The 57,671-nt window shown below is 62.1% G+C and carries 44 protein-coding genes (2 of these 44 only partly in view); 23 read left to right on the top strand and 21 right to left on the bottom strand.

Features of this window, described 5'->3' with window-relative positions; all coding sequences use genetic code 11:
- A protein-coding gene (locus P6U31_RS28165; protein WP_407184999.1) for a polysaccharide biosynthesis/export family protein crosses the window boundary here: on the bottom strand, positions 1 to 843 show its 5' portion. The gene continues 384 nt to the left of window position 1, outside the view; the window shows 843 of its 1,227 coding nt (coding positions 1-843); it begins with the start codon at positions 841 to 843; its stop codon lies off the left edge, out of view.
- Positions 844 to 1,058: 215 nt separating this feature from the next.
- Between P6U31_RS28165 and P6U31_RS28160 the strand changes: the two genes are divergently transcribed.
- The gene (locus P6U31_RS28160) at positions 1,059 to 1,838 is read left to right on the top strand and encodes a phosphodiester glycosidase family protein (RefSeq protein WP_407184998.1); all 780 of its coding nucleotides are present in this window, start codon (positions 1,059 to 1,061) and stop codon (positions 1,836 to 1,838) included.
- 539 nt (positions 1,839 to 2,377) lie between these two features.
- On the opposite strand, the gene P6U31_RS28155 is transcribed toward P6U31_RS28160, so the two are convergent.
- The gene (locus P6U31_RS28155) at positions 2,378 to 2,752 is read right to left on the bottom strand and encodes a hypothetical protein (RefSeq protein WP_407184997.1); all 375 of its coding nucleotides are present in this window, start codon (positions 2,750 to 2,752) and stop codon (positions 2,378 to 2,380) included.
- Between the two features lie 855 nt (positions 2,753 to 3,607).
- Between P6U31_RS28155 and P6U31_RS28150 the strand changes: the two genes are divergently transcribed.
- From P6U31_RS28150 to P6U31_RS28140, 3 genes are all read left to right on the top strand, one after another.
- Entirely contained in the window at positions 3,608 to 4,660 is a 1,053-nt protein-coding gene (locus P6U31_RS28150; RefSeq protein WP_407184996.1) for a glycosyltransferase, read from the top strand.
- Between the two features lie 155 nt (positions 4,661 to 4,815).
- On the top strand, positions 4,816 to 6,042 hold the full coding sequence (locus P6U31_RS28145) for a glycosyltransferase family 4 protein (RefSeq protein ID WP_407184995.1): 1,227 nt from the start codon (positions 4,816 to 4,818) through the stop codon (positions 6,040 to 6,042).
- A 206-nt stretch (positions 6,043 to 6,248) separates the two neighbouring features.
- A complete protein-coding gene (locus P6U31_RS28140; RefSeq protein ID WP_407184994.1) occupies positions 6,249 to 6,923 on the top strand; it encodes a hypothetical protein in 675 nt (224 codons plus the stop codon).
- A gap of 354 nt (positions 6,924 to 7,277) precedes the next feature.
- Here P6U31_RS28140 and P6U31_RS28135 read toward each other — a convergent pair whose 3' ends face one another.
- Positions 7,278 to 7,937 carry a hypothetical protein gene (locus tag P6U31_RS28135; RefSeq protein ID WP_407184993.1) on the bottom strand — a complete coding sequence of 220 codons (660 nt, stop codon included), beginning with the start codon at positions 7,935 to 7,937 and terminating at the stop codon, positions 7,278 to 7,280.
- A 560-nt stretch (positions 7,938 to 8,497) separates the two neighbouring features.
- On the opposite strand from P6U31_RS28135, the gene P6U31_RS28130 reads away from it, so the two are divergent.
- The 4 genes from P6U31_RS28130 to P6U31_RS28115 all read left to right on the top strand — a co-directional run bounded on the left by P6U31_RS28130 (position 8,498) and on the right by P6U31_RS28115 (position 12,469).
- Positions 8,498 to 9,034: a hypothetical protein gene (locus tag P6U31_RS28130; RefSeq protein WP_407184992.1), complete on the top strand. Its 537-nt coding sequence runs from the start codon at positions 8,498 to 8,500 to the stop codon at positions 9,032 to 9,034.
- A gap of 1,111 nt (positions 9,035 to 10,145) precedes the next feature.
- Positions 10,146 to 11,315 carry a hypothetical protein gene (locus P6U31_RS28125; RefSeq protein ID WP_407184991.1) on the top strand — a complete coding sequence of 390 codons (1,170 nt, stop codon included), beginning with the start codon at positions 10,146 to 10,148 and terminating at the stop codon, positions 11,313 to 11,315.
- 449 nt (positions 11,316 to 11,764) lie between these two features.
- The gene (locus P6U31_RS28120) at positions 11,765 to 11,998 is read left to right on the top strand and encodes a hypothetical protein (RefSeq protein WP_407184990.1); all 234 of its coding nucleotides are present in this window, start codon (positions 11,765 to 11,767) and stop codon (positions 11,996 to 11,998) included.
- 51 nt (positions 11,999 to 12,049) lie between these two features.
- The gene (locus P6U31_RS28115) at positions 12,050 to 12,469 is read left to right on the top strand and encodes a hypothetical protein (RefSeq protein WP_407184989.1); all 420 of its coding nucleotides are present in this window, start codon (positions 12,050 to 12,052) and stop codon (positions 12,467 to 12,469) included.
- A 13-nt stretch (positions 12,470 to 12,482) separates the two neighbouring features.
- On the opposite strand, the gene P6U31_RS28110 is transcribed toward P6U31_RS28115, so the two are convergent.
- The 3 genes from P6U31_RS28110 to P6U31_RS28100 form a co-directional block, all read right to left on the bottom strand.
- A complete protein-coding gene (locus P6U31_RS28110; RefSeq protein ID WP_407184988.1) occupies positions 12,483 to 12,737 on the bottom strand; it encodes a hypothetical protein in 255 nt (84 codons plus the stop codon).
- Between the two features lie 205 nt (positions 12,738 to 12,942).
- On the bottom strand, positions 12,943 to 14,085 hold the full coding sequence (locus P6U31_RS28105) for a polysaccharide biosynthesis/export family protein (protein ID WP_407184986.1): 1,143 nt from the start codon (positions 14,083 to 14,085) through the stop codon (positions 12,943 to 12,945).
- 348 nt (positions 14,086 to 14,433) lie between these two features.
- A complete protein-coding gene (locus P6U31_RS28100) occupies positions 14,434 to 15,177 on the bottom strand; it encodes a metallophosphoesterase family protein (RefSeq protein WP_407184985.1) in 744 nt (247 codons plus the stop codon).
- 592 nt (positions 15,178 to 15,769) lie between these two features.
- Between P6U31_RS28100 and P6U31_RS28095 the strand changes: the two genes are divergently transcribed.
- Positions 15,770 to 17,200 carry an undecaprenyl-phosphate glucose phosphotransferase gene (locus tag P6U31_RS28095; protein WP_407184984.1) on the top strand — a complete coding sequence of 477 codons (1,431 nt, stop codon included), beginning with the start codon at positions 15,770 to 15,772 and terminating at the stop codon, positions 17,198 to 17,200.
- Between the two features lie 406 nt (positions 17,201 to 17,606).
- Here P6U31_RS28095 and P6U31_RS28090 read toward each other — a convergent pair whose 3' ends face one another.
- The 3 genes from P6U31_RS28090 to P6U31_RS28080 form a co-directional block, all read right to left on the bottom strand.
- Positions 17,607 to 17,900, bottom strand: coding sequence for a hypothetical protein (locus P6U31_RS28090; RefSeq protein ID WP_407184983.1), 294 nt, complete (start codon positions 17,898 to 17,900; stop codon positions 17,607 to 17,609).
- A gap of 435 nt (positions 17,901 to 18,335) precedes the next feature.
- Positions 18,336 to 20,567 carry an AAA family ATPase gene (locus tag P6U31_RS28085; RefSeq protein ID WP_407184982.1) on the bottom strand — a complete coding sequence of 744 codons (2,232 nt, stop codon included), beginning with the start codon at positions 20,565 to 20,567 and terminating at the stop codon, positions 18,336 to 18,338.
- 31 nt (positions 20,568 to 20,598) lie between these two features.
- Entirely contained in the window at positions 20,599 to 21,111 is a 513-nt protein-coding gene (locus P6U31_RS28080; RefSeq protein ID WP_407184981.1) for a hypothetical protein, read from the bottom strand.
- Positions 21,112 to 21,772: 661 nt separating this feature from the next.
- Between P6U31_RS28080 and P6U31_RS28075 the strand changes: the two genes are divergently transcribed.
- The 4 genes from P6U31_RS28075 to P6U31_RS28060 are packed head-to-tail and all read left to right on the top strand — an operon-like array spanning position 21,773 to position 26,533.
- Positions 21,773 to 22,984, top strand: a complete 1,212-nt coding sequence (locus tag P6U31_RS28075; protein ID WP_407184980.1) for an acyltransferase family protein — start codon at positions 21,773 to 21,775, stop codon at positions 22,982 to 22,984.
- Positions 22,985 to 22,991: 7 nt separating this feature from the next.
- Positions 22,992 to 24,329, top strand: coding sequence for a hypothetical protein (locus tag P6U31_RS28070; RefSeq protein WP_407184979.1), 1,338 nt, complete (start codon positions 22,992 to 22,994; stop codon positions 24,327 to 24,329).
- Positions 24,330 to 24,338: 9 nt separating this feature from the next.
- Entirely contained in the window at positions 24,339 to 25,445 is a 1,107-nt protein-coding gene (locus P6U31_RS28065; RefSeq protein WP_407184978.1) for an acyltransferase family protein, read from the top strand.
- Positions 25,442 to 26,533 (top strand): acyltransferase family protein, encoded by a 1,092-nt coding sequence (locus P6U31_RS28060; RefSeq protein WP_407184977.1) that lies wholly within the window; start codon positions 25,442 to 25,444, stop codon positions 26,531 to 26,533. Before P6U31_RS28065 ends, P6U31_RS28060 begins: the two co-directional genes overlap by 4 nt.
- Positions 26,534 to 26,555: 22 nt before the next feature.
- Here P6U31_RS28060 and P6U31_RS28055 read toward each other — a convergent pair whose 3' ends face one another.
- On the bottom strand, positions 26,556 to 27,656 hold the full coding sequence (locus tag P6U31_RS28055) for a glycosyltransferase family 4 protein (protein WP_407184976.1): 1,101 nt from the start codon (positions 27,654 to 27,656) through the stop codon (positions 26,556 to 26,558).
- Positions 27,657 to 27,943: 287 nt separating this feature from the next.
- Between P6U31_RS28055 and P6U31_RS28050 the strand changes: the two genes are divergently transcribed.
- Positions 27,944 to 29,401, top strand: coding sequence for a lipopolysaccharide biosynthesis protein (locus P6U31_RS28050; RefSeq protein ID WP_407184975.1), 1,458 nt, complete (start codon positions 27,944 to 27,946; stop codon positions 29,399 to 29,401).
- Positions 29,402 to 29,420: 19 nt separating this feature from the next.
- Entirely contained in the window at positions 29,421 to 30,782 is a 1,362-nt protein-coding gene (locus P6U31_RS28045; RefSeq protein ID WP_407184974.1) for a polysaccharide pyruvyl transferase family protein, read from the top strand.
- 27 nt (positions 30,783 to 30,809) lie between these two features.
- Here P6U31_RS28045 and P6U31_RS28040 read toward each other — a convergent pair whose 3' ends face one another.
- The 7 genes from P6U31_RS28040 to P6U31_RS28010 form a co-directional block, all read right to left on the bottom strand.
- Positions 30,810 to 31,937: an acyltransferase family protein gene (locus P6U31_RS28040; RefSeq protein WP_407184973.1), complete on the bottom strand. Its 1,128-nt coding sequence runs from the start codon at positions 31,935 to 31,937 to the stop codon at positions 30,810 to 30,812.
- Positions 31,938 to 32,164: 227 nt separating this feature from the next.
- A complete protein-coding gene (locus tag P6U31_RS28035; protein ID WP_407184972.1) occupies positions 32,165 to 36,073 on the bottom strand; it encodes an RHS repeat protein in 3,909 nt (1,302 codons plus the stop codon).
- Positions 36,074 to 36,561: 488 nt separating this feature from the next.
- On the bottom strand, positions 36,562 to 37,953 hold the full coding sequence (locus tag P6U31_RS28030) for a hypothetical protein (RefSeq protein WP_407184971.1): 1,392 nt from the start codon (positions 37,951 to 37,953) through the stop codon (positions 36,562 to 36,564).
- Positions 37,950 to 39,224: a glycosyltransferase family 4 protein gene (locus tag P6U31_RS28025; RefSeq protein WP_407184969.1), complete on the bottom strand. Its 1,275-nt coding sequence runs from the start codon at positions 39,222 to 39,224 to the stop codon at positions 37,950 to 37,952. Before P6U31_RS28025 ends, P6U31_RS28030 begins: the two co-directional genes overlap by 4 nt.
- Positions 39,225 to 39,257: 33 nt before the next feature.
- Positions 39,258 to 40,589 carry a hypothetical protein gene (locus P6U31_RS28020; RefSeq protein ID WP_407184968.1) on the bottom strand — a complete coding sequence of 444 codons (1,332 nt, stop codon included), beginning with the start codon at positions 40,587 to 40,589 and terminating at the stop codon, positions 39,258 to 39,260.
- A gap of 110 nt (positions 40,590 to 40,699) precedes the next feature.
- The gene (locus P6U31_RS28015) at positions 40,700 to 42,043 is read right to left on the bottom strand and encodes a glycosyltransferase (protein ID WP_407184967.1); all 1,344 of its coding nucleotides are present in this window, start codon (positions 42,041 to 42,043) and stop codon (positions 40,700 to 40,702) included.
- Between the two features lie 36 nt (positions 42,044 to 42,079).
- Complete coding sequence (locus P6U31_RS28010) at positions 42,080 to 43,183, bottom strand: glycosyltransferase family 4 protein (RefSeq protein WP_407184966.1); 1,104 nt, start codon at positions 43,181 to 43,183, stop codon at positions 42,080 to 42,082.
- A 181-nt stretch (positions 43,184 to 43,364) separates the two neighbouring features.
- On the opposite strand from P6U31_RS28010, the gene P6U31_RS28005 reads away from it, so the two are divergent.
- On the top strand, positions 43,365 to 44,240 hold the full coding sequence (locus P6U31_RS28005) for an aldose 1-epimerase family protein (RefSeq protein ID WP_407184965.1): 876 nt from the start codon (positions 43,365 to 43,367) through the stop codon (positions 44,238 to 44,240).
- A gap of 49 nt (positions 44,241 to 44,289) precedes the next feature.
- Here the strand turns inward: P6U31_RS28005 and P6U31_RS28000 are convergent, their stop codons facing one another.
- Positions 44,290 to 45,138 (bottom strand): MBL fold metallo-hydrolase, encoded by an 849-nt coding sequence (locus P6U31_RS28000; RefSeq protein ID WP_407184964.1) that lies wholly within the window; start codon positions 45,136 to 45,138, stop codon positions 44,290 to 44,292.
- Between the two features lie 80 nt (positions 45,139 to 45,218).
- Positions 45,219 to 46,379: an acyltransferase family protein gene (locus P6U31_RS27995; protein WP_407184963.1), complete on the bottom strand. Its 1,161-nt coding sequence runs from the start codon at positions 46,377 to 46,379 to the stop codon at positions 45,219 to 45,221.
- A gap of 238 nt (positions 46,380 to 46,617) precedes the next feature.
- On the opposite strand from P6U31_RS27995, the gene pgm reads away from it, so the two are divergent.
- From pgm to P6U31_RS27975, 4 genes are all read left to right on the top strand, one after another.
- Positions 46,618 to 48,264, top strand: a complete 1,647-nt coding sequence (pgm, locus tag P6U31_RS27990) for a phosphoglucomutase (alpha-D-glucose-1,6-bisphosphate-dependent) (protein ID WP_407184962.1) — start codon at positions 46,618 to 46,620, stop codon at positions 48,262 to 48,264.
- A gap of 538 nt (positions 48,265 to 48,802) precedes the next feature.
- Positions 48,803 to 49,852 (top strand): Rieske 2Fe-2S domain-containing protein, encoded by a 1,050-nt coding sequence (locus tag P6U31_RS27985; protein ID WP_407184961.1) that lies wholly within the window; start codon positions 48,803 to 48,805, stop codon positions 49,850 to 49,852.
- Positions 49,853 to 49,855: 3 nt separating this feature from the next.
- Complete coding sequence (locus tag P6U31_RS27980; protein WP_407184960.1) at positions 49,856 to 50,608, top strand: GntR family transcriptional regulator; 753 nt, start codon at positions 49,856 to 49,858, stop codon at positions 50,606 to 50,608.
- 11 nt (positions 50,609 to 50,619) lie between these two features.
- The gene (locus P6U31_RS27975) at positions 50,620 to 51,600 is read left to right on the top strand and encodes a PDR/VanB family oxidoreductase (protein WP_407184959.1); all 981 of its coding nucleotides are present in this window, start codon (positions 50,620 to 50,622) and stop codon (positions 51,598 to 51,600) included.
- Positions 51,601 to 52,035: 435 nt separating this feature from the next.
- Here P6U31_RS27975 and P6U31_RS27970 read toward each other — a convergent pair whose 3' ends face one another.
- Positions 52,036 to 53,997, bottom strand: a complete 1,962-nt coding sequence (locus tag P6U31_RS27970) for a putative bifunctional diguanylate cyclase/phosphodiesterase (protein WP_407184958.1) — start codon at positions 53,995 to 53,997, stop codon at positions 52,036 to 52,038.
- A gap of 254 nt (positions 53,998 to 54,251) precedes the next feature.
- The gene (locus P6U31_RS27965; protein WP_407184957.1) at positions 54,252 to 54,617 is read right to left on the bottom strand and encodes a nuclear transport factor 2 family protein; all 366 of its coding nucleotides are present in this window, start codon (positions 54,615 to 54,617) and stop codon (positions 54,252 to 54,254) included.
- Positions 54,618 to 54,910: 293 nt separating this feature from the next.
- Here P6U31_RS27965 and P6U31_RS27960 point away from each other — a divergent pair, with 293 nt between their 5' ends.
- From P6U31_RS27960 to hemC, 3 genes are all read left to right on the top strand, one after another.
- Positions 54,911 to 55,501: a TetR/AcrR family transcriptional regulator gene (locus P6U31_RS27960; RefSeq protein ID WP_407184956.1), complete on the top strand. Its 591-nt coding sequence runs from the start codon at positions 54,911 to 54,913 to the stop codon at positions 55,499 to 55,501.
- Positions 55,502 to 55,747: 246 nt separating this feature from the next.
- Complete coding sequence (locus tag P6U31_RS27955; RefSeq protein ID WP_407184955.1) at positions 55,748 to 57,373, top strand: GMC family oxidoreductase; 1,626 nt, start codon at positions 55,748 to 55,750, stop codon at positions 57,371 to 57,373.
- A 26-nt stretch (positions 57,374 to 57,399) separates the two neighbouring features.
- Positions 57,400 to 57,671, top strand: partial view of a hydroxymethylbilane synthase gene (gene hemC / locus P6U31_RS27950; protein WP_407184954.1) — the 5' end (the start) only. Its footprint extends 709 nt past the window's final position; the window shows 272 of its 981 coding nt (coding positions 1-272); it begins with the start codon at positions 57,400 to 57,402; the stop codon falls past the right edge of the window.

Raw genomic sequence — 57,671 nt, 5'->3', positions numbered from 1 at the left:
CGACACGGCTTCTGCCAGGGACAGGCGCCACGCACCGAACGGATATTGCTGCTGCCGACCCAGGGCGCCGAACGCCAGGAAGGTCTGAGGCTCGCGATACAGGAACAGCGTATCGTTGGCATGGACATAGACGTTATTGGCCGGTTCGTAGATCAGAGCACCGAGCGGAGCAATCGCACGGCTGCCACCACGCTCGAGCATGATCCACATCTCGGAGGCGGGACCCTGCGTGCCCCCGGAGCGAGCGATATAATCCAGCACGCGCTCCGGTGTGGCAGTGATCGGCACGCGGCCCGGACGTCCGACCTCGCCCACCATCGTCACCAGTGAGGTTTGCTGGTCGACCGTCGAGACGACCACCTGCGGGTCGATTGCGCGATTCTTGAGCGCCTCGACGATGGCCTGCTGCACCTCTTCCTTGGTTCTTCCCAGTGCCTTGATGTTGCCAGCGTAGGGAATGGAAATGTTTCCGCGTGTATCGACCGATTGGGTGGGGATCGTGATGAAATTGCCCGGACGCACACCTGCTTCTGCGGGAATGAAGAGACCGCCCGTGCTCGCTTCGAAGATGGTGACGGACACGGTGTCGCCAATACCGAAGCGAAGATCCTTCGGACGCTTCTGCGTGGCGAACTTGGTCAGCCGAGGGGCGGACGAGGCCAACACCGAGACGACTTGCGGTGTGACTTTGACGAAGGCATGGGGAAGGCTGTCGGGATCAACGTAAGACGCATCCCTCACCGCTATCTCGGACGGACCGGATGCCGGCAAAAGCGCGCAGCCGCCCAGAGCCGGAACGAGCAACAATGTTGCCGCAATTGCCGCAGGTCTCAACTCTCTCATCCCCAAAAACACACGGTTCAAAATTCGTAGGAATGAATAGCATGCAAAGCCTGGAATAAACGGTTAACCTAACTTGCTGACAGGCATGTTTTGGTTGCTGTGGCATTTCTGCCACGCCAGGCCTGATCCAGCCACCACCGCAACCAATGGTTTTTCGAAGACTTCTGACAATCGCCGCGATTTGCCTTGTTGGCGGCTGCCCTGCCTCGCCTCAGATGTTCGTCGCGGACGGTGAGTGGATTGAGGCATTCACAGGCGTTCGCTACGTGGCGGAGAGAGTCGCGGCCGGGCCGGAAGGGGGAGGTCTCGTTCACTTCGTTCAAATTGACCTTTCAACGCCTGGAATCGAGTTGTTTGTGACGCCGCTGGATCCCCATGCGGTCCAATCCGGCTGGGAGTATCGGCTGGCGTATGTATCAAGCGTCGTCCGCGAGCAGCACCTCGCCCTCGCGGTCAACGCCAGTCTCTTCACTTCGCGGTCGCTTGGCTCCCTGCAGCTGGCCGGTGATATGGCGCGAAGTGTCGAGACGGTGGTCGCAGAGCATGTCGTCAACCACCTCTGGGAACACACCTATCTTCTCGCCTTTGACGACCTGCTGGCCCCTTGGTTTACGCTGTCGAAGCCTCCGCCGGCCATGGACCTTGCGCGTGCGCGGTGGGCGATCGGCGGACAGGCGATCGACCTCCGGGAAGGGCGCGTAAGGACCGGGAGCGCCATGCCGGACGCCCGGACTGCGGTCGCGCTTGATCAGGGGGGCCGACGCCTCTTCCTTGCCGTCGCCGAGAATATGTCGCCCCATTTGTTGTTGGCCAAACTGGCTGAACGCGGCGGTTGGACTGGAATGATGCTGGACGGCGGTCATTCCAGCACGCTTGCACTGGGTCCGAACGCCAGGGGGCTTCGATCTGGCACTCTGGTCGGAGGTTGGCGTCCGGTCGCCACCGTTCTGGGAATCCGCGCAAGGCCGGTCCAGCCCAGGATCCCCGACGACTGACCTCGCTGTCGCGACAGTGTGGCTGCCAAGGCACACTTGGAGTGCAAAAAAACATCGCACGACAGTATAAATGGCAGCTTGTGCTATCCAGGATAGCCGACCAGTCGGTGCTCGGCGAATCGGCCGTGCATTCGTGAAATCAGGAGGGTCCCGTGAGACGCGTCATTTGTCTGCTGGCAACGCTTGCAATTCCCGCCTTGGCTTTGCCCACGGGCCCGGTCGCTGCTGCGGACGCTCCTGTCCCGGCCCAATCGGTCGTTCGGGAATGCGCTGATCCTGGCTGCCGCCATCACGAGCGCGTCTATACCAGTCGGGAATATATCCGGGTTCGCTATCCCAAATGCAGGATTCGCGATGCCTGCTCGCTCTACGGAGCCTACGGGCCGCATGGCGGGGCGCCGTATTGGGGTGCATATACCGGATGGGGTTATTATCAGGCTTGGTAGCATCGGTGCGCTGTTGCAGGCGCCCAAGAGAACTCGTCCCGATCGATGCCGCGATGCTCGTTGGTGATGGTCGCCGCGTCCGGTGCCTCGATTCTAAGACTGGAGTTTCGCCAAGCGCTCCTTGAACTGTTCGACCCTGATCGGGTTGTCGCCGTAGAGCCCTTGCGCCTTCTCCTCCACGTATTCCTGGAGCCTCTTGCGAACCAGCGTCGGAACTTGCTCGTTGCTGAGTATCCGGGCGATTGTGCCGGTCGACAGACCTGAATTCTTGTGCTGGCCGCTGAGGATCGACCAGGTCGTGCTCCGGCTAAGGCCAAGGGCTGCAGCCTGCTGATCGAGGCTTTCAAATCCCGCGATCCGAAGAGCTTCCGTGATTTCGCGAATCTTGGCCCATTGTCGTTCGCGCCCCGGACTGCACGGGGGGATATCAGTGGCTACAGCTAACGGATATTCGTGCGAGTTCGACATTTCAAAAAATATTCAATTAATTGCCATGGCCTGCAACTCGGATGAGATCTTTCCGTTAGCAGGTAACGTTACCAGCGAGGTGACAATTGAAGCAGAGCTTCATGGTTCCAACGGGCTAACCGTTTCCTTTGAGGCGAAACAGTATCAACAACTCCTAGATGTAGGATGGTGACACGTCGTTTGTGTGAACCGGACGCCGCCAGGTTCGAACGATATTTTGCGAGCCACGGTTTATTGCAGGGTTCCTTCGGCTCTACACCGCATCGTGACTTGGCGTTGGGATGCGAAGCGGGGAGATTGCAAGCTTGGATTGGAGGCATTGAGAAGCCTCCTTGAAACCCAATTCGGCCACCTTTGTTCGGTTTATCTAGCGGCAGAGAAAAATCGCAAGTGTCGCGACAAAACTCAGTCTCTTCGGCTGTCGAAACTGGAATCTAATGATTGAATTTGCTTTGGGTGCGATTTTTGGCGCGGCGTCGGGTTACGCGGTGCGGGCTTGGCTGTCTGCACGCCGTCGTCGAGCTGCACGCGCCGCCCGCGTTGCGAAGAGCGCCGGCATCGCGGCGAGCGGGGAACGCCATTTTGTCCCCTTCAAGCCTGAAGGCGCCCCCCGCGAGACCGGTGAGGATGCAAGCGCGGCGGTCGTCAAGCTCCAGCCGGGTGCGACCGAGGCCGGGCAAGCTCAAGCCAACGAATTCCGCGTTCGTGCCGACTCCGCGGCTCGAATGTGATGGGCCAGGACTTCCCGGTTGACCCATGACTCCCGCAAAGATACTCTGCGTTTTGGGGCTGGGAGTTCTGGCTAATAATTCTGGTTAATCGCTGCGGGGCGCGCGGAAGCCCATCCATTGATCAATGAAGGTTTTAATTGCTCCTGACTGGAGGGCGGGCAATCCGTATCAGGATTTACTGGCCCAAGCCCTGGAGCGGCAATCGGTTTCGGTCGATTTTCTGCAAAATTACAAACGTGTATTCCCCCTGGCTCGCTCGGTGAGGGAGAGCTCGGCAGATATCTTCCATCTCCATTGGCCCGAAGCCTATTTTTCCCGTGCCAAGGCCAGGCTGGAGTGGTGCCGGCACGCGCGTTTTCCGGTGGACCTGGAGCTGGCGTGCCAGAACAAGCTTTTTGCCTATACGGCGCACAACCTGCTGCCCCATAGCCGTCACACCCGGCTCTTTCAGCTTTCGGCAAAAGTCAACGCGCGCTACGTCGTGAGACGAGCCGGCATCATTTTTGCCCATTCTGCGGCGGCAAGATCGAGGCTCGTTGCGGAACTGGGCGCCGAGGAGTCGAAAATTCGCGTCATTCCGCATGGAGATCTATCCGGGACTTTGGGCGCACCGATCCCTCGGGATGAGGCCATCCGGGCTCTGGGCATCGGCTCGGCTCCTTTCGCGCTCATGTTCGGCGCGGTGGATGAATACAAGTCCTATGAAGAGATCATCCGTTGGTGGAGACAGAGCAACACGCCACTTCGCCTCGCGATCGCCGGAAAACCGCGGGCCGAGGCGTATGGACATTATCTGGTGAACCTGATCGGCGGGGCGCCGAACATCATCCCCGCATTCGAGTGGCTGTCCGAGGAGCAGCTGCGACTTTGGCTCAGCGCCGCCTCGCTCGTCATTTTCAACTATCGCGAAATCCTCACCTCGGGAGCGGCGTGCTTGGCGCGCTCATACGGCATTCCCATCGTGTTGCCGAAGCGGCTGACGTCCGTGGATCTTGGCGAACCCACGCCTTACGTGTTGCGGTTCTCAACACCGGAAACCGATCTGGGCCAACAACTCGAATTGGCGCTCGCAGTGAAACCCGATTTCGATGCTGCGGCCGACTGGCGGGAGGCTTGCAGCTGGGATCGCGTGGCGCGGCTCACCGCCGAGGCATATGCTGACGCTCAGCGTGGCTGAATATTGACCTGCCAGGAGAACGTGAGCGGTCGGGTAACTGCCGGGAGCCGATTGGTCATGACCTGATGCGGACGCGTTAATGTTAAGGAGAGCCAACGCCGTGCGCGAGTCGTTTAAGCGATGTACAGTCCGTGCGGTCCATCGCGGCGCGTGACATGAGCAAGATATTTTTCATTAATCGATTTTTCTTTCCCGACCACTCCGCTACCAGCCAAATTCTCAGCGATCTCACATGGCACCTGACGGACAGGGGGAGAAGCGTCCACGTCATTACGAGTGGGCAGGCGTACGACAATCCCGGTGCTCGTCTCCGCTCCGAAGAGGTCATCCGAGGCGTGCGCGTTCATCGCGTCTCCTCGACGGGTTTTGGCAGGGCAGGCCTGTTCGGCCGTTTGCTCGATTATCTCTCGTTCTATTGGTCGGCCCTTGCGATGCTCTGGAGGCTGGTCGAAGCCGGCGACGTCGTCGTGGTGAAGACCGATCCGCCGCTCCTTTCCGTACCTGCTGCGCTTGTCGCGAGGGTAAAGCGTGCGTTCCTCGTCAACTGGTTGCAGGATGTCTATCCGGAAGTCGCGACCGAGCTCGGAGTGCCGTTTCTGCGCGGCCCGATGGGCTGGCTGATCGCGAAATTGCGTGACCGTTCGTTGCGTTCTGCTGCCGCGAACGTTGTGGTCGGCGAGCGGATGCGGGCGCTGCTCGTGTCGAAGAACGTTCAGCCCGAAAGGGTCTACTGCATTCCGAACTGGTGCGACGATTCCGCGATCACCGAGGTGGCGGATTCGGACAATCCTTTGAAATCGGAATGGGAGCTGCAGGATAAATTCGTCGTCGGATATTCCGGCAATCTCGGCCGCGCCCACGATTACGAGACCATGCTCGCGGCTGCCGAGCTGCTGCGTGACCGTCCTGAAATTGTTTTCCTGATGATTGGAGGGGGGCACCAGGTCAAGGATCTCGCGCGGGAGGTTGAGCTCCGAGGGCTGGCGAGCGCTTTCTGTTTTAAATCCTACCAACCGCGGGAGCAATTAAGGCAATCATTATGCTTGCCGGACGTCCATTGGTTGTCGCTCGAGCCTCGCCTGGAAGGCTTGATCGTTCCGAGCAAGTTCTACGGGATCGCGGCGGCTGCGCGGCCGACCATTGCAGTAGGTGATTTGAAGGGAGAGATTGCAGGTCTTGTTCGGCAATATTCGTGTGGAATCGCTATTGCCAAAGGGGACGGGCGCGGAATGGCGGATGCTATTCTTTCGCTCTATGAGAACCCAGAACAGCGCCGCGTGATGGGGCAAAATGCCCGCAAGATGATCGATGATCACGCTGGGCGAGGACGGTCGCTGCAAGCCTGGGAATCGTTGCTGGTGCGGCTCTCTCTCCCGCGCTGACGCTTACGTCTGTTCGGGTGGCGCGCCCAGCAGTTATTCCTATTCTGCGATTGAAATTTGCGATTTAAATAACTTGTTGAAAATACATTGCTTTCGTTAAATTTTCTATTTGGAGTCGAGTTTGTCCAAAAAATGGGTGTTGACGCAGCGCCGCATTAAGAGTTTGTTAGCCACGGAAGTAGTAATTTTACGGAGGGCTTTCCACTATGTTTAAGAAGTTTCTATGCTCGGTTGCTGCGCTCGGTGCGCTTGCGCTGGTCGCTCAGAGCGAAGCAAAGGCTGCCACCATTTTCGGTTTTTATAGCCTTGATGGTGGAGCGACGATTAATCCCTTGCTGGATGCTGATCCGACTGCAAGTGGCTTCGCTTTCTTCGGCACGCTCGGCAATTTCAACGTGAACATCCTTGGTGGTGCCGTGCAGCCGGCCGCCGGAACCGACCTCTTTACGGCCACCGCTATCGATAGCCATACGGCGCTCAGCACCGATCTGCTGAAGCTTTACTTCGTCGGTACGGGTTTCACGCCGGGCGGATCACAGACCTTCACGAGCCAGTTTACGTCCAATGCTCAGGGCTCGGGTCTGACGGTGGGTGAATCCACCTACTTGGGTACGCCGTTTGCCCCCGGCACCCTCCTGGGCTCGGCACTCTTCCCGCCTTTGCTTGGGACGGCCTCATCGGTCACCAGCGCGTTCGCGGCGTTGGGTTATTCCCTCACGGGCCAGTTTGATATCACTGCGACTGGCGTTCAAAGTCAGACGGGCACCATTCGCGTCTCCGCAGTCCCGGGGCCGATCGTCGGTGCCGGTCTGCCCGGTCTGATCGCAGCCTGCGGTGGCCTTCTCGCCCTCGCGCGCCGTCGGCGGAAGCAAGCAATCTAAGTACGGACCTTTGTAAAGTCTGGAAATCCCTCAAGGGCCGCGGAGCGACAGCTCCGCGGCTTTTGCTTTGTGGGCGACATGCTTCGTCGCTTCAGTATACGTGGACACCTCGGACTTGGCCGCGGCTACGTGCAGCAAGCGCTGTTAGCGCTTGTCGGCGAATTGCAAAAGAGCGCCGGTAGCGTCTCGTGCGCGTTTAAATCAGCACGAGCGCTCTGTCGCCCGACAGCCGCGGTGAATCTCCGCGGCCGCGCGACGTCATCTTGGAAATCGGATGAGTTTGATCGCTTGCCTGCAACATCAAGCCGGCTGCCGCCCAAACGAATTTGGGCGGGGTAAGGCAGGATCGAAGATCTATGCCGACCGACCCAGAGCTTGGGACCGTTGCGCCCGCCGCCGGCTCGCAATCCAGCCCATCATCAGACCACCCAGGACCATCGAAGGGAGAGTCGGGTTGCCGAGCGGCACGGCAGAGATGTTCTCGGTCGAGATGATGGCTTCGGGAAGATAGTTGTTGGCTGCTAGCCAAGTGCTGTTTGGATCTCCAGCTGTGTACGCAAACGGTTTTGTTTGCGTCGTATTGAACTGCCAGCTGTTCAGTGCTCCGAAATCAGCAATCGCGACCAGAAAATAGCTGCCGGCACCAATCGACCAATTGAGATTGCTCAGCAGAACCGGATGTGCGCTGTCTGCAGCCAGATTTGTCTGGTATAGGAACGTCCCTGTGGGAATGCCAGATCCATTGTCTTCCATAATACCCAGGGTAAACGTCGTCAGGGCCGAGCCCGGCTGGGGGCCGATAAAGGCCTCGATGCCGTTGACCTGAGTCGAGGCCGCCGCCAAAAACCCTAGCCCGATCGATTGCGTGTCAGGACTAGATCCCACATTTTGAACCCCCCATCCTGCGCTGGCTCCATAGGTATCTCCTCCGATCGTGTCGCGAAGGATGGTTGCGTAGCTGGTGCTGGTGCCAACCAGAAGAATCGCTGTTGCCGCTGCCAGGATGGTCTTCATTTGCAATGCGCCTTTGATGAATGATTTCTATGATTGAGGCTTCTCTCATCATGATTCATGCCCTGCTGATTCGCCATGATTTATTCGAAATCAAATGAGCGATGCGTCGTCCGACCACAGGGCTTTGGCACTTCCAGCTGGCACGCGGAAGCCTTGGCAAGCGCACCTTTCGTCCTAAAGGCGCGCGAAGCGGCATGCGCATCTCCTTCGGTTGTGCCGACGTCGCAATCCTCCCACACGTGTCAGAGTGGGATAGACGCCTCAGGCCTGGGAATATAGGCTGGCAGCTATTTAAAGCGTCATGAAATACGAGCGTAATCGGCGTATCGGGCATGATTTCTCCCTTCAGAAAATTGAGGCGTGAAAATCCGAAGCGCGGAGCCGGCCATGCATATTCAGCTGTTGTAGAACTTGGTCCTGACGCTCCGAGCAAAGGGTCGAAGCCGCCTGATTTGCGCTGGCTCCTGCAGCAGAAGAGGCGTCAGTTTGCCTCAGCGTATCGTCGGGCCGGCCGGACCATGGAAAACCGCAAAGTCGCTTTCGGGCGATCACGGGGCTTCATGACGGACTGGCAGATCGGGGAGGAATGGCTCCTCATCGGCGGGGCCGTCGCTGTCATGGCCGTTCTTGTCGGCTTCGTTGCCTCAGTCCACTATTTCGCAGGAGGGCCGCCGTGGCCCACTCAACTCGTCATTTCGGCCCAAACCCCGCCGTCCGCTTCGCCTTTCGAGGGGGTGTTCCTGGCCCGCAATCAGAGTGGATTGTTCAGAATCAACAACCTTTCGGTTGGCTGCAGGGTCATTTCGCTTCGGACGAAGCGGTTCAGCATGGCGACAGACTCGACGACGTCGCTGATGTTTCCTTCCCGGGGACCGGCTGCTCTGGTGCGGCCAGCTTCGGCGAATGCTTTCACCTGTCCGTTTTATGAGTACATCGAGTCTGCTTCAGGCGCTGTTTCGCCTGCTGATCTGACCGAGGCTCAGATCATGCTGGTCGCGAAATATGATGCGCCCCGGTGGTGGCCGTACAATCCAGAAGTCTCAGTGCTGTTTGCGCTCGATGTCAGGAGCTCGCCTCCACGATGGATGATGAAGTGACTTCCGCTGGATGCGCGAGATCAAGCCTTGCCTCGCGGGACCGTCTTGGCGGCGTATGGCTCAATAAATCAGGCGCAAAATGGCGCAAGACCGGCCGGGTAGAGCCCAGGGGGCATCGGATGCAGCTTGGCTTGTCGTCCCACGCAACGCCGCCGGGCTGCCGAACGCGCGTTTCCTGAGCGCTGTTCTCCGGACAGGACCCTCCAGGGGCGGTTATCTGTTGATATCGATTCCTTGCAGAGCCGGACTGGCACGCTGCGGCGGAGTTTATGCTATCGAGGCCCGCCTTCGTTCGTCACGCCAACGCAGTAACCCTCCGGGGCGCCCCTTGAGGGCCATTGCGAATTGGGCTGAAGCAGTCTAGGTACGGCGATTATGAACCCATTGGACCAGGCCTTTCACTTGGACCATCAGTTGATGATCCAACAACGGACGCGACGAGCCCGCTCGGTCGTGGTCTCGGTGGCCGGTTTGTTCGTCGCCGGAGCAATTGGTACCTGTGTGGCGAGCAGTTACGACGAGCCGCTTCAATCGGCGACGCCGGCGAGGTCGCCTGCGGCGGCGCCAGATGACAAGCCTCCCCTGAGCCTCATGAGCCTTCAGCTGAAGGAGGCCAATGAGACCGACGAGCTCAAACAGCAAATTGTCGCCCAGCGCGCCGAAGTGAAACGGCTCTCGGACCAGCTGTCTGCACTGCTCTCGCGTATGGCGGTCTTGGAAGTATCGCTTGAACGGAGGGTCCAGCAGTCGGCAAGCATGTCGTCGGCCTCTGTAACCCCTGTGAGTTCAGAGAGCCCCGCCCCAATTTCCAGCCGTCCCTCGGCGGTTGCAAGGCCTCTCAAGAAGCGAGCGCCAGAACGCGGACCGCTCGGTCCGACATCAGTCGGAGGAGCCCCCTTGACGACCGCGTCAGCCATTGCCCGGCAGTGATCGTCCCGGGCCCTCCTTTGCAGTTGTAATGGCGCGAGCCACCCCAGTTTTGCGTCGACGGAGAAGCCTATGAGGAGCTCCTCCTGCGCGGCACGGCTTGGCCGAAGCTATCACTTGCTGGCTTTTGCGCATTGTTGCATATCGAATAGGAGCCACTGAGCCCGAATCGGACGATCCAATCATGAGTCCGGCAGAGCTACTTCCGAGCGATCCGAATCCGAGCGATGCGACGTCCACGGAAGTCCAGTTTGCGCTTGTGATCGCGCGCATCCTCGAAACCGTGAAAGGCGACCCCGAATACATGCGGCAGGTCGTCTACGATCTCGCCCGCCATAAGCTTCAGGAGCAGTTTACCCACACAGATGCGGCCGACGTCCGCCGCATGCAAGCTGCCCTGGAAGCTGCGATCAATGGCGTAGAGCAATTCTCTCGGCAAGATCCGGGCGCTCCAAGTCTACCCCCTCCGCAGCTTACGAAAGCGCCCGACTTTGGCGGAGCTCCCGGCCCGGAGAGTGCTCCCGCGCCGCGCGCCAGAGAGATCGTGCTTTACGAGGAGGGCACTCACGTCCGCCCTCGCTTCGAATGGGTGAAGAAGCGCAGGGTGACCGTGCTGCTCGCGCTCGCGGCTGCAGGACTGCTCTTGTTTGAACGAGATCACCTGGTCAGCCTGATCTCCAGGTCCGGCAAGCCGATCGAGCAGGCTTTGCAGGAAGGAGGTCCTTCCGCCACGATTACGATCCCGATCCCGTCAGCGCCCCCGACCGCGGCTCCTACGACGGCGCCGACTGTGGCAACGAAGCCTGCACGCGCTCTTCCCAACGAATATGGGGTGTACGCACTCGATGAGGAGGATCGTCCGACAGTCAAACTGCAGTTGCTGCCCGGAAAGGCGCCGGACATAAGGATCGCTTTCTCCCCGACGTTCAAGGTGCCGGATCAGCCTGCTTTGCCGAGTGGACACGTCAAGTTCGTCGTGTTTCGGCGAGAAGCCGTGAACAGCATTCCGGAGGCTGCCGAGGTTCGCGTCGTGGCCAAGATCTCCCGTGAATTTTCAACCGCCGCCGCCGGTAAGAAGTTGAATGACGATGACGACGTCTGGGTCATCCGCAACTTCTCTTACGCGTTCCAGGTCAGCCCGGTCGCGGGCTCTCCGGAGATGTACGAACTTCGAAGCGAGGATCCTGCGCTGGATCTTCCGGCGGGCAACTATGTGCTAGTCTTGAAGGCGCAAACCTATTTCTTCCGGATTGGTGGAGAGATCGTCGATCCAAGGCAATGCATGGAGCGGGTGGTCGCCAGCAACGGCACGTTTTATGCGCCATGCAGGCCGGCGCGCGGCGCAGGTAGATGATTTCGCACTGTGCCTCATTGGCGAGCCGCATGCGACTTGCGACAGAGGCCGATCTTCGAAGAATGCGAAGCTTTCGGCTTCCGCCCTCGCTGGGCCGCCTTCATAATGATTCAAAGCCACGCGATCGTGGAACGGGCACCGCCCAGAGTGGTTTCCATTTCGGCTGAACCACAATTGAAGAGAAGCGATCATGTTGCGTTCAATATTACTGTGCAGCGCGATTGTACTCTCCGGGTCGATCGCGAAGGCCGAGAATTGCCAGTTTGTGGGCGGCGGCAAAATCATCTGCGACAACGGGGTCGCAGCGCGGCGCTATGGGCAGACCACCTACTGGAATGACGGGACGATATCTGAGCAGTACGGGACAACGACATACAACAGCGACGGCAGCAGTGCTCGGCAATACGGAAACACCACGATTTTCAGCGACGGCAGGTCGGCCCGGACGTATGGGAATCGCACTTATTTCAGTGATGGAAGATCCTGTTATCGGTATGGTCGCCAGCTTCACTGCGATTGAAGGCGAACGCGCAAATGGAGGCGGCGGCGACCGGTCACAGTCGTTGCGCGGCGGCGATGGGCACGTCGATCTGTCCTACATCGGGGCACGCACCGGTGCTCGCCCTCTGGGCTGGATAGCGGAGATCAATCCGGGTCCATTTGCAGCTTTAAAGCTTCGTTAACTATGGCCGCGCCATCCTCCCGCCTGCCGACCTCAAACGAGACCTCCGTGCATGTTTCAGCTCTTTGCGAAGGCTCGCGATCAGCGTCTTTTTCGCCGAGCGGGATCGACGACATTTCGGGTGCGCTCGGCCAAGCGTGACTCAGAGCAAGATCAGCGCCGGGTTGCGGCGATCATGGTCGCCATCGACGATGCGATCGCGGCAGCCGAGCGCGAGCGCGCCGGCTTAAGTCGTCGGGTCGAGGAGGTCCTGGCGCGGGCAGCCGTGACGCTGGGAAATGATGACGACGAATATCTGTACCGCGAACCGCTGGATAGTCATCACCAGGATCTATTCGACGCGGAAATTGTCAACGGACAAAGGCGGCTGAAGGAGTTGGGCTCCGCAATCGCTGATTTCAGGTTCGTCAGGGCCGCGATGCAAAGCCGGTTTCCCGACTACAAGTCCCGCACTGACGACGCCGGCCCATAGAGCGGGCTGCGGCTCAGCCAGCGTGGTGACCGGGAAGCGCACCGGCCTGCTGGCCGGCAACTTCCGCCGGAAGAGCCCTGAGTAGGGCGCCTGCCAGATAGCTAAGCTGCAGCAGGACGACAAATATCAAGACAGACGTCAGCGAGTGTGATGTCGTCGCACTGATGACGATTCCACCCAAGGCGATGCCCGGGATGAGAATGAACACCGGGTACCGGAGCCCCAGGGCCAGGCCTATCAGCACAGTACCGGCTACGAGCATCGTCACGGGAGCACTCCAAATGGCTCCGTGACGGTAGGCTCGTCGGGCTAACGTTGCCTTAAGTCATATGGCAAAATTTTCCTTGCAAGTGGAGGCCGGGCGGCACGGTCCGTTTCTTCGAGACGGTGTCGCCGCGGCTCTTCGTGCATGGCTCAATATATCCTGGAGCCTGCTCCATTGACGAGAGAGGAGCCTGCGCCACGCAAGAGGGTCACTTTGAGTTCACGATGGAGTTGATGTTCGCCGCGTTGGCTGTCGCGGCATCCAGCGGCGCCATGAGCTTGATGAATTCGGTCGAGGGCGATTCGGCGACCGAAATCACATCGTGATCGCGCACTCTGAACGAATCCGCCTGGAACCAGCCATCAGGCTTGCTCATGTCGAACTTGTAGACGGCAGGCACCAGCGCCGTCGGAAAGCCTCTGACCTCGAGGCCAACGCTTTCCAGCAATGGCTTCGGCTCGAACCGGTAGACGAACACAGACTTCGAGTTGGCGCGGCTTCCGTCGAGGCCGCCGGCTTTCGCAAGCGCTTCGGCGAGTGACATATCGTAGCTTTCGAACGTGAAGCGGCGATTGTTCGTTCCGCCGATGGAGCCGGGGGTAGGTGTCGATCCGAACGCCATGAACACGCGCGGAACTCGCGTTAGGAAGATCACATCGCCGGGGGCCAGCAAGATGTCTTCGGGCGGTCGTCGAACGATGGCGGCGAGGTATTGGCTGTACGTCTTCCCGGCGCGCTTCAGCGTGACGGTGACTTCGTAGTCGGGATATTTCGGCCCTCCCGCTCTTGCGATTGCCGCCAACAGCCGAAGCCCGCCCGGATCGATCGGGAAGCGCGCCGGTGAATTGGCTTCGCCAAGCACACTGACCTGGTTTCCGCGTTGCTCCGCGACCGCCACGACGACCTGTGGCTCGATTGCGCGCTCCTTAAGTCGATCGCGGATGATCGCGGAAACCGCGCGCGGCGTTAATCCCGCGACTTTGATCGTGTCCGCGAAAGGAATATTGATGCTGCCGGTCTGGTCGACCTGCTGTCGCGGTATGTCGACGAAATTGCCCGACCTGACGCCTGCTTCGCCAGGAATGAACAATCCACCTGCTTGCGCCTCGAAGACCGTGACGGTCAGAATATCCCCGATACTGATCGGCGCGTCGCGATGGCCTCCGGGCACGGATGCGAACGACGTGCCGGTCGCATTGGTGATTGTGTTGGTGGCCTGCATCACGGTGGCGTTGACGGGCATCAGGACATAGGGAAGCGGCGCTGACGGCTCGGTCACGATCGCGGCGTTCTCGTGGACCGAAGCGGAGTCGGGCGCGTCCATCGGGATGAAGCCGGCGCATCCGGTCATCGTCACTGCGACGAAGATCAGTACTGTATGGTGACGAACGACAGTCGCAATTGATCTTCCTGACTCGGTGACCACAATAACCTCACGCGTTTACGGGGACTGCGACGAACGTAGCAATCATCCTGTCGTCGAGTCACTCTCGTCCGGTTTCGCTCGCGCGAAACTGCGGCGCTTGTGGCCTCCATGCAACGCGCTGACGAGAGCATTCGCCTCAGCAGTGGCGAACGATTGAGCAATGTGGCTTCTTCTTGGCTGCAATCAGTAACAATGACGAAGCGTGACACACAATCGACCTGCTTACGACGTGGTCTCGACGGGCGGGAACCTTTGTCGCTCTGGTGGTGCGGCTCAAATCGCGAGCATGCTTGTGCCCTGGATGCTCATCAGTGTCAGATTGCCTGTCGCATAAGCGCCCGTGTCGATATTGGCTCGGTTCGTTAGCAACTGCGCGTTGCGCACCGGAGTATGGCCGTGCACGATGTATTTGCTGAAGCGTTCATCACTCTGCAGGAATTCCTCGCGAATCCACAGCAAGTCAGTCTCTCGCTGCTCGGATAGAGGCACGCCTGGTCGTATGCCGGCATGGACGAAGAAGAAATCCCCGCATGTGAACGATGGCCGCAGGTTGCGCAGGAACTCGACATGATCCGGCGGCAAGGCTTGGGCGAATTGGCGCAGCAAAGCGACCCGCTCCTCTTGTTCGGGTGTCGGATGAGACAGCGAAACGCCATAAGACATCAATGTCTGAGCCCCACCCACGCGGAGCCAATCGTCCAGCAAGTCGGGGCTGCGCAGGACCGTCGCCAAGAGAGCTTCGTGATTTCCCTTTAAGAACACGGTGTTGGCCCGCCGGCTGCGCTTCACAAGAACGTCGAGGGTTGATCGGGCATCGGGTCCCCGGTCGATGTAGTCGCCCAGGAACACCTCGATCGCATGCCGCGGCCTGCTCCGGGCGAGATCGGCATCGATCACCCGCAGCATCGGCTCCAGCAAATGGGTGCACCCGTGTATGTCGGAGATGGCGTAGATGCGGACCCCGTCGGGCAGCGTGGGCTTCCGTTTCGGTGGACGCGATCGAAAAAGCGGCATCATTGTTCGCACGTGCTCAAAATCGCTTCATCCATTGAGAGCGATGCAATCGGCGACAGGGGATCATGATGGCACGAGGGAGTTCGCGGAACGATGTTCAGGTCCTTGCAATGGCGCTCGACGTGTCTCGCACCGGACCAGAGCGCGGGAAGCTGAACCTGGTTCGCTTGGCGTCGATTGCGAATTGATGAGATTGCGCGTGTGAGTTGTTGCATGATCCTAACGATGCGAAGCCAGAAGCAGGAATGTCATCGATCGCGATGAAAGAAGCAATGAAGCAGCGCTCACGACGGCATCATACGCGATGCGAATGAGGCATTGAGGAAATGGAACCGGGCTATTGTTCCTCGATGCGCAAAATATCGGCGACGCAGATGCAGATCCAGGCGCGACGTCGATCGAGATGTCAGCGGCATGAAGACATCATGCGCATGCAGCATGCAAGTCATTCGAGAATTTCGCGAAGCTCTGCGCTGCAAAAAAATCTCATGCCGCGCCACAATATCGCTGCGATCGGTTAACACCTTCCGCTGCGAAAGCCGCAAATCATCTGCATCGCGATGAGTGTCATGCGTGCCCGTTGATAGAGGTTCGAATGGCTGTTGCAACTTACGGTACTGAGGACGTCTACTCCGTCTCTCTCGCGCGCGGCACGGTTCTTCAAAGACCGTTTCAGGTCTTCATCATCGCCGCCGATTTTCTGGTGGTGTTGATCTGCTATGCCGTCGCTTCTCTTCTATACAGCGCTTCTTTCGGCTCGCCCCTTGAGCCGACCTCGCTGGGTCCTGGAACGATCGTTGGTCTGGCATTCGTCACGATGGCGTACTTCCAGGGCGTCTACGACACGCATCGTCTGCTGAGGGTCGTCTGGCAATTGCGCAAGGTCGTCATGATCTGGTCGGCCGCGTTGACGGTTCTCGCGGTTGCTGCATTCCTGCTGAAATCAACAGACAACCTGTCTCGCGGCACCGTCATCATCTTCGCAGGCGTCGGTGGCGTCGGGCTGATGAGCGTTCGCTTTGCCTGGCAGTACGCCTTGGGCTCGAGCTTTGCGAAAGGACGCTTGGTCGATCGAAAGGTCGTCCTGCTCAGCCTGAAGCCGCTGGACTTCACCTCGACCCGGTTCAAGGACCTCCGGAAAAATGGCTTCGACGTGGTGCGCCACTTCGTGTTGAGTGCTGACGGCGGCGGGAATCACTGGGAGACACAGATTCGCGATGTGATCCGCGAGGCTCGCGTAGCGGACATCGATGAATATCTTCTGGCGGTCGACTGGAGCGAGCTGCCGGTGTTGCAGAAGCTCGGCAAGCACTTGCGTGCAGTGTCCCAGCCGGTGCGCCTGCTTCCCGACGGGCCGATCGCGGACCTGGTCTCGCGTCCTTTCTTGCCCGTTAGCGGCACCGTTGCAATCGAGCTTCAACGACCGCCGCTCACCGTGTTCGAACGCTTGCAGAAGCGCTGTCTCGACATCGGGCTTGCGCTGTTCGGCTTGATCGTTCTGGCCCCCTTGCTGTTGACAGTTTGCGTTCTGATCAAGCTGGATTCTCGAGGGACGATCATCTTTCGCCAGTGGCGCCGCGGGTGCAATGGCAAGCCGTTCGAGATCTGGAAGTTTCGAACGATGACCGTTAGCGAGAACGGACATACGGTGACTCAAGCCACGAAGGGCGATGCGCGCGTGACCAGGTTTGGGCGCTTCCTTCGCATGACCAGCATCGACGAGCTGCCCCAGCTCTGGAACGTATTGCGCGGCGATATGTCCTTGGTCGGCCCACGTCCGCACGCGCTGGCGCACGATAATTATTATGACGAACTCATCCGCAATTACATCTATCGCCACCATGTCAAGCCGGGCCTGACTGGCTGGGCACAGGTCAATGGCTTTCGCGGCGAGACGCCGACGATTGATCTGATGGAAAAGCGCGTGGAATACGACGTTTGGTACGTCGGCAACTGGAGCATTTGGCTCGACCTGAAGATCCTGGCGCGCACGGCGTCGGCCGTCATCTTTCAGGAGGCATACTAGGGCAGGATGGGTTTCGGTTGAATCGATGTGCGCTCAGGGCTCGATTCACCTCTCCCGCAGGGAGAGGTCGGAGCGCATCGAAGATGCGATCCGGGTGAGGGGATCTGGTCTCGCTGAGTGCCGCGGCCCCTCACCGGGATTGCGCTGGACGATGCTTCGCATCGCCAGGGCAATCCGACCTCTCCCCGTCGGGGAGAGGTGAATCACCGACGGCTCGCTAAATCTAATTTCATCATTCTCTAGGGACGAGACAGGATCCGGGGGATCGCCCTTGCGCTTCAGGTCGATGCGGGTTCGACGCTTGTCACGCTTCCATCAGCGCAGCCCTTCGGGCGGGAACCTGAAGGGTCTGCGGTCCGACCGTCGTTGGAGCGGCACTGACGACTGTCACTCGTCTCGTCGCGCCTCAGCGATCGTAGTGCATCGATTTCCTAAACAGCCGAACGATAGCATCGCGCAGCGCGAGCAGCGGGGGAACCAGGACAAAAAACGCCCCCATTGCGACCGAAGCGACCACGTGGCGAAGCGAAAACGGCTTTTCCTGATCGAGCTGTCCTGGGCTGGGATCGATCGAGGCCGCCGATAGGGTCCTGGCCGGGGAGCTGGTTTTCGGTCGCGGTTTTCTGGGGGGAACCACGATCACCACAAATAGGATGTTGAGCAGCACCCAGATGCTCAAAACAACCAAAACGACGACCATTTGGACCTACCGAGAAACGCCAAAAGTATGAGCTTACGTTAGCCCGGGAGGCCCCCGAAGGGAAGGTGCCTGGAACGGGACTTGCCGGGCGGATCGAGCGGCACCGTACCCTTGGCCGGCCGCAACGGTTTCCGTCAATCGATACTTGGCTACGGCAATGATCGCGTTTTGTTGATTCCGGATGAATACGGACGATGCGCAGCGGGCGTGTTCGCGCCGGCTCGCCGTCGCAGTCTCGTTCGCAATCTCAGTGGAGAGGCGGCATCCGGGACGATTTGAGGGGCCTTGGCTCTCAGCAGTGCCTCGGGGGACTCCCGTGGCGCCGATGAGCCTGCCTCGCTGTAAGGCTTCGCTGCCTCGTCGTTCGCGGTCGCGCCGCTCGCTCACTCGACGGACGGAACGAGCCGGCGGGCAAGCGCCGCCGGCGTCGCTGTTCTATGCGTGCTCGACGTAGTAGCTGTTGTGGTGCTTGCCCTTATACGCCTCGATGCGCTTGAGCATCTTCGGGTTGGCGCGATTGAGCACGGCGCCGAGCAGCTTCTTCTGGAGGACTTCCGATCCGGAAACCGACTCCTGAAGAGCGCTTCGTGTTGTCTGTCCCCATTCGATCACGTAGACCATGGCGTCGATCAGGAGGCTGACGGCCTTTGCGTCGGCCACCGGCATCACCGGGGCAAGATCGATCACGATGTACTCGTAGTGCTCCCTCAGCACCTTGAGCAGTTCAGCCATCGCCTTCGAGCCGACGATGTCGGCCGAATTGACCATTCGGGAGGCGACGACGGAGGGGAGGAAATCAAGGCCCGTTTCCTTGCTTCGCTGCACATGGTAGCCGAGGCTCGCTGGGTCGTTGAGGGCTTCCACCAGTCCGCTCTTGGCGTTCGGGGCGAGCAAGCGGGTGAGCGAGCGCGTGTGCAGATCGCCGTCGATCAGGACGACGCGATGGCCGGTGAGGGCAATCAACTGTGCGAAGTTCGCCGCCACCGTCGTCTTTCCTTCCTTCGGAAGCGAAGACACGATGCCGATCACCTTGATCTCGCGGGTCAGGCGCGCAACGTCGATCGACACCTTGATGTTGCGCAGCGTCTCGGCAAACCGCGAGAATGGATGATCGACGACGTAGCGGGACAGATCGGATGGACTCGTCTTGGCTGACGTCGAAAGCAGCGCGCCGGTCGTCGCTGACGCGCGAATGTCGGGCAGGACGCCGAGACATTTGACGCCGAGCTCGTCTTCGACCTCGCCAGGGGTCCGCAAGACGTCGCTGAGCAGTTCACGCCCGAATGCGACACCGAAGCCGAGGCAGAGGCCGCCCACAAGGCCGCCCACCAGCGCCAGAACAGTGCGCGGCGAGCTCTTGCGATCCGGGTTGGTGGCGGTGCTGATGAGGCGTGCCTCGCTCAGCGGGAAGCTCTGGTTCTGGGTGGCGCTTTGCAGCTTTTCCAGGAAGTTGTTGTAGAGGTTGCGATAGGTGTCGGCGGCGCTCTCCAGATCCCGGAGCTTGACTTCCGCCTGCCCGGTATGACCGGCCTGGGCGACCAGCTCCTTCACATTCGTCTCCAGGGAAGCCTCTCGACTCTTGGCGATTTCATAATCGCTGTTATAGGCGTCGCCGATCCGGTGAAGCTCGTCGGCAATGTTCTTGCGCAGCTCCTGCATCTTGTTGGCCAGGTTGACCGCCGCGCCATGGGTTTTGCCGTAGCGCCTCGACAGGTCTGCATATTGCGTATTCAGATCGAGATATTGCGCGCGCAGGCGCGTGATGACCGAGTTGTTGAGAGCGTCGGTGACCGTCGATTGTGCGACGTCCTGGTCCGAGATCGCGGTGATCCGGTCGAGACGGGCCTTGGCCTCCGCCGTTGCCGCCCGCGCTTGAACCAGCTGCGTGTTCAGATCCGACAATTGCTGCTCGGACATCAGGCCGCGGCTGGTTCCGACGATGTTGTGCTCGGCCTTGAAGGTCTGCACGGCGCGGTCGCTGGCCGTCGCCTGCTCGCTCAGCTCGATGCTGCGCTGCTGAAGCCACTCGGTGGCCCGCTTGGTGGACTGATATTTGGCTTCCAGGGCCCCGACGAGATAGGCATTGGCGATGGCGTTGGCGATCTTGGCGGCCTTGTCCGGCGTCCGCGCGCGATAGTTGAGCGACAGAACATAGGTCGTCAGGACGCGTTCCGTCCTCAGGTTCTTCTGGACCTGCTCTACCACCGCATGTTCGATTCTTTCTTGGCTCGCAGGTTCGCCGGAGCTGAACAGCGACGTCAGCTTGCCGAGGATGATGGAGAGCAGGCCGGGGTCCGAACCATTGAACTCCGGATCCTCCGTCAGCTTCAGTCGACGGACGACCGACAAGATCAGGTCATCCGAGTTGATGACCTCGACCTGGCTGTCGACGTAGCCGGTGTCGATGAGGGCACTGCTGGTGTTGCTGTCCTTGTCCAGAACCTGCGTCTGACGCGTATCCATCATGATACGGGCATTCGCCGTGTACATCGGTTGCGCCAGGATCAGGTAGACGATCACCAGGGCCAGGGAAGCGCCTGTGCATGCCGCGACGATCGGCCATTGGCGGCGCAGGACGTCGGCCACGCGTTCGAAGCTGAGGACTGCTCCGCCGAACTCGATGCCGAATCGGTGTCCCGATTGGAAATGTTCTCTGGGCTGATACATGTTCTGCTTCGCTGCCTTTGAGGATCGCTGATCAATTCGGAAGGGGGACGGGCTTGAATGGGTTGGTCAGCTTGGTCTTCCATTCGCCCTCGAGCAGGGCCCCGCCGCGGGAGGGTTGCGCCGAGCCCTTGGCTTGCGATTCAGCCTGGGCGCCGGAGGCGTCGTCTCCTGTGGCCGAATAACCTGCTTGCACGTTGAGATCGCCGATGCGTTGCGTGAAATCCCTGATCTTGCGCGCGGCGTCCGGCTTGGTCGAGGTGCATCGCCCCTCGGCGATCTTCAGCGCGGCACCAATGGCCGAACGATCGTTTGAAGCCGAGGCTGAAATCAGCGTCTGCACGGAGGGCAACACCGACGGATTCGTGGCGATAAGGGTGGCGAGCCGGTATCTCAGCTTTTCCTTGTCATTGCGCAGGCGCTCCAGAAGAGAGGAGGGCGACTTGACGAAAGTGTCGAGTTCGAGCTGGGACGCACGATCCGAAAATTCCACACACTGAGCGCGGCAGGCGTCGATGCTCGACACCATCACGGCGGAACCTGCCAAGACGATCGCTAGCCACCGTGCCCTTGCATGACGACGTGTTAGTCCGCGGCCCATCCGTGTCCCTTGCTCCCTGTTGCAATCGGAGAACACGCGAAACCTGTCAGGCAACTGTGTCAAATTTTGTGCGACGCAAAAGTTGAGTGGATGTGATCGGCGACAACGCAGCAGATGGGCTGTTCTTCGGCTGGTTGCAAAATGAAGATATGCAATGCTCGCGAGATCGGCATCTCGCGCCTACCAATGTTGCAGCATGAAAACATATGAGGCGTTTTGCACGTTCAAGCGCCGCGGCAGACGTCGCAAAAGCGACACAACTCATCACGCCCGGCATCGGTTCCAGCCTGCGCAAAAATTATCTGCGGCGTGACATATAGAGAAATCAGAGTTCTTGCCGTCGGCTTGACCGCATCAGCGCCGGATTTCGCGCACACTTTGCACGCAAATACTCGCAATCATCATGCTCGAATTGGTTTGCGCGTCGACGCAGCGCGGTCTCAAGCAAAAAGTGGCGTGAACTTGGCGCTCGCATGTCCGAATGAACTGCGAGTGTTGAAATTATCGTCGATCGTCATGCATCGCATGCGAGGCCGCGATCGCAGAGATTGAACACGCGCGAGTCCTGAGACACACTGCTGCGGTGCAATAGCTACGGAATGTTGATGTGACGGAGTTGGTTCATCGTGAGAAGGCGCATGTCCTGCCGCTCGACAGCATCCGGGGCATCGCCGCGACATCGGTGGTGATTCACCATCTGCTGCTGATGCCGACGTTCCTCGCGGCGTTCCCGCACAATGCGTGGATCAACTGCTCGTTCTTTAGAAGCTCCTGGCTGCTGGTCGACCTTTTCTTCGTCCTCAGCGGCATCGTCATGTCGCTCAGCTACGTCGAAAGCGATTTCGGGCACTTTTCGCTGCGCGAGTTCATGGTCCGGCGCCTGGCGCGGGTCTATCCGCTGCACATCGTCATGCTGATGGCGAATCTGTTGTTTCGTCTCCTGCGTATCAGCCTGGTGATGGCTGGCGTCGTCGTGGCCGCGCCGGCTGCGTTCGAGGTGAACAATGCCTATTCCTTCGTTCTCAACGTCCTGCTGCTGCACTCGATGGGCTTTATCGACTATCTCAGCTGGAATGCGCCGAGCTGGAGCATCAGTGTCGAGTTCTACACCTATCTGGTGTTTGGCCTGATCGTGCTCTTTGCCCAGCGCATGCGCTCCCTGCTCTGCTTCTATGTCCTCTGCGGCGCGCTCGCGGTCGGAAGCTTGGTCTTCATCATCTTCGTGCTCGACAAGAGGAGCCTCGGCCTTCAGACCGACTTCGGCATCCTGCGCTGTTTCGTGAGCTTCTTTCTGGGGGTGCTGACGGTCAGGATCGTCGATCGCCTGCCCGCCAAGCCGGGCCCCGCCGTGCAGGGTGCGCTCCAATTCGTCGCCATGATCGCCAGCGTCGTGCTGGTGTCCGTGGCGGAGACCAATCCGGCGTCGACCTTCCTCGCCCCCGTGACGTTCGCGATCTTCCTTGGCAGCCTCCTGGCGTTCCCGGATGCGCTGCTGGTGCCGCGGATCCTGGTGGCCAAGCCGCTGGTCTGGCTCGGGAAGCGGTCCTACTCGATCTATATGGTGCACGCGCTCGTGGTGCTGCTCGCCGAATATTTCGTGCGAGGCGTGGGGGCAGGGCGGATCGGGGCACTGGATTCGGTTTGGGCGGGGCTGCCGGCCACGTTGAATCTCGTGGTCTCGCTGGCCGCCGTCCTGGCGGTTTCGCACCTCACTTATCTCTACATCGAAATCCCCGGCGGCAGGTTCATGCGAAATCTGCTCGGAAGCCGTCGGGATTTCGCGCGATCTCCCGCGCGATCGGCGCGGCTGACGAACTGAGCCGGACATGACGATCCTTGCCCTGCATCGACCCAAAATCACGCTGATCAGCCTCAATATCGAGGCGATCGCGCTCGGAGCCTATCTGGTCCGCGACGCCTTCGGCGGCGTGATCCGCTATTACACCAGCATCTATCACATGAATGCGCTCTGGTATGTGCCCGACGGCATTGCGCTTCTGTGCCTCATCCAGTTCTTCGTCCATTGCATCCTGCGCAATCGCAGTACCCTGGCCCTCCTGGTACTGGTGCAGATCATGCTGTCACTCGTGCTCGGCTATTTCATGCTGGGTACGGCCAATGCAGCGGTCTCATCGTTCAAGATGATGCTGCCGGTGTTCGTCGGATTCTGCTTTTGCGATTCGAGCCTCGGCTCCTACAAGAAGCTTCTGTCGGTCATCGCGGTGACCTTCTACCTGTCGGTGATCGGTGTTTTCCTGACGAAATTCTACCTGATGCCGTGGGTGGGCTACAAATACGAGTCCTTCGGCGCGGTGCGCGAGGCCGGCCGCTTGTGGTGGGCCTATGGTGGCGACGACCAGCGTCTGATGGGCTTTGCTGCCGACAACACCATGGCTGCCTTCTTCATCCTGGTGTCGTTCGCGATCACGTCGATTCGTATGAGCACCACCTGGTGTCTCCTGCTCGGATCCGTCGCGATCTATGCCATCAAGCTGACTACGAGCAAGACGACCATGATCGTCCTCGTGCTCTATCTTCTCCTGCTGGTGTTGGTCCGGATGCTGCCGGAGAAGTCGCGCTTTCCCGCGATCCGGACCATCGCGCTGTGGTCGTATGCTTCGATCCTCGTGCCGTTCTTCATGATCGTGGTCGCTTCCGGGACCGCCGCGGTGCCGCATTCGACCCTCTTCAGCATCCTCGATCGCATCAACAACAGCTGGCAAAAGCCGTTTGTCTACCTCACGCAGCTCATGCCCATCGGCCTCGTGACCGGCTGTGGTGCAGGTTGCTTCAACTATCCGCAGCAGCTGTTCTCGCCGCTCGCGCCATTTTGGGTGCCGGTCGACAATTTCTACATCGGGACCTACTTGATGTTCGGCCTCCCGTTCGTGGCGTTCATGGTGATGGTGTTTCGGGCGACATTCGGCGCGACCGACGTCTACAAGCTGACGCTGATCTTCGTCGTCAATTTGTTCACGATCACGGTGCTGAATTACGGCCCGGCGTCCGGTCTTCTGATCATCGCATTGAGCTTCAGTGAGGTGTTCTCGCGCCGCGCGGCCTCCGCAACGGCGGGCGAGGCCGTGCCGATTGTCATGCGGCCACGGGTGCCGTCATTGGAAGGCTTCCGCCCGGACATCCCGGCGGCGAGCGGAAGCAGGTGAGAACCAACGATGCATAAACGGCTCGCATTCATCGACACGCTGCGCGGCATCGCCGTGTTGTCGGTCCTGGTCCAGCACGTGTTCGAGATCATTGTCGAAAAGCATCCGACGGGTGCCTATTACTGGCCCATTCACGATGTGTTCGGCTACTATATGAATTTCGGCCGGTTCGGCGTCGTACTGTTCTTCTTCGTCAGCGGCTTCGTCATTCCGTTCAGTTTTCCGGACAGCGCCACGCCGGTGCGGGATTTCTCGATCAGCCGCTTCTTCCGGCTCTACCCGGCCTATTGGACCTCGCTCGTGGTCGGGCTGGTGACGATGCAGCTGTTGGAGTCGAAGATCTACCCGCTCGGACAGGTCGCCGCGAACGTGACGATGTTGCAGACCTTCATCAACGTTCCGAACCTCTGGGTGTTCTACTGGACGCTGGCGATCGAGTTGCTGTTCTATGCCGGATGCACCATTCTCTTTGCGATGGGGCTGCTGAACAGGCGCTTCACGGCGGTGACGATCGTCCTTGCGGCCGCGCTGATCGGAACCACCGCTGCACTGCTGGTGGAGAACAGGACCGTATCCTCGGTGATGGAGGTCGGGTTGAACCTGTCGGCGATGTTCCTGGGCAAGATCATTCGCGACACCGTCATCGGCGGAAGGCTGCGATGGACCCACGTGGCCGTCTGCACGCTCCTATATGCGATCTTCGCCATCACGCTGTCCGACCGGCGGTTCGGAGGCGTGTATCACGAGAACTTCTTCTACAGCTACTCGATCGGATCGGCCTATGTCTGCGCGGCGCTGGTGTTCATCGGCTTTGCCGTGTTCGGCGAGAGAATGGCATGGCGCCCGATGGCATTCGTCGGGGTGATCAGCTATTCGGTCTATTTGATGTCGCCCTTCGTGATCGTCTTCATCCACCGCCTCGTCTGGTTCGGCGATGGGCCGCTCGGATGGTCGATCTTCCTGGCTGTGATCATGGCGCTATCGCTTCTTGTCAGCTGGATGACGTTTGCATTCGTGGAGAAGCCCAGCATTGCCTTTGGGCACAGGTTCCGCTCCGCGCGCCGAAAGAAGGTGGTTCTCGAGCCTGCCCTCAGCACGCAAGGCGCCGCAGAGTGAGCGGGACTGCGCACCAGCCGGGCGTCGCCTATGACGGTTCGTTCGTTCCGTCGGTGCAGGGGCTTCGCGGCATTGCGGCGCTTAGCGTGCTGATGGATCATTTCTACGACATGCCGAAGGGCGGCATGTACGACATTCCGGATCCCGGATTCCTGCCGCCGCTCTGGTCCTGGCTGCAGTCTGTGGTCAATGTCGGTGGGCATGGCGTCGAGCTGTTCTTCATGATCAGCGGCTTCCTGATTCCGGCGAGCCTGGTACGACACGGGTCGCTGCCGCGGTTCTTCTTCGATCGCGTCCTGCGCATCATGCCGGTGTTCGTCGTCCTGCATCTGGCGCTGTTCGCGATAGGTCCGATCGTCGCCTACAAGTTCTTCCGTGGGATCGATGTGACCAGCTATCTGACGATCTTCGCCGCCAATCTGTTCTTCGTTCAGGACGCGCTCGGCCTGCCCATTGCCCAGCAGAATGCCTGGACGCTGACCTATGAATGGGCGTTCTACATCTGGTTTGCGGCGACGTTTTCGATGCTGCGCATCGGTGGCAAGTTGCTGGCCGCGCCCATGATCCTGCTCGGCATCGCCTGCCTCCTGCATTGGCCGATCACGGCCTTCTTCTGCATCGGCATGCTATTCAGTGCGACCGGCTTTCGTATCTCGATTCCCGGGCGCCTCGGCTTGATCGCAGGCCTTGCTTGCGGAGCGGCGATGTATGCGAGCCTGGTGTTGTTTCACCCGTTCGTGGGGCTCCTTCCCGGCTTCCTGCTGTTCGGCATGGTGCTTGCTCCGGAGTCGGGCCTCGGCAAGGCTCTGAGTGCGCCGGCCCTGCAATATGTCGGCAAGATCAGCTACAGCCTCTATCTCGTTCATCCCTTCGTGCTCTTCCCCTTGCAGGTGATCGGCCTAAAGCTGGTCGCCGTCGGCGTCGATCGCTGGCTGCTGTGGACGGCCTTTATCGGGCTCGGGCTGGTGATGTCATTGGTCGCGAGCGCGATCAGCTACGAGTTGATCGAGGTAAGGCTGAGGCGCCTGTTGGACGGCGCGATCCGCGGCATGTTCTTTCGGCCGCTCAAGATCGGGCAATCGGTTTGACGGTCCGATTCGCCGGTCGCGGTCAGCTCACGGTACGACCGGCGAGCTTGTGATAGGACCCCAGCAGTTGCTCGGCGATGCGGTTCCAGTTCAAGATGCCGGCCGCGGTCTGCCGTGCGCCATCGGTCAATGTCGCCGCAAGCGGCTTCGAGGTCAGCACGCGTTCGAGTGCGTCGGCCAGCGCGGTGGCATCGCCCGGAGGCACCAGGAGTCCGTTGACGCCGTCTGTCACGACATCGGGAATGCCGCCGGTCGCGCTGGCAACGACGGGCCGGCTATTGCCGTAGGCGGATGCAAGCACGCCGCTCTGCGTTGCATCCTTATAAGGCAGCGCGACCACGGTAGCGGACTGAAACAGCTGTCCGGTATCCGCGGGCGAAATATAGGCATTGATGGTCTTGACGGTCGGCATCGCCTCCATTCGCGCTCCGAGCCGCGTCATCTCGGGGCCGCGGCCGGCGACGATCGCCTCGTGTGGCACACCGCGCCGGACCAACATGTCGATCGCGTCGATGAAGACATCGAGGCCCTTGTAAGCCCACATCCGTCCAAAGAACAGGATGCGCGCGGGCTCGGGCGTGGCGACCGCGCGCGACGCGGGCGGAACCATGAGCACGCCGTGCATGCTGGAAACCGTGTCGCCCTTGAAGTCGGGCGAAGCGCGGCGAAAATCGGCAATGCAGCTTTCGCCGTGCGTGGTGACGACTGACGCAGCCGCGCGCATGCGCTCGCGCCAGGCATCTTCACGAGGCGAGGTGCCGGAGCCGCCCTCCGAATGTGGAATTGCATCGTGAACCGTCAGCACCAGGGGAATGCCAAGTGGACGGAGAAGTTGAATCAACTGTGACGTGTAGATCTCTGGAACTTCGTGACAATGAATCACGTCCGGACGAAACGATATTATGTCGAGGAAGGACGCGGGAATGCCGAGCACGCCGCCGCCACGGCGCAAGCTCATGTTGCGAATCCGGGTCTCGAACGGCGCCTCGACGGCGATATCAGCAAGTTCCCACTGCTGGTTCGCGTCCTTGCGGTTGAGCACGAGGCGGACGTCGCAATGATGCGCCAATCCCGCGGCGAGCCGGTAGGAGTATTCTGCAAAATGCGGTGCATAGATCGCCACACGCAAACGCTTGGAGTGATGGAGAGAACGCGGAGCGGGCGAACTTATCAAGGCATCCATTTTGCATCACTTCGCAATGGTTGATTGGAGTGTAGTCCACGATTTGAACTCACTTCCACTCTAAATCTGAATCGTGACGGCGCTCATGCGATTGCCATCACTCCGTCGTGATGTCGCGAGCATTCAGTTCTCCGCCGTGATCGGAGAGGACGATGTCGCGCCATCGCGTCTCACATCGTCTACTCCGTGATTGTGGTTAGATCTGTCGGAATTGGGTCGAATTGTTGATGAGCGTCATGCGAGGCAAACAGCATCAGGTGGTGGTGGCGTTGTTTTGGTCGCTCGCACAAAATTGGGGCGGCCGCGCATTGTCGTTCGTGCTGTTCCTCGTGCTGGCACGGCTGCTCAATCCCGCCGATTTCGGCCTTGCCGCGCTGGTCGCCTTCATCCTGCTGCTCCTGAGCTCAATCGCGGAATTCGGCTTTGGTGATGCCTTGATCCAGCGGCGGACGCTCGAGCCCGCCGATGTGACGCTGCCCTTCTTCTGCTCGTTCGCAGCCTCAGTGTTGCTGGCCGTCCTGATTGCGCTGCTTGCGACGCATATCGAGCGTTGGCTCGATGTGAAGGGGTTCGCGCCGCTGCTCACCGCCGCCAGTCTTTCGCTTCCGATCGGGACAGCGACCCTGTTCCAGGAGGCGCTCTACAAGCGCCAGATGGATTTTCGCGTGCTTGCCGTCAGGACGATGGTGGCAACTGCCGCGTCCGGCGTTGTGGGCATTGCCTGCGCCTATGCCGGTTTTGGCGCCCTCAGCCTCGTGATTCAGGTGGTCGTTCAGAGCGCGATCAGCGGCTTATGGCTCTGGAGCCAACCGCGATGGCTGCCGATGCGCGGTTACTCTCGGAAGAGCTTTCGCGAGCTCTCGGGCTACAGCATACACGTCGTGCTGAACAGGCTGCTGGACTTTGCCATCGTACGGACGATCGACATGATCATCCTGTCGCTGTATGGCGTCGCGGCTCTTGGCATCTACACGGTCGGTGCGAGGGTCTACATCATCCTGATGCAGCTGCTCACCCAGGCGGTCATGGACGTTGCGCTGAGCGCATTGTCCAAGATTGCGCACGAGCGGGACCGCATCGCAGGCGCCTATCTGCGCAGCGTCAGTCTCGGCGCGCTGATCGGATCTCCGATCTTCGTGCTCCTCGCGGCGATCGCGCCGGAGTTCTCGCTGCTGCTGTTTGGCGCCAAGTGGGGCGGCAGCGAAGCCGTCATGCGGCCGTTGATGCTGATCGGCGCGGTGCAGACGGTGCAGTTCGTCAACAGCGCCTATTTCGGCGCCCTCGGCAAGCCGAACTACGTCTTTGGGCTCAACATCCTCAAATTCTGTACCGTCGTGCCGGCAATGTTCCTGCTTCCGTCGCGCGACATCGGTCAATTGGCCACGATCTTCGCGTTCTCGCAGCTGGTGGTGACCCCCGTGACCTTCGCGCTGGCGCTCCGGCTGCTTGGCTTGAGCTGGGGCCAGTTTCTGCGTCCCATTGCGGGCTGCCTTTGCGCCATCATGCTGGCCTACGGCGCGGTCGTGCTGTGTCGGGAGGCAACGCCGGGCATCAACCCCTACCTGCGGATCGGACTGCTGTCGTCCTGCTTTGGAGTGACCTATCTGACGGGCATTCTGCTGCTCTGGCGCAAGCAGGCCCTGTCCCTGATTGATTTCGTCGTGAAGCGCGGTGCGACCGCTTGATGAAGACGAGGAGAATGTCGTGAAGCAATTGATCCCGGTACCCGTACGCAGGCAGCTCCGAGGCTGGCTCAACAGCGCGAAGAACACGCAGTTGGCGCTCGACCTGCTCGAGCTGCGCCGGTGGCAGATCGCGCGGAAAGACGTCGGCGTCAACGCCGCACCGCGTAACAATCCGCGCCGGCTGGTCGTTCTTCCCTCCGATCCCTGGAGCGTCCATCAGTCGCGCGGCGATGAGGCCATGATCGAGGCGGCCACCGGGGAGCTGAAGCGAACCTATCCGGACCTCGAGGTCTACATCGTCACCGCGACCTCGGCGGCCAGCGCGGACGTGCGCGCGATGGGCTTCAGGCCGCTCGAGCTCTGGAGGCTGCCGTTCTCCTACGAGACGGTGGCGCAGGAGCTGTCGCTCACCAGGCCGGATTTCGGGCTGGTTCTGGGGGCCGATGTGCTCGACGGCTACTATTCGCCGGTGGATGCCGCACGTATGCTGCTCGTTGCCGATCTGATGGCCGCGTTCGGCGCCAAGGTCAGCGTGCTCGGCTTCAGTTTCAACTCCCGCCCGGCGAAAGCGCTGCGCGAGGTGTTCCGACTATTGGATCCGGGCGTGGTCCTGAACCTGCGCGATGCGATATCGCTGCAGCGGTTCGACGATTTCGCCCGAAAGCGCGCCCATCTGGTCGCCGATGCGGCGTTCATGCTGACGCCGCGGGCGGATACCGCCGCAGTGAATCAGATTGAGGCGGCGATCACGCGGCAGCGGGAGCAGGGGCGCAAGGTCTTTGTCTTCAACATCCATCCGATGTTGTTCAAGAAGCCGGAGCCGGCCAAGCTGCGGCAGATGATAGAGCTCGCGGCGCGTGCCATGGAGCGTCTGTCGCGCGAGAACAATGCGAGCTGGTTGTTGCTGGCGCATGATTACCGCCCCGAGATCGCCGACGACAACTGCCTGCGGCCTCTGGCCGACCGCCTCAAGCCCGCGCTCGGCGATCACCTGCATCATGTCGATCAGGCGCTATCGGCTGGCGAGATCAAGGCCGTCGTCGGTCTGGTCGACGGCGTGATCACCGGCCGCATGCATCTGGCGATTGCGGCGCTGGGGCAGGGAACGCCGGTCGCGGCGATCACCTATCAGGACAAGTTCCAGGGCCTGTTCGCGCACTTTGACGTCAGCGAGTCGCTGTTGCTGTCGCCGGCGCAGTTCCTGGTCGGCGACAGTTTCGAGAAGTTTCTGCTGCAGTTCCTCGGTGTGCACGATTCCGTCCGCCAGCAGGTACGTCAGGCGCTGCCGGGCGTCATGGAGGCGTCCCGCGCCAACATCGCACCACTGCTGGCCGAGAGCGCGATGCGGATGGTGCCGGCGGCCGGCGGTAAAGTCGCCTGAAAACCTCTTATTGCATCGGCAGGGCAGTCAGTTGACTGCCCGCTCGGTGTTGTCGAAGCCGATGGCCGTCTCGGCGGTGGCCGTCTGAACCTGGCGCGAGGCGGGGAGGCCGGTGTCGGCCCAACGATTGATGAGGCGCCGCGCGGGGTTCTCGAAATAGGCGTAGGTGCGGTCCGCGATGACGGTCAGGACCGCACAGCACGCCAGGGCGAAGAGGCCGAATTGATCAGGCCGCAGTCCCAGCCAGATCCACAACGGCTTGAACACGGCGATGAGCACGGCATCGTGCAGCATGTAGATCGCATATGAGGTGTTGCCGAGCCGGCCGAGCAGGCAAGCGCCCGGGAACTGCTTGAAGGCGCTTTCGCCGACTGCGGTGAGCAGGATGGCGCTGGAGAACAGCAGGATGGCGAGGTCCGGCTTGGCGAAGACGTTGAGGACGAGCACGGAGAGGCCGAACAGGCCGATGCCGGCGAAGATCATCCGCTTGTGCCGGTAGGGACGCGACATGCGGAAGAGAATGGCGAGCAGGATTCCGTTCAGGAAGCTCGGCAGCGCACGGAGCATCCCGTAGTCGAAATTAGCGCCATACATCTGCGACCGTTCCTGCCAGATCGGCAGATGGCCGTGGGCGAGGATCAGGTATAGCGCTGCCACGATCACGCCGAGCACGACCGGCTGGACCTTGCGCGCGAACAGCATCAACAGCGGAAAGACCAGATAGCAGAAGAACTCGGCGCTGATCGACCAGGACGGCGAGTTGAAGCTGAGGTGATCGGTGACGCCCCAGGCCTGCAGCAGCAGGATGTTGTACAGGAAGTCCAGCGACGTCGAGCGGGCCGTGCGCTCCAGGCCGACGCCGATCAGCACGACGAAGATGAGCAGGCTCAGCAGGTGCAGCGGATAGATCCGCGCAATGCGCCGGATCATGAAGCGGGAATAGGCGGCCACGCCGCGCGCGTCGGACGGATAGGAATAGGAGATGACGAAGCCCGACAGGATGAAGAACATGTCCACGAACAGGCCATAGGACCCGTTCCACGCCGGCGAAATGCCCGTGTCGATCAGCTTCAGGTGGAAGATGAAGACCCCGAGCGCGGCGACGAAGCGGTAGAAGTCGAGAACGACGAAACGTCTTGCTTCACTGGCTTCCATCGGGCCTCGGAGTCCTTGCGCGGTTCGTCTCCCTTCTAGAGACGAATTGTGACGCAAGTTCGCAACCGCGCCGACCGATGCGGCGCAATCGCGGCAGTCCGTCCGAATTCATGGGTGCCATCCAATTGTGGATGGTGGACGGCTTCTGCACATCGAGAAGGCAGGCGCCCAACAAATGAACGGGGCCGGGACGTTGTGGTCCCGGCCCCCAGGCGACGCCGCCGTGATCAGACGAACACGAAGTCGTGGCTGGTCAGGCTGGAGACATAGACGTTCTTCAGCAGGATCGAGTCGTTGGCCGAGAACGTGATCAGCGCGTTCGTGCCGGACTGCGTGATCTGCAGATGGCTATAGTCCGCAGCCAGCAGTTTCGAGATCGCGATCGTGTCGTGGGTCGTCGCGTCACCGGCCTGGAAGTTGAGGACCTGGTCCTGGCCGTGCTCGTAGGCGATGGTGGTCGAGCTTGGCGCAGCCGAGAACACGTCGTTGCCGGCCCCGCCCTGGATCGTCACGCCGTTGGCGACGGCCGTGACATTGTGGGTACCGTCGGTCTTGGTCTGATCGAAGAACTGCAGCGCGCTGGCGCTGTTGTAGTTCTCGTGCTGCGTGGTGCCGGTCTGTCCGTTGAAGTTGAACAGGAAGACGTCCTTCGAGCCGTCGGTGTTGTTGGCGATCTCCTGGGTCTTGTTGCCGGCGCTGTCGTAGATGTCGGTCAGCTTGCTGCCGTCGTCATGGATGACCTGGGTATAGTCCAGAGTGCCGTCGGCGTGGGTCCGGGTGAGCTCGACCAGCTTGCCCGAGGCATCGAGGTGCTGATGCTGCGTGGTGTAGGACTGCCCGGTGACGTTGTAGTTCCAGTTGTCCGAGGTGCCGTCGGCGTTCTTGATATAGGCGGCGGTCTTCACGCCGCCGGTATAGACGGTCGTCGAGCTGTAACCGTCGCTCTTGGTCGTCACCTCGCTGGTGATGACGCCGTTGGCGTCGTACCAGTCGGAGGTCTTGGTGCCGTCGGCGCTCTGCGCCAGCGTGAAGGCCAGGCTGTCGTCGGCGTGAGTGCGCACGATGTGGGTGAGGAAGCCGGTCGAATCGTAGGTGTCGTGCTCGTTGGTGTAGGTCTGGCCGACAACGTTGAACTGGAAGACGTCCTTCGAGCCATCGGCGTGGTAGTCGGTCTCCGTCTTCTTGACGCCTGACGCATCGTAGTTGGTGACCACGCTGCTGCCGTCGCTGTTGACGACTTGGGTGTAGTCGAGCGAGTTGTCGGCATGCCAGCGGATCACCTCGGTAGTCTGGCCGGACGGATCAAGGTGCTGGTACTGCGTGGTATAGCTCTGACCGGTGATGTTGTAGCTGTAGTTGTCGTGACTCATGTCGGCGTTGGTGATGTAAGCCGCGGTTTTCACGCCGTTGGTGTACACCGTGGTCGAGCTGTAGCCGCTCGCCTTCTCGAGCACCTCGCTCGTGAGCACGCCATTGGCATCGTACCAATCCGTCGTCTTGGTCCCATCGGTGCTCTGTACCAGCTTGAACGCCATGCTGCCGTCGGCGTGCTTGCGAATCAGCGTGGTGAGGAAGCCGGTCGCATCGTAGGTGTCGTGCTCGGTCGTGTAGGTCTGGCCGGTGATGTTGAAGAGGAAGACATCCTTGCTGCCGTCGGCGTGATAGTCGGTTTCCTTGGTCCGCGTTCCGGCGGCGTCATAATTGGTGACGACGCTGCTGCCGTCACTGTTGATGACCTGGGTATACTCGAGCGTGCCGTCGGCATGCTTGCGGGTCACGGCGGTGATCTTGCCGGACGGATCGACGTGCTGGATCAGCGTGGTGTAGCTCTGGCCGGTGATGCCGTAGGCATAATTGTCCTGGCTGCCATCGGCATTCTTCACATAGGCGTTGGTCTTGACGCCGTTGCTGTAGAGCGTGGTCGAGGTGAAGCCATCGGCCTTCTGAACCACCTCGCTGGTGAGGCTTCCGGCGGTATTGTACCAATCGGTCGTCTTGGTGCCGTCGGTGGTCTGGGTGAGCCTGAAGGCGAGACTGCCGTCGCCATGCAGGCGCGTCAGGCTGGTGAGGAAGCCGGTGGCGTCGTAGACGTCGTGCTCGGTCGTGTAGGTCTGGCCGGTGATGTTGTAGGTCCAGACATCCTTGCTGTGATCGGCATGATAGGTGGTCGTGACCAGCTTGACGCCCGTGGCGCTATAGGTGGTGATCACGCTGCTGCCGTCGCTGTTGAAGACCTGCGTCGAGTCCAGCGAGCCGTCGGCATGGCTGCGGGTCACGGACGTGACCTTCCCGGAGGCATCGAGGTGCTGAACCTGGGTGGTGAAGCTCTTGCCGGTGATGCCGTAGGTATAGTTGTCCTGCGAGCCGTCCGCATTCTTGACATAGGCGGCGGTCTTCACGCCGCCGGTGTAGAGCGTGGTGGAGTAATAGCCGTCGGACTTCTGCAAGACTTCGCTCAGAAGGGTTCCGGCCGTGTTGTAGGTGTCGGTGGTCCGGGTTCCGTCGGTGCCGACGTGAACGAATTTGGTCTTCACGCCGCTGGTATAGCTGATCAGGTCCTTGGAGCCGTCGGTGTAGGCCACGGTGGTCGAGGTCGGCTGCCCGCTCGAATTCAGGCCGGTGTCCGACTTCGACAGAAGCGTTCCGCTGGAATTGTAGGTCTTGGTGCTGGTCCAGGTCGCGGCCGCGTTCGTCACCGAGAACGAGTAGCCGCCCTGGATCTTGGAGAGGGCGCTACCGTAATGGGCGATGATATAGTCCATGGTCGCCTTCGAGGCGACCGGCAGCACGTGCGAGTCGGTCAGCGTGATGCTCTGCAGCGCCGTCGACTCGCTCAAATCGGACAGCTGCGGCACGATCTCGGCAGCTGTGCCGCTGACGCTGGTCCTCGTGTCCGGCGGCGGCGGTGTGGTCGCGGGCGCGTCGATCTCGATGATCAGCGGGTGATCGCTGACCGGAACCGTGATCGTGCTGACGTCGGTGTAGCTGGCGATCGCCGAAGTTCCCGTCAGGGTGTCATACACCTTCACCGAATGATGCACGCCGCCGAGATTCACCGTGACCGTCTGGGCCGCATTGGACACCTCGGTATCGGTGGGATCGTCCCAGAGCTTGGGCTCCGCCCACACGACGAGCTCGTAGGCGCCGTTGCTCTTGCCGAGCACCATGCTGTTGCCCGTGGCCGGCATGTTGCTCAGAGTGTAGTTCAGCGGATTAGTCGGCTGAAGGCCCCCCGTGCCGTCGTCGGCGAGGATGGTCGTCAGGTTGTGGATGGCGGTGGCGGCGAGCTTCGGCGTCCCGTCGGAATTGAACAGTCCGAAATTGGCCTCGGGATTGGTATTGCCCGCGGACGAGTCACGGTCGAACAGCTCGTAGAGATAGGTCGCGCTCACGCCGGCCTTGTAGGCATCGACCAGGGTGTTGAGGATCGATTTGGCCTGCACCGTCTCGTTGACGCCGAGATATTGAGTGTTGGCCTGGGTGGTGTAGCCGGTTTCCGTGATGACGACGGGCTTTCCCGGCGCTGCGGTCATGACGGCGCTCAGCGTTGCCGCAATCGAGCTGCTGGTTGTCAGGCTGGTGCTGACATAGGCGTGCGCGTTGGCGTAGTCGACCGAGCCCGACATGTTGCCGAGCTGGCTGTAGCCTTGCGGATCATTGTAGGCCAATGACAGATTGTAGACCGGGACGCTGCCCAGCGTGGCGTTGGCGTTGACGGCCTGATAGAGCGCACTCTGGAACTGGGCCGCGGCGCTCAGGCTCGAGCTGCCATTGTAGCTGAAGGGTTGGTGATTGGCCTCGTTGAGCCCTTCGATGGCGCTGATGCTGCCGGGGTGGCTCGTCGCGAACTTCTGGAGCGAGGCGATGTAGTTCTGCAGCCCGGTCGTGCCCGTCTGGGGCAGGGCTGACGACACCAGGAAGTCGAACTTGTAGCCGGCGGCGGCGAGACCTTCGACGACGGGTTGCGCAGCCGGGCTGGTCCCCATCGCGTCACGGAGATGGGTGACGCCGAGATACTCGAGGTCGTCGGCCATCAGTGCGAGATTGTTGTAGCCGGTCCAGCCGAAGCCGGCGTGCGTGTTGACGCCGATGGAGTTGATGAAGCCGTTGGCGGACAGGATGGTTTGATCAGGCATTGTTCACTCGAGTTTCAACGCGAGCAAAATTGCTCGCAGGGATTTGCGTTCAAGCTTCTCTGTCGAGTGTGAATTTCAGATAAAAATCGAAGCTACAAATCGCGAGCGACACGCGGTTCCTTGTGCAGGAACTGACTCGCTCTGTTGCAGCAGAATATCGATGCGATGCCGGGGTAGCATGGCACGAGGAAGGCGCTTTCAAGATTTTCTCGATTTGCGCTGCTGAATGTATGCGCAAACGGATTGATGGAACGGCTCTTTGGAAGTGCAACGGAGAATCTCTGTCGCGCATCTCGTGCAGTTCGCGCGCTTCTCCGGCACGGGAGGTTCGCAGCTGCCGCCCCCATGGGCGGTTAATTCTGTAGATTTGCGCGCCTGAGTTGTATACGCGCGGAGGTGGTGCAGGCTGCGCGCTCGCCTGAGGAGGACAAGGCAAGCGAGTTCCCTGTCGGAACTCGATTGGCTTGGCAGACTGCTGGTTCGGCGGATCAGCCGCGGCGGCCCAGCATCAGGAAGTCCCCGCGCCATCCGATCACCGCCGTTGCAATCGCGGCGATCACGATCTTGCCGGCGAGCCATGTCGGGGGCTCCGTCGGCATCGCTCCCAGCGACCCGATCAGGATGGCGGCCACCAGAGACTGTACAACCAACGGCCAGCGCGGGAACGCCTCAAACCGCAGGGTCGGACCGAGTGCGACCAGTATCGTTGCGAGCGTGGCGATCGAAGCGCAACCGACTGCCCCTCGCGGCGACAGACCGGCTGATACCGCGACCATGGAGAAGGACACGACGATGGCGAGCTGGCCGGCGGCGACGGCGACGAGCCTTGTCGCCAGCTTCTCGAGGTGGGGGACGACCGCGATCGTCGCCTGCAAATGGGTGTGCAGAAAATAAAAGACTGCAACCGTCGGCGCCGTCTCCAGGAAGCCATCCAGGCTCGCCTGGGGAACCAGGATACGGGCAGCATCTGGAATGAATCCGATCAGTCCGCCGAGCAGCACCAGCGTCGTGCAGATCATGAATTCGAACATCCGGCGTGCCGACTGCACCGATTTTGCGCTGCCTCCGTGTTCGAAGTCGTTGACCACCTCGGGATAGCTCACGGTGTGGATCGCTGCGTTGAGAACCCAGAAGGGACGTTGCAGGAGGTCGAGCGCAATCGAGAATCCCGCGCCGGCGCCCGTTGCGCCCAGCCGGCCGATGACGATGACACGGAGCAGCACCGGCACCGACAAATGGATGACGGAGGCGCCCGCCGCAAGCATGCCGTAGCGGGAGAAGTCCTTCCAGTCGGACAGCATCGCCTGCAACGGCACGCGCTCCATCGGCGTGCGATATGCGATGAGGCCGGCGAGGAGGCCGAGCGCGTGCCCCGACGCGATGCCGAGCAGCGCCGCTTCGGCCGTTCCCGAGATCACTCCTCCCGCGGCGGCTCCGACCAGAAGCGCGGTGGCCCGCAGCGCAAGAAGAGAAGAGGCGATGCCCAGCCGGTCGGACAGCCGGACCGACAGGAAATAGAGATCCGTCAGGCCCTGAAGGACGGAGATGCTCAGGCCGAGGGCGACGATCCCCGTCGGGAGCACGCTGGCCATGGACGCACAGCTCCCGACCACGACGAGCGCCGCTGCACTCGACAGGCCGGCCGCAAACAGCGACCACCTCAGCCGCGCCGCCTCGTTCTCCCTGGCGGCGGCTAGAAAGCGCAGTCCGGCCAGCTGCAGCCACTCGAACATCAGGACGCAGAGCAGCTGGCTCGAGGCCAGTGCGAGGGAAAAGTTCGTGTAGTCGGCGGCGGGCAACAGATGGCTGATCGCGAAGATCAGGACGATCGCCGCGGCACTCTGATAGACGTAACCCGCCATCGCCAGGAGGCGTGTCATCGGGGAATGAGGCGCTCCTTGCCGACAGCCCGTCCCTGTGGCGCTTCGGCCGTTGCAGCGCGCATGCGCGACATCCGCTGTTCGCGCAGTTGCTCATACAGGTTCTTGTATGAAGACAGCACGTCCGCAAAGATCCACTTGTTGGTGTCGGCGATCAGGCGCCGGCTGATCTCGTCGATCTTGTGTGGATCGGACGCGACTGCGAGCATGCTGTCGGCCAGCGATTGCGGATCGGCTTCGGTCAGCCAGCCCGTCACGCCGTGCTCGATCACCTCGGGCATGCCGCCAAAGCGCGTTCCGAGCAGCGGTCTGCCGGCCGCCTTCGCATCGGCAACGACGAGCGGACCAGGATCGTGCCAGATCGAGGGCGCAATCACCACGTCGACCTGTCTGTAGAAATCGTCCGGCACGACGAAGCCCATGAATTCGATCCGCGCATCCGGCGCCAGCGCCCTGAGGCGGCGTTGCTCCTCCTCGCTGACACGACCGGCGATCATCATCCGGATCCGGTCACGCGGCAGCCGGGCAAGCGCCCGCATCAAATTGTCGATGCCCTTCTCCTCCGTGAGGCGGCCGATGAAGCCGAATGTCACTTCCGTGGTGCAGATCGGACGAGGATAAGGCTCGCGCGGCGGCTCGGTCGAGGCGTTGCGGATCACGGTGCGGATCGGGGTCTCTGCGAACATGCCCATGTTGGTATGGATCGACAGGACGCGCTCGCTCACGCCGACCACGGCGCTGAGCCAATGCGTGGCACGCTTGCGATGGAAGGTGAGAATTCCGCAGCTCGTGCACGTGCGCTCGCAGGATCGTCCCTGGTCGAAGCGGGAGCAGCGCGGGCAGGTCAGGTAATAGTCGTGGAGCGTATGCAGCACGGGAACGCCGAGCTGGGCGGCGACGCGCCAGATCGCGGTGGTGAGTCCCGACAGGTTGTTGGAGTGCAGCACGTCGGGCTTGAAAGCCCGGATGCGCTCCGCGATCAGCGGGGCCTGCATCTGCCAGTCGTCGACCGCGTGCCAGATGCTGCGGAGCGCGATGTTCTTCTGCTCGGTGAAGGGCAGGTAGATGTTCTGCACCGGCGCGGAATAGACGTTGATGCCTTCGCAGGTTTCCGGAGCCTGCCCGGGCGAGGAGGCGGCCCGGATCACTTCCACCTCGTCGCCGCGTTGCACCAGGCCTTCGGCGAAGCGGCGGGCGAAGATCTCCGCGCCGCCGACGATCTTCGGTGCCTGAGGCGTCGGATAAAGCGTGGACGTCAAAAGAACTTTCATCGCGTCAACCTCATGTCTGCAAAAAAATCGCGTCTACCGCGCCGGCCTTATCTCCAGGGCGGGAACGGCACTGTCATTGGTCGCAATCAGGATCGGTGTGCTCGAGATGGGGATCCAGGCTCCGGACGCAGCCTTTGCCGTCTGATCGCACGGCATCGCATAGCTTGCGCCTGGTTGATCGCCCTTGAGCCGAATTTCGTATCGTCGGCCCGCAGCCTCGGACCAGACGGCAGTTCTGCCGCCCGAAGCCGTCGATGCATTGATGGACACGACACCGCTGGCGAGCTCGCGTCGCTCGGCGCTGAGGCTGGAGCGGATGAAAGCCCAGGCGCCTTGGGCCGCGCAGGCGACCGGCTTGGGCGAATTGTCGAACCGATAGAGCCCGAAATTGTGCTCCAGTTCCGATGGATTATTGCCGCTATCCTTGAGCTCGTAGAGCCACATGCCCTTGAGCCAGCGGGCTGCAGTCGACGCCCATAAGATGAGCTGTGCCGTGTTGTCGGCCTGGGCCTGCTCGCTGACGCCGCATTTGTTGGCGGCCGTGGTCCAGCCCGTCTCGGTGACGTAGATCGGGAAGTCGGGGTTCCCGCTCGCCTGGCCGACGAGGCGGTGAAACGCCGTGAGCCGCTCGATGATCTCGGCCGACGTGCGTTTGCTTGGACCCATGCAGAAATTGTAGAGATGGATCGAAGCGCCGTCGGCATATTGGAGGATGCCGGTCCGCAGCATCTTCTCCGTCCATGTCCAGCCCGGATCGTCGCCGAGCGCGCCGACCAGGAAAGGCGTATTCGGTGCAACCCGCTTGACCGCCGGCCGCGTGACTTGCGCGAGCGCCAGATAGTTTTCTGGCGAGAACGCGGCATCCTTCTTGGCCGCCAGGTTCCATTCGTTCCAGAGCTCGAAGAGCGGATGCTGCGGCAGAACCGATTGCGCCGCCGCGGCCGCATAATCGGCGAACCGCTGCCGCGCCTCGTCGGTCGTCGGCGGCGAGGAATTCGGAACCAGATGATGGCCAAAGGCGAGGATCAGGAGCGGGCGCGCGACGCCGGACCGGACCTGCGCCTCGAGCCTGCCGAGCTTGGGCGTGAAACCCATCCGGCGTCCCCCCACCTCGAAATCGGACCAGGGAAAATCATCGCGAAAGGCGTTGAAGCCAAGCTGCTTGATCTGAGCGATGTTCTCGGAAGGCACATAGCCGCGCGCGCTCACCAGGCCGCCGAGTCCCTGATGCGTGCCGACCCCGAGCAGGAATCGCGCATCGAGCGGCTGCGCTTGCTGGGCGCTGACGGAGACCGGGAGAAAGATGGATGCGATGAGGATCGCGAGGCGGCAACTGCCGCGAACCAAGGTGCGTGAAACTGTCATCGGCTAGATCATGCTCGCGCGTGTTGCGTTCGCGGTGGCACCCAATCCGCTCCATGGCATCGCGATCGCGATCTCCAGCATCTGCGAGGACAAGCGTGCATGTTGAGCCATCAGAAATTCTTGGAAAGGTCGGATTGCAGCCCTGCCTTCCTCTCGACCGGGGTCCGGTCGTCCTGCAGCAGCTCGGCATAGACCTGCTGCAACTGTCCATGCGTCTTCTGAACGTCATACAGTTGCTTGAACCGGTCGTAGCCGCGTTGTCCCAACACTTTGAGATCGAAACCGAGCGCCCGTCGGAAACCGTCCACGAGCGGCTGGACGGCGACCGGCTCGCAAAGCACGCCGGTGACGCCGTCGACCACGATCTCGGGCAATGCCCCGCTACGGAATGCTAGGATGGGCTTGGCCGCGCGCATCGCTTCCAACGCAACGAGGCCGAAGGCTTCCCATCGTGACGGGATCACGACGAGATCGGCGGCCTCGAGCTGGGTCTCGATGGTCGGGCGATCGAGCCAGCCCAGCAATGTCACGTTGGACGGGACGCTCGGGCCTTCGTATTTGCTGACGACAGAGGCGCCGATCATGCGGACATCAAGCACATCTTCGAGCGCGCGCGCTGCCTCGATCAGAAGATCAAAGCCCTTCTGCCGGTCCAGGCGTCCGATGAACAGGACCTTGACCTTGTCGGAGGTCCAGTCCGCAGCGACCGGTTGCGGCGAGCGCGTCTTCGAGATGCCGTTGTGAACGACCGTCAGGCGCTCGGCAGGAATTCCGGCGCGAACGGCTTCGTTGAACTCGTCGCCGGAAATGCAGATGATTCTGTCCGACGTCCGTGCGAGAAGATTCTCCGCCGCTTTTGTCACCACATGACTGAGGCGGCCGGTCTGGCGCGAAAACGCCCAGCCGTGCGGACAATAGACGACGCGCGGCCCGTTAGAGCGGGCGGCAAGCGCGGGGCGGAGCACGAGGCCTGCGAAAGAGGAATGCAGGTGCACGAGGTCTGGACGGAAGGCATCCAGCGCCTGCATGCTCGCGCGGAGCATCTGGAACAGTCCGGCGACGCTGCGGCCGGGCCGTTCGAACGTCGTAATATGGTTGTCATCGATTGCGGGGAGATCGCGACGATGATCCGACGGCACGACATAATGCACATTATGCGCGCCGAAGCTTGCCTGTTGCTCCGGATGCAACTCGTTCAGGTAGCTCGCAATCCCGCCCCGAATCGTCTCGGCGATGTGCAGCACCTTCATCGGTTGCCTTGCATAGGCTTGCGTCGGAGAGCCGGACATCGTGCATCCCTGTTCTGTGTTCGCTAGTGCGAAACAGAGTTCCTCGAATACGTAGCGATATTGGGGCGGGGATGTGGTGATGTTGCGCCAAGGTGCTCGCAGTCGGAAAAACAAAAGTTTCATGGAACTGCGCTGCAGGCAGCGAGTTGCAAAACGTTTGTGCAAGAACCATTGCGCGCGAGAGGCGAGTTGCGTGGAATTTCAAGCGGCGCTGGCGACGTTCGTCGGCCCCGCCAGATGATCGAGCAGAGCTTTCGCCGATCTCTTCCACGAGTAGAAAGCAACACGATCCTGCTGCCTGATGCGTTCCTGGTCAGAGATGGCGCCCGCTGCCAATCTTTGAAGCATGAGTTGCTTCAGCGCTTCGGCATCGCTGGCGCTAAAATACGCAGCTGCATCACCACACGTCTCCACCACGGCATCGGCTGTCGAGGCGATAACCGGACAGCCGAAGAGCATGGCTTCGAGTGGCGGCACGCCGAACCCTTCATAGAGCGAGGGAAACACGAATGCCGATGCCTGCGCATAAAGCGCTGCGATCTCGCCGTCGCTCAGACGCCCGGCCAGCAGCAGGCCGGCGGCGCCTTCTGCCGAATTGTCTTGAAATACCTTGCTGTTGTCGCCGCCGACGATCACCAGGGGAACGTCAGGTCGGTCGAGCAGCTGGATGGCGCGGATCGCCACGGACAGATTCTTGTTCTTGGTCCTCGATCCCACGTAGAGGAAGAACTTCTGCGGCTGAAGCCCTAGTCTTGCAATAATGCCAGGATCCGGCTTGGTCTTGGCGAAGTGCTCCGCGCTATTGGGGAAGACCGGGATTGCATCTGCCGGCAGTCTCAGCACTTCGGCGAGCTCCTTGCGCGAAAATGCCGATACGGTTGCGATGCTTGCGTGCCGGGCGAGCAGCCGGCCCATGGTTCGGTGAACCGCCAGATAGCGCCAGCTGAAGAAGTCCGGTCTGCGAAAGACCTGTGCGTCGTGGATCACGACAATGTGGTCGCGATGGAAGACCGGGCCGGCATTGGCAAGGCTGATCAGGCGGCCGCCCGCAGCGGCGCGCGCCAGCTCGATTTGATCCCAGGCGTGCCCGCGCAAACGGCCGACGGTGCGAACCTTGATTCGCTCGAGTTGGAGCTCCTCGCTTGCATCAGCGGGCGTCAGCAACTGCCAATCCGCGTTCCGCAGCGAGGCGGGCGTTTGCTCCGACGCCAGCTGCGCATCGATCGCCTTGACGATTTCGGCGGCATAGCGCTGCACGCCGGTCAGCTTTTGCGACAGAAAGCGGCCGTTGATGAAGAATTTCAATTGGCTACCACGCTGGTTGATCGGAGTCCGCGCCGGCCCCGCTGGAAGCAGGCGGTGGACGGGGTGCAAAGGAGCAACCCTTAGGTACAGAAATATGACGCAGCTCTGCACGGTGCTGACACTTCGCCTGCATGGCTGGCGCTGCCTTGCTGCATCTGAGGTCGCGGTGTAGATGTCGCGGATGAGTGATGACACCTACACGCTTCGAAGTGGCCGGCTCTCCGCAACCATCAAGGCGCACGGCGCCGAGCTGTGCTCGCTGGAGGACGGTATCACCGAATTCGTCTGGCAGGCAGGGCCGGAATGGCGGCGCCATGCGCCGCTGCTGTTTCCGATCGTCGGACGCCTCGCCAACGACGAATTGCGGCATCGGGGCAAGACATACCGGATGACCCAGCACGGCTTTGCCCGCGATAGCCGCTTCGCGTGGGCCGAGCGCGGCGAGCGAAGCTGCACGCTGGTGCTCGAGGACAGCGAGGCGACGCGCGCGCTCTATCCGTTCGCATTTCGGCTCAGTGCCGCCTATGCCATCGATGATGCCGGTCTCGATCTGACGCTCACGATCGCCAACACCGGCAAGGAGACGTTGCCGGCCTCGATCGGCGGTCATCCCGCGTTCAACTGGCCGCTCCAGCCAGGGCTCGCCAAGGAGAGCTACGCGCTGACCTTCGCCAGCGCGGAGTCGTCTCCCATCCGCCGTCTCGATGGCGGATTGCTGCGCCCGGCAACGGAGCCGAGCCCGGTCAAAGGTGCGGTGCTCGCCTTGTCCGAAGCCCTGTTCACCTACGACGCCGTCATTTTCGACCGGATGGAGAGCAATGCGGTGCGCTATGCCGCGTCCACCGGCCCCTGGCTCAAGATGTCCTGGCGCGGCTTTCGCGAACTCGGCGTCTGGTCGAAACCATCCGGTGCGCCGTTCCTCTGCATCGAGCCCTGGCGCGGTCATGCCAGCCCAGCCGGATTCGACGGCGAATTCGGCGACAAGCCCGGCCTGATGCATATCGCCGCGGGCGCGGAAGAGCGCTTGTCGTACCGGATCGAGGTCGGATCGTCCTGATCTCGAATGGCTTTCCGCTCACATTCTGTCGGTTGCTGAGCGGTGCCTCTCAGACTTCGATACGGGTGAGATCCTCGCCGAGCACGACAGGCCCTGAGTAGTCGCGCCTGATATCCTCGAGCAGCGCGCCCAGCATGGCATCGTCGCTGCGCGGCCGGTGATGGGTCAGCGCGAGCGTCTTGACGCCGGCCTTGGCCGCCACCTTGCCGACCGTGTCGCCGCAGGCGATCGTGAATTTTGCAAGGCGGCGGAGGTGCTCGTTGTTGATCTCCGGCGTTGCGAGGAAGCAGCACTGGACGAGCAGGTCGGCTCCCTGCGCCAGCCGCTCGAGTCCGGGGCAGGGGACAGTGTCGCCGGAAATTGCAATGACCTTGCCCGCGGCCTCGAAGCGGTAGCCGAGGCACATCCATCGCGCCAGGAAGGCCGGCGGCATGTCGAGGCCGTCGCCATGCGAGACCAGCTCGGCGCTGATCTTCCAGCGTCCGGTATCGAGAACGGGACCCGGCAGGATGTCCGTTGCTGCGACGGGCTTCCAGCCGCCGAAGGTCGGCTCGCCCTTATCCCGCCAGGTGATGTCCTTGTCGTAGACCTGCGTGATCAGCGTGTTGACGAGCCGCTCGGTATCCGGCGGTCCATAGATGCGCAACGCGTCCTTGCGTCCGTGCATCCATGAATTCAGCATCACGTCGTAGAGGTCGCCGATATGGTCGAAGTGATGGTGCGTGAGAAACACCGTGTTGATCGCGCCGAGCGGAACGCCGGCCTTGCTGAGCTGCAGCACGACGCCGCGGCCTGCGTCGAACAGGATGTCCTCGTCACCGAGCCTGATCAGCGTGGTCGTCGCCATGCGGCGCGGGTCCGGGCGCGGCCCGCCGGTGCCGAGCAGTATGACCTCCATGGCGCCTCCCTCCAGCGTGAAGAGTCTTCACAGTAGATAAGAAGGCGGCCTTGAAGCAAGCCGCATCGCGGGAGGAAGCCTCAGCGGATCCCGGCTGCATTGGCGGCGAGGATCGGCCGACGGGGCGACCGGTCCGATCCCGCCGCTGTCAGACGATGCGCCAAATCCTGTGCGTGCCGTTCGACCAGATGCCATGTCGCGCGTGCGACGAGATAGCTCAGCGCGGCGGTGACGACATAGGCGACGAGCAGCGAGATCAGCCCGTCGGGAAGCGGCCAGAGCTGACGCAGGCCGTAGATCACCGCGAAATGCGACAGGTACATCGAATAGGAATTGCGGCCGAGCGCCTCGATCGGCCGGAAGCGGAGGCCAAGCTTGATGCAACCCGTCACCAGTGCGCCGAGCACGAGGTTGATCATGAGATAGTTGAATTCGTGCGAGCCCGTTGCGCGATCGGCGACGAAGGACAGCGCGATGAAGACGGCGTAGATCGCAGCGTCGGACCGGGTGAAGCCGTCGCGCAGCGCAAAGAACAGCGCGCATCCGATCAGGAAGACCGGAAGCTGGTTCAGGAAGCTGAGATGCAGCGTGGTCCAGACGAAGGCCTCTTGGCCGGGACCGTAATAGGCCGAGAACAGCACGAAGGCCCACGGCTTGAACAGGCAGACATTGACGAGATGCAGCACGATCGCCAGCGCGAGATAGAGATGGCGGCGCGACCCGAACGCGGTGATCAGAAGCGGGAAGACGAGATAGAAGGTCATCTCCGCCGCGATCGACCAGTCGCCGGGCACCACGCTGTTGACGCTGTCCGGCCAGAACCCGTGCAGGAACGTCGCGGTCAGGATCAGTTGAACCGGTCCGATGCCGCCAGGCGCGTTGGCGCTCGGCCCGGTGCCGTTGATGGCGAGGTAGGCGGGGATCGCGAGCCAGAACAGCGGCGCGATGCGCAAGACACGGCGGATATAGAATTTGCGGGTCGGGTTGGTCTCGCCGCTGCGCTGCGTCCACATCAGGCACATCGTCATGGCGCTGACGAAGTAGAACACGTTGACGCCGGTCCAGCCGCACATGAAGGCGTAGTCGACGGCGTGGATATTCGACGGAAAGGATTGCGACACGTGGATCGCCATCACCCCGGCGATGGCGAGGCCGCGCAGGACGTCGAGGGTGTGCGAACGAGCAAGCGGCGATGCGCCTCGTTCGGTTCGACCGGCAGCCAACCGGGCCTGCCCCTGCATCACGTCTGCTCCGTGGTTCTCATCATTCAGGCGAGACCATAAAGGCGCAGGTGGGCTTTCCGAAGCCAAAGGCTGTCTTTACGTTAATGGGCGGTCGGGACCACGGCCGAACCGACTGATCGGTCGCCATCGCCTCCAAGGAACGCCTTGCCCATCGCGCGTGTTGTGCCCTTGGCGGGATCCCGGCCGATGCTATGGTGCTCCGCTATCTCTGTTGCGACAGAACGAGGATATTCCAGTGGCTGATGTTCATCCTGCGGCAGGCAAGAAGGCTTCGCCGGACGCGCTCACCAATATTCCGCGGCTGGTCACGGCCTATTTCGCCGGCAAGCCCGATGTCGCGGATCCCGCCCAGCGCGTGGCGTTCGGCACCTCCGGTCATCGCGGCACCTCCTTCAAGAACACCTTCAACGAAGGCCATATCCTCGCGACCACGCAGGCGATCTGCGACTACCGCAAGGAAAAGGGGCTGACCGGTCCGCTCTTCATCGGCATCGACACCCATGCGCTGGCCGAGCCGGCGCTGGTAAGCGCGGTCGAGGTGTTTGCCGCCAACGGCGTCGAGATCATGATCGACAAGAACGGCGGCTATACGCCGACGCCCGTGATCTCGCACGCGATCCTCACCTCCACTAGGGGGCGCACCTCGGGCCTCGCCGATGGCGTCGTCATCACGCCATCGCACAACCCGCCGGAAGACGGCGGCTACAAGTACAATCCGCCGCATGGCGGTCCGGCCGATACCGATGTCACGGGCGTGGTCGAGAAGCGCGCCAATGCCTATCTCGCCGACGGCCTCAAGGGCGTGAAGCGCATCGACTATGCCAAGGCGCTGAAGTCTTCGAACGTCCATGCCTACGACTTCGTCACGCCCTACGTCGCCGATCTCGGCCATGTCGTCGATCTCGAGCTCGTCAAGTCCGCCGGCATCAATATCGGCATCGATCCGCTCGGCGGCGCCGCCGTGCACTACTGGCATCCGATCATCGAGCGCTACGGCCTGAAGGCGACGGTGGTGAACGAGGCGATCGACCCGACCTTCCGCTTCATGACGGTGGACTGGGACGGCAAGATCCGCATGGACTGCTCCTCGCCCTACGCGATGGCGAGCCTGATCGGGATGCGTGATCGCTTCGACGTCGCCTTTGCCAATGACACCGACGCCGATCGCCACGGCATCGTGACGCGCTCCGGCGGCCTGATGAATCCGAACCATTATCTGGCGACCGCGATCTCCTATTTGTTCGCGCATCGCCCGAGCTGGAGCAAGGATGCCGCGATCGGCAAGACCGTGGTGTCGAGCTCGATCATCGACCGTGTCGCCAAAAAGCTCGGCCGCAAGCTGGTCGAGACGCCGGTCGGCTTCAAATGGTTCGTCGACGGCCTGCTCACCGGCGGCTTCGGCTTCGGCGGCGAGGAGAGTGCAGGGGCCTCGTTCCTGCGCCGCGACGGCACGGTCTGGACCACCGACAAGGATGGCATCATCCTCGGCCTGCTCGCCGCCGAGATCATGGCCAAGACCGGCCGCGATCCCAGCCAGCTCTTCGGCGAGCTCACCGCCGAGTTCGGCATGCCCCATTATGCCCGCATCGACGTCGCCGCGACCGGACCGCAGAAGACCATCCTGAAATCCGTCACGCCCGAGCAGCTCGGCCTGAAGGAGCTCGCCGGCGATGCGGTCCGCAGCACCCTGAGCAAGGCGCCCGGCAACGGCCAGCCGTTCGGCGGCATCAAGGTCGAGACTGATTTCGGCTGGTTCGCCGCGCGGCCCTCCGGCACCGAGGACGTCTACAAGATCTACGCCGAGAGCTTCCGTAGCCCCGAGCATCTGAAGCGGATCCAGGAAGAGGCGCAGGCCGGCTTGGCCAAGGTGTTCGGGAGTTAGCACCTGACGCTGCCCGTTACTCTCCGCTGGAGGGCAGGGCTATCGCATATGAGAGTGATGTCGCGTGCGGCCATCCTTCGAGACGCCCGCCGTTGGCGGGCCCTCAGGATGAGGACCGAGTGCGTTTCGCTGGTTTCGACGGGCTCCGATGCCGCTTAGCCTCATCCTGAGAAGACCGCTGAAAGCGGTCGTCTCGAAGGACGAGGCGCGCGCTCAGCTCGTGCAAAGGGCCACATGCGATTCCCCTCCCCAGGAGGGGGAGGGTCGATCGCGCGTAAGCGCGAGCGGGGTGGGTGATCCCTCCTCTCGCGGACTGCCCGTGGGGAGAAATCACCCCACCCCGCTCCGCATTCCGCTTTGCTCCATGCGAAGCGACCCTCCCCCTCCAGGGGAGGGTAAGCAAGCCGCGCGGCTGTGGCCGTGTATGTATACATAAAACCTGATAAAGGTATTAAAGTAGGGCAGATGGGACCTTGAGCAATTCAGATCCCTCGGTATTGTATACATAACGCATACATAAGCCGTGGGAGTGAGACCAATGACAAAACCCTTCCCGATGAATGCCTGGTACGCCGCCGCCTGGGATGCCGAGGTGAAGCCGGCGCTGCTGCCGCGGACGATCTGCGGCAAGCACATCGTCATGTATCGCAAGGCCGACGGCTCGGTCGCCGCGCTGGAAGATGCCTGCTGGCACCGCCTGGTGCCGCTGTCGAAGGGCCGGCTCGAAGGCGACACTGTTGTCTGCGGCTATCACGGCTTGAAGTTCAACGCGCAGGGGCGCTGCACCTTCATGCCCTCGCAGGAGACCATCAACCCGTCAGCCTGCGTGCGCTCCTATCCCGTGGTCGAGCGTCACCGCTATATCTGGCTCTGGATGGGCGATCCCGCGCTGGCCGATCCCGCGCTCGTTCCCGACATGCACTGGAATCACGATCCAGCCTGGGCCGGCGACGGCAAGACCATCCACGTCAACTGCGATTATCGCCTGGTGCTCGACAATCTCATGGACCTCACCCACGAGACGTTCGTGCACGGCTCCTCGATCGGCAACGACGCGGTCGCCGAGGCGCCGTTCGACGTCACCCATGGCGAAAAGACGGTCACGGTGACGCGCTGGATGCGCAACATCGAGCCGCCGCCGTTCTGGGCCAAGCAGCTCGGCAAGCCGGGTCGCGTCGACCGCTGGCAGATCATCCGCTTCGAGGCGCCGTGCACCATCGCGATCGATGTCGGCGTCGCGCCCGCCGGCACTGGTGCGCCGGAAGGCGACCGCTCGCAGGGCGTCAACGGCTTCGTGCTCAACACCATCACGCCGGAGACCGAGAAGACCTGTCATTACTTCTGGGCCTTCGTGCGCAACTATCGCATCGGTGAGCAGCGCATCACCACTGAGATCCGCGAGGGCGTCTCCGGCATCTTCCGCGAGGACGAACTGATCCTCGAAGCGCAGCAGCGCGCCATGGACGAGAACCCGGACCGGATCTTCTACAACCTCAACATCGACGCCGGCGCGATGTGGTCGCGCAAGCTGATCGACCGGATGGTGGCGAAGGAAAATCCGCCGCCGCGCCTCCAGGCCGCGGAGTAGGTCATGGCCGAGCGTGAGGTCGACCGCTCCGTCTCGCAGACCGTGAAGGCGCAGCTCGCGCTGCGCGACCAGATCCTGTCCGGCGCCTTGCGCCCGGGCGAGCGCATCTCCGAGCTGCAGGCGGTGGAAACCACCGGCGCCTCGCGTACCCCGGTGCGCATGGCGTTGGTGCGGCTGGAGGAGGAAGGGCTGCTGGAGGCGATCCCCTCCGGCGGCTTCATGGTGAAGGCATTCTCCGAGCGCGACATCTCCGATTCCATCGAGCTGCGCGGCACGCTGGAAGGCCTGGCTGCGCGCTTTGCGGCCGAGCGCGGCGTCTCCGCGCGCGAGCTCGAGCCGCTGAAGGAGTGCCTCGCCGCGATCGACGAATTGCTGCGCCAGGTGCCGATCTCGATCGAAGCGTTCTCGTCCTATGTCACGCTGAACGCGCGCTTCCACGCGCTGCTCACGGAGCTCTCGCGCAGCCCGCCGCTGATCCGCCAGATCGACCGCGCCTCGGCGCTGCCGTTCGCGTCCCCGAGCGGCTTCGTGATGGCGCAGTCCGCGCTGCCCGAGGCGCAGCAGATCCTGATCATCGCCCAGGAGCACCACCGCGTGGTGCTCGATGCGATCGAAAACCGCGAAGGCGCCCGCGCCGAGGCCGTCATGCGCGAGCATGCGCGGCTGGCGGTGCGCAATTTGCGGCTGGCGCTGCGCAACCGCACTCATCTCGACCTCTTGCCGGCGCTCGCGCTGATCAAGTCCGCAACCGACTGAGGGCAGTCACCATGCGCTTCATCGAAACCTGGATCCCCGCGACTCTCGCCGCGACGCGCGATCTCGCCCCTGATATTCGCGAATTCCTGATCCGGCCCGACCAGTTCGAGGGTACGGCCTATCCGGTCGGCAGCCACATCAATGTCAGCGTGACCATCGACGGCCTGCCCGAGACGCGATCTTATTCGCTGGTCGGCGAAGCCTCCCCGCACGGCTTGCGTATCGCGGTGCGCCGTGCCGAGGATTCCCGCGGCGGCTCGCGCTACATGTGGCAGCTCAAGCCGGGCGCGCGGCTCGACATCACCCGGCCCGCCTCGCTGCTCGCGGTCGACTGGGCGCGCGAGACCTACTGCCTGGTGGCCGGCGGCATCGGCATCACGCCGATCTTCGGTGCCGCGCAGGCACTGGCGCGGCGCGGCGCCGACGTCAGGCTGCATTATGCGGTGCGCTCGCGGGGCGAGGCCGCCTATCTCGACGATCTTGCCGCGATGCTCGGCGATCGCCTGGTCGTTCATGCCAGCGACGAAGGCCGGCGCCTCGATCTCGACGCGGTGTTCGCCTCGCTGCCGCAAGGCTCGCTCGCCCTGTTCTGCGGCCCGATGCGCATGCTCGACGCCGCGCGCCACGCCTGGACCGGTGCCGGCCATCCGCTGCCCGATCTGCGCTACGAGACCTTCGGCTCCAGCGGCACGCTGCCGACCGAAACGTTCAGGGTGCGCCTGAAGGATTCCGCTGTCGAGCTCGAAATCCCGCGCGAGCGCTCGATGCTCGACGTGCTCAATGCCAGCGGATTTGAGGTGATATCCGATTGCAAGCGCGGCGAATGCGGCCTCTGCGCCATCGACGTGGTCGACGTCGACGGCGAGATCGACCATCGCGACGTCTTCTTCAGCGACCATCAGAAAGAGAGCAACCAGAAGATCTGCGCCTGCGTCTCCCGCGCGAGGGGCACCATCACGGTGGACACGCTGCTGCGGGCGGATGCGGTTTAAGCGAGCCTGGAAGGGAGGATGTTAGGAGAAATGGACGGCGCCGCGGGCTCGACCTCTCCCGCGTGCCGGAGAGGTCGCGCCGAAGGCGCGGGTAAGGGCTCTCTCCTCTGGGGAAATCCCGCCGTCGAGACACCCTCTCCCCAGCCCCTCCCCGCAAGCGGGCAGGGCGATCGCATATGGATTTCGCGAGGACCGCGGGCTTGCTCCGCCTCTCCCGCTTGCCGGAGAGGCCGCCGCGCTCGCAGAGCGCGGCGGGTGAGGGTTTTCGCCACGGGGCATCTTCCGCAATTTCTAGCAATCCCAATGCGGAGACAGCCCCCACCCCAGCCCTCCCCCGCAAGCGGGAGAGGGAGCCGACTGCCACTGCCGCCGCATCGTGCACACCATATGCGATGGGCGCACCTCACGGGCCGCCGGCACAAGGCTCCATCGCACCTACGCCGCAAAAGTCGCCCGGAGCTTCTTCGCTTCCAGCAGGGCCATCACCCCGTCGGCCGACACGGGGCGGCTGATCAGGTAGCCCTGAACCTCGTCGCAACTGATCTGCCTGAGATATTCGAGTTGGTCGGCGGTCTCGACGCCCTCCGCGACCACGCCGATGTTGAGATCGCGCGCAAGAGAGATCACCGATTTCACGATGGCGGCGCAGTCCGGCTGCACCAGCATGTCGCGGATGAAGGACTGGTCGACCTTGATGCGGCTGAACGGCAGCTTGCGCAAGTAAGTGAGGGAGGAGAAGCCCGTCCCGAAATCGTCCAACGCCACGGTGACGCCGAGCTGCAGCAGCGCGTTCAGGACCGACTCGGCCGAGCCGTATTTCGACAGCAGCATCGATTCCGTGATCTCGATCTCGAGCCGGTGCGGGGCGATCTTCGCATCGGCGAGCGCCTGCACGATGACCTGGAGAATGCCGGCATTGTGAAACTGCGCCGCGCAGAAATTCACGGCGATCCTGATCCCGTCAGGCCATTTGGCGACGGTCGCGCAGGCGCGGCGGATCACCCATTCGCCGATCTCCTGGATCAGCCCGGTCTCTTCCGCAATCGGGATGAATTCGCTCGGCGGCACCAGTCCGCGCTTGGGATGTTGCCAGCGCAGCAGCGCCTCGAAGCCGGTGATCCGGCCTTGGTCGAGATCGAGGAAGGGCTGGAACACGAGGAAAAGTTCGTTGCGCGCGATCGCGCCCTCGAGGTCCGATTGCAGCGCCTTGCGGTCGCGTGAGACCCTGTCGTCGCTCGCCTCGAAGAAACGGATCGTACCCGGGCCCGCCTTCTTGGCGCCGTAGAGTGCCGCATCGGCATTCTTCATCACGTCGAGCGGTGTGGTGCCGTCGCGGGGTGCCAGCACGATGCCGACGCTGGTCGCGCCCACGATCTGGCGGCCCTCGATGCGGAACGGCTCGGTGAAGGCCGCGACGAAGCGTTCGGCGATCGCGAGTGCATCTTCGGGACGCGCCAGATTGGCCATCACCAGCGCGAACTCGTCGCCGCCGATGCGCGCGACATGCTCGGCGGCGCGCGTGCAGCGTTGCAGCCGGCTTGCGACCTGGACCAGGAATTCGTCCCCGGCCGGATGGCCGAACTTGTCGTTGACCTCTTTGAAACGATCGAGATCGAGCAGGAGCACCGCGAACTCCTCGCCGGACAACGCCAGCCGCTTGAACGCAGCCTCGAGCGTCTCGTTGAAGGCGACGCGGTTGGGCAGGTGGGTCAGAGGATCCAGCCGTACCGTGCGCTCCGCCTCGATCTGCCGCATCACGCGACGCGCGAACGAGAATGAATTGACGAACACCCCGCGCAACAGCACGCTGCCGTAGACCACGACGAGGAAAGCGATCAGAAGAAAAGCCAGATCGCCGTTTCTGCCGAGGCAGATGGCGATCCCGACGAAGATCGGGGCCGTGAAGGCGATAGCTGCGATCGGGATGGTGGCGAAGGCGAGCGCGCCGCCGGCCAGCATGCCCGAGCACAGGCAGGTGATGACGAGCTGGCCGCCGGTCGGAGCACCGGCGAAGAAGGCGACCGGGACGATGCCCCAGGCGGCGCCGAGAATGAAGGCGTTTCGCACCAGCCGGTGCATGGCGCCGCGCGAGACGAATTGCGGCTTGGTGATACGGCGCGCGGTGCGGGATTGCAGCCCGAACGCGATCGCGGCACTGGCCACGGCGGCGGCCCAGACCAGCGCAAAAATCCTGTCCGGCGACTGCCAAAGCGCGATGGCGAGCACGATGGCATTGCAGGCATTGGCGAGCATGATGCCGACCGAATAGCCGAGCACGAGCGACATCTGCTCGGCGCGGATATGGCCAGCCGTGGCTTCGTCCGTCACGGGACCGCCAAAGGCCGACAGATCGCCGGCGAGCAGCCGCGCGACATAGTTGGTCGTTTGAGTCCGCATCTCAGAGCCTGCAGCATGAGCCGTTTGTCCGGCTCGATCGGGAGAATTCGCTGCAAACCTTTGACGAACTATGAATTATCCTTAGCTGCGGCGGCCGCCGTAACCACTTCTGCGTGTTCGAGAGAGAGTATCGATAACAAATCGATACAAATCCGCGATGGCCGAGCAATCTCGGCGGCTAGCTTCGCCGTCATTGCCCGCCTGATGTGCAATTGCGCTCCAGGCGGACGATGACAGGTTGCAGGGAAATGCGGTCACCGCCCCAGCTGCTTCGGATCGTAATAGAAGCGCTCCTCGACCAGCTTATCGCCCCGCCAGGTTTGCCACGCGATCTCGTCCAGCGTGCGCGTGACCCCTTCCAGACTGGTGAAGCTAAAGGTCCAGCGCGTCGCGACATGGTCACCCTCGATCAGGCTGGGACCGATACGCAGCGCCTTGACCTCCTTGCTCGCGGCCAGTACGCCGCGCTCCTTCGCCACCAATTTTTCCCGCCCGACCGTGGGAGCGGCGTTGTTCTCGTAGGTCGCAGCATCGGGCGTATAGAAATGTTCGATCGCGCCGACGAAATCTCCGTCCTCCAGGCGCCTGGCAAAAGCTTCCACCACCTCACGGCTCGGCATGGTGCACTCCCGATGAAACCGACTGTTGGTCGGTAAATACCGACCGACGGTCGAAAAGTCAACTGGCCGCGCGAAGCGAATTCGATTAGAGCTTCCCTAGATCGGATCGAGCTATGTCCGCGAAGAAGGTCGGCTCCCTCTCCCGCTTGCGGGGGAGGGTTGGGGTGGGGTGTCTCCACAATGAAGGACCCCCAAGAGGAGAAAACCCTCACCCGGCGCCATGCGCCGACCTCTCCCGCAAGCGGGAGAGGTGCAGTGAGCGTGCGGCCTAATCCGCGCCAGTCAGGTACAGCATGGCGAAACAGGCAGAGCGTCGCGCGGCGACATCGGAGGCGATCCTGACGGCGGCCCGGCGCCTGTTCGGGACGCAAGGCTTTGCCGCCACCACCATGGACGAGATCGCCGAAGGGGCGTCCGTGGCCAAGGGCGCGGTCTATCATCACTTCAGGACCAAGGAGGCGGTGTTCGAGGCGGTGTTCGACCAGGTCTCGCGCGACCTCGTCGTCGAGATCGACGGTGCCGCGCGCACTGAAAAGGACGTGCTCGCCGCGATGGTCGTTGGCACCCAGCATTACTTTGCCGCGACCGCGAAGGGCCCGACCGGCCAGATCATCCTGCGCGACGGTCCCGCCGTGCTCGGCTGGGAGCGCTGGCGCGAGATCGACGCGCAGCACTTTGGCGGCAAGCTGCCGCGTGCGCTGTCCGCGGCGATGGAGGCCGGCCTGATCGCGCGGCAACCAGTCGAGCCGTTGGCGCGGCTGCTGCTCGGCGCGGTCACCGAGGCCGCCGTCGCCTGCGCCGGTCGCGCCGATATCGCAAGGGCGGGGACGGAATATGCCCGTGCGTTCAAGTCGCTGGTCGAGGCGCTGCGCGTCAAGCCATGATCGTCTGGGGCGGAGCGAGTAATGCGGACGGTGCTGACGCCGCACTTCGATCACCTCTCCCGTCGGGAGAGGTCGGATCGCATCGGAGATGCGATCCGGGTGAGGGGCTACGGTCTGACTTGCCGTTGCGGCCCCTCACCCGGATTGCTACGGACGATGCTGCGCATCGCCGCGCGCAATCCGACCTCTCCCCGCTGGGGAGAGGTGAAGCTGGAAACGCCACGCCAACAAGAAGAACAGTAGCGCATGAACGCAAACTCCGCCCTCACACCGTCCGATCCCGAATTCGACTACATCATCGTCGGTGCCGGCTCTGCCGGCTGCGTGCTCGCCAATCGGCTCTCCGCGAACGGCAAGCACAGCGTGCTGCTGCTCGAGGCGGGTCCAAAGGATTCCAACATCTGGATCCATGTGCCCCTCGGCTACGGCAAGCTGTTCAAGGAGAAGTCCGTCAACTGGATGTACCAGACCGAGCCGGAGCCCGAGCTGAAGGGACGGCAGGTGTTTCAGCCGCGCGGCAAGACGCTCGGCGGCTCGAGCTCGATCAACGGCCTGCTCTATGTCCGCGGCCAGCACGAGGATTACGACCGCTGGCGCCAGCTCGGCAACACCGGCTGGGGTTATGACGACGTGCTGCCCTATTTCAAGAGGGCCGAAGATCAGTCGCGCGGCGCGGATCAGTATCACGGCACGGGCGGTCCGCTGCCGGTCTCCAACATGATCGTGACCGATCCGCTGTCGAAAGCCTTCATCGACGCTGCGGTCGAGACCGGTCTGCCCTACAATCCCGACTTCAACGGCGCCACGCAGGAGGGCGTCGGCCTGTTCCAGACCACGACGCGCAACGGCCGCCGTGCTTCGACGGCGGTGGCCTATCTCGGCCCGGCAAAGAGCCGCGGCAATCTCAAGATCGAAACGTCAGCGCTCGGCCAGCGCGTGCTGTTCGAGGGCCGCCGCGCCGTCGGCGTTGAATATCGGCAAGGCGCAACCCTCCGCCGGGCCCGCGCGCGACGAGAGATCGTGTTGTCGAGCGGCGCCTACAATTCGCCTCAGCTGCTGCAGCTCTCCGGCGTCGGTCCCGCCGACCTGTTGCGCAAGCACGGCATCGACGTGGTGCTCGACGCTGCCGGCGTCGGTAACGACCTGCAGGACCACATGCAGGTCCGCATCGTCATGCGCTGCTCGCAGAAGATCACGCTCAACGACACCGTCAACCATCCGCTCCGCCGCACCATGGCCGGCGCGCGCTATGCGCTGTTCCGCAAAGGCTGGCTGACGATCGCGGCCGGCACCGCGGGCGCGTTCTTCAAGACCAGCCCGCGCCTCGCCTCGCCCGATATCCAGGTCCACTTCCTGCCGTTCTCGACCGACAAGATGGGCGAGAAGCTGCACGACTTCTCCGGCTTCACGGCGTCGGTGTGCCAGCTCCGTCCCGAGAGTCGCGGTTCCCTGCGCATCCGGAGCGCGGACCCGACCGTGCCGCCGGAAATCCGGATCAACTACATGTCAACCGAGACCGACCGCACCACCAATGTCGAAGGCATCAAGATCCTGCGCAAGATCCTGAATGCACCGGCGATGAAGCCGTTCGTCGTTAGCGAGTACGATCCCGGCGCGAAGGTATCCACGGACGCCGAGATCCTGGATTATTGCCGCGAGCGCGGCAGCACCATCTACCATCCGACCTCGACCTGTCGTATGGGCAACGACGCGCTCGCGGTGGTCGATCAGCGGCTGAAGGTGAGGGGGCTCGAAGGCATCCGTGTCGTCGACGGCTCGATCATGCCGGATCTCGTGTCGGGGAACACCAACGCGCCGATCATCATGATCGCCGAAAAGGCCTCCGATATGATATTGCAGGATGCGCGCTAATCCGCGCGCACCGAAAGGACAACAGCTTGGCTACGCGACTGAAGATCGGCACCCGCAAGAGCGCGATGGCGCTGGCACAGACGGAAGAGATCGCGCGCCGCCTGACCGCCGCCGTGCCCGGTCTCGACGTCGAGATCGTCAAGTTCGACACATCAGGCGATCTCGACCAGACCAGCAAGCTGCTGCCCCATGGCGGCAAGGGCGGGGCCTTCGTGGCGCAGATCCGGGCCGCCGTGCGCTCGGGCGAATTGCAGGCGGCGATGCACTCGCTGAAGGACATGCCCGGCAATGAGGACAC

Source organism: Bradyrhizobium centrosematis (genome assembly GCF_045571495.1).
Taxonomy (GTDB): Bacteria; Pseudomonadota; Alphaproteobacteria; order Rhizobiales; family Xanthobacteraceae; genus Bradyrhizobium; species Bradyrhizobium centrosematis.
The sequence above is the reverse complement of the archived record's forward strand: the minus strand, read 5'-3'. Positions and strand labels throughout refer to the sequence as shown.

Excerpts from the sequence above, each read along its gene's own strand:
- P6U31_RS28160 (WP_407184998.1), top strand. The coding sequence starts at position 1,059 with ATGTTCGTCGCGGACGGTGAGTGGATTGAGGCATTCACAGGCGTTCGC.
- P6U31_RS28155 (WP_407184997.1), bottom strand. The coding sequence starts at position 2,752 with ATGTCGAACTCGCACGAATATCCGTTAGCTGTAGCCACTGATATCCCC.
- P6U31_RS28150 (WP_407184996.1), top strand. The coding sequence starts at position 3,608 with ATGAAGGTTTTAATTGCTCCTGACTGGAGGGCGGGCAATCCGTATCAG.
- P6U31_RS28145 (WP_407184995.1), top strand. The coding sequence starts at position 4,816 with ATGAGCAAGATATTTTTCATTAATCGATTTTTCTTTCCCGACCACTCC.
- P6U31_RS28140 (WP_407184994.1), top strand. The coding sequence starts at position 6,249 with ATGTTTAAGAAGTTTCTATGCTCGGTTGCTGCGCTCGGTGCGCTTGCG.
- P6U31_RS28135 (WP_407184993.1), bottom strand. The coding sequence starts at position 7,937 with ATGAAGACCATCCTGGCAGCGGCAACAGCGATTCTTCTGGTTGGCACC.
- P6U31_RS28130 (WP_407184992.1), top strand. The coding sequence starts at position 8,498 with ATGACGGACTGGCAGATCGGGGAGGAATGGCTCCTCATCGGCGGGGCC.
- P6U31_RS28125 (WP_407184991.1), top strand. The coding sequence starts at position 10,146 with ATGAGTCCGGCAGAGCTACTTCCGAGCGATCCGAATCCGAGCGATGCG.
- P6U31_RS28120 (WP_407184990.1), top strand. The coding sequence starts at position 11,765 with ATGGGAATCGCACTTATTTCAGTGATGGAAGATCCTGTTATCGGTATG.
- P6U31_RS28115 (WP_407184989.1), top strand. The coding sequence starts at position 12,050 with ATGTTTCAGCTCTTTGCGAAGGCTCGCGATCAGCGTCTTTTTCGCCGA.
- P6U31_RS28105 (WP_407184986.1), bottom strand. The coding sequence starts at position 14,085 with ATGACCGGATGCGCCGGCTTCATCCCGATGGACGCGCCCGACTCCGCT.
- P6U31_RS28100 (WP_407184985.1), bottom strand. The coding sequence starts at position 15,177 with ATGATGCCGCTTTTTCGATCGCGTCCACCGAAACGGAAGCCCACGCTG.
- P6U31_RS28095 (WP_407184984.1), top strand. The coding sequence starts at position 15,770 with ATGGCTGTTGCAACTTACGGTACTGAGGACGTCTACTCCGTCTCTCTC.
- P6U31_RS28090 (WP_407184983.1), bottom strand. The coding sequence starts at position 17,900 with ATGGTCGTCGTTTTGGTTGTTTTGAGCATCTGGGTGCTGCTCAACATC.
- P6U31_RS28085 (WP_407184982.1), bottom strand. The coding sequence starts at position 20,567 with ATGTATCAGCCCAGAGAACATTTCCAATCGGGACACCGATTCGGCATC.
- P6U31_RS28070 (WP_407184979.1), top strand. The coding sequence starts at position 22,992 with ATGACGATCCTTGCCCTGCATCGACCCAAAATCACGCTGATCAGCCTC.
- P6U31_RS28065 (WP_407184978.1), top strand. The coding sequence starts at position 24,339 with ATGCATAAACGGCTCGCATTCATCGACACGCTGCGCGGCATCGCCGTG.
- P6U31_RS28050 (WP_407184975.1), top strand. The coding sequence starts at position 27,944 with ATGAGCGTCATGCGAGGCAAACAGCATCAGGTGGTGGTGGCGTTGTTT.
- P6U31_RS28040 (WP_407184973.1), bottom strand. The coding sequence starts at position 31,937 with ATGGAAGCCAGTGAAGCAAGACGTTTCGTCGTTCTCGACTTCTACCGC.
- P6U31_RS28035 (WP_407184972.1), bottom strand. The coding sequence starts at position 36,073 with ATGCCTGATCAAACCATCCTGTCCGCCAACGGCTTCATCAACTCCATC.
- P6U31_RS28030 (WP_407184971.1), bottom strand. The coding sequence starts at position 37,953 with ATGACACGCCTCCTGGCGATGGCGGGTTACGTCTATCAGAGTGCCGCG.
- P6U31_RS28025 (WP_407184969.1), bottom strand. The coding sequence starts at position 39,224 with ATGAAAGTTCTTTTGACGTCCACGCTTTATCCGACGCCTCAGGCACCG.
- P6U31_RS28020 (WP_407184968.1), bottom strand. The coding sequence starts at position 40,589 with ATGACAGTTTCACGCACCTTGGTTCGCGGCAGTTGCCGCCTCGCGATC.
- P6U31_RS28005 (WP_407184965.1), top strand. The coding sequence starts at position 43,365 with ATGAGTGATGACACCTACACGCTTCGAAGTGGCCGGCTCTCCGCAACC.
- P6U31_RS28000 (WP_407184964.1), bottom strand. The coding sequence starts at position 45,138 with ATGGAGGTCATACTGCTCGGCACCGGCGGGCCGCGCCCGGACCCGCGC.
- P6U31_RS27995 (WP_407184963.1), bottom strand. The coding sequence starts at position 46,379 with ATGCAGGGGCAGGCCCGGTTGGCTGCCGGTCGAACCGAACGAGGCGCA.
- P6U31_RS27985 (WP_407184961.1), top strand. The coding sequence starts at position 48,803 with ATGACAAAACCCTTCCCGATGAATGCCTGGTACGCCGCCGCCTGGGAT.
- P6U31_RS27980 (WP_407184960.1), top strand. The coding sequence starts at position 49,856 with ATGGCCGAGCGTGAGGTCGACCGCTCCGTCTCGCAGACCGTGAAGGCG.
- P6U31_RS27975 (WP_407184959.1), top strand. The coding sequence starts at position 50,620 with ATGCGCTTCATCGAAACCTGGATCCCCGCGACTCTCGCCGCGACGCGC.
- P6U31_RS27970 (WP_407184958.1), bottom strand. The coding sequence starts at position 53,997 with ATGCGGACTCAAACGACCAACTATGTCGCGCGGCTGCTCGCCGGCGAT.
- P6U31_RS27965 (WP_407184957.1), bottom strand. The coding sequence starts at position 54,617 with ATGCCGAGCCGTGAGGTGGTGGAAGCTTTTGCCAGGCGCCTGGAGGAC.
- P6U31_RS27960 (WP_407184956.1), top strand. The coding sequence starts at position 54,911 with ATGGCGAAACAGGCAGAGCGTCGCGCGGCGACATCGGAGGCGATCCTG.
- P6U31_RS27955 (WP_407184955.1), top strand. The coding sequence starts at position 55,748 with ATGAACGCAAACTCCGCCCTCACACCGTCCGATCCCGAATTCGACTAC.